56 protein-coding genes and 1 pseudogene (1 of these 57 running past the window's edge) are annotated in these 55,065 nt (G+C 70.7%); 21 read left to right on the top strand and 36 right to left on the bottom strand.

Annotated elements, in window-relative coordinates; genetic code table 11:
• Window positions 1-424: the 5' portion of a TIGR03086 family metal-binding protein gene (locus KUM49_RS06555; protein ID WP_217235743.1), read on the bottom strand. 170 nt of this gene lie to the left of the window's left edge; only the first 424 of its 594 coding nucleotides appear in the window; its start codon is at window positions 422-424; its stop codon lies beyond the left edge, outside the window.
• Between the two features lie 171 nt (window positions 425-595).
• Between KUM49_RS06555 and KUM49_RS06550 the strand changes: the two genes are divergently transcribed.
• On the top strand, window positions 596-829 hold the full coding sequence (locus tag KUM49_RS06550) for a hypothetical protein (RefSeq protein WP_217235742.1): 234 nt from the start codon (window positions 596-598) through the stop codon (window positions 827-829).
• On the opposite strand, the gene KUM49_RS06545 is transcribed toward KUM49_RS06550, so the two are convergent.
• Together KUM49_RS06545 and KUM49_RS06540 are read right to left on the bottom strand one after the other, a co-directional pair.
• On the bottom strand, window positions 766-1,929 hold the full coding sequence (locus tag KUM49_RS06545) for a hypothetical protein (protein ID WP_217235741.1): 1,164 nt from the start codon (window positions 1,927-1,929) through the stop codon (window positions 766-768). The two genes, KUM49_RS06550 and KUM49_RS06545, sit on opposite strands and share 64 nt — an antisense overlap.
• A complete protein-coding gene (locus KUM49_RS06540; RefSeq protein WP_217235740.1) occupies window positions 1,926-2,867 on the bottom strand; it encodes a 5-dehydro-4-deoxyglucarate dehydratase in 942 nt (313 codons plus the stop codon). The genes KUM49_RS06545 and KUM49_RS06540 overlap by 4 nt, the downstream gene beginning before the upstream one ends.
• A 241-nt stretch (window positions 2,868-3,108) precedes the next feature.
• Here KUM49_RS06540 and KUM49_RS06535 point away from each other — a divergent pair, with 241 nt between their 5' ends.
• The 8 genes from KUM49_RS06535 to KUM49_RS06500 all read left to right on the top strand — a co-directional run bounded on the left by KUM49_RS06535 (window position 3,109) and on the right by KUM49_RS06500 (window position 12,989).
• Window positions 3,109-3,933 (top strand): NAD(P)-dependent oxidoreductase, encoded by an 825-nt coding sequence (locus KUM49_RS06535; RefSeq protein WP_217235739.1) that lies wholly within the window; start codon window positions 3,109-3,111, stop codon window positions 3,931-3,933.
• Window positions 3,934-4,199: 266 nt separating this feature from the next.
• Window positions 4,200-4,970: a DeoR/GlpR family DNA-binding transcription regulator gene (locus tag KUM49_RS06530; RefSeq protein WP_217235738.1), complete on the top strand. Its 771-nt coding sequence runs from the start codon at window positions 4,200-4,202 to the stop codon at window positions 4,968-4,970.
• Window positions 4,971-5,049: 79 nt separating this feature from the next.
• Window positions 5,050-6,429: a sugar ABC transporter substrate-binding protein gene (locus KUM49_RS06525; RefSeq protein ID WP_217235737.1), complete on the top strand. Its 1,380-nt coding sequence runs from the start codon at window positions 5,050-5,052 to the stop codon at window positions 6,427-6,429.
• Window positions 6,426-7,364, top strand: coding sequence for a carbohydrate ABC transporter permease (locus KUM49_RS06520; protein ID WP_217235736.1), 939 nt, complete (start codon window positions 6,426-6,428; stop codon window positions 7,362-7,364). The genes KUM49_RS06525 and KUM49_RS06520 overlap by 4 nt, the downstream gene beginning before the upstream one ends.
• The gene (locus KUM49_RS06515) at window positions 7,361-8,215 is read left to right on the top strand and encodes a carbohydrate ABC transporter permease (RefSeq protein WP_217235735.1); all 855 of its coding nucleotides are present in this window, start codon (window positions 7,361-7,363) and stop codon (window positions 8,213-8,215) included. The genes KUM49_RS06520 and KUM49_RS06515 overlap by 4 nt, the downstream gene beginning before the upstream one ends.
• Window positions 8,212-9,201 (top strand): zinc-dependent alcohol dehydrogenase family protein, encoded by a 990-nt coding sequence (locus KUM49_RS06510; protein ID WP_217235734.1) that lies wholly within the window; start codon window positions 8,212-8,214, stop codon window positions 9,199-9,201. The genes KUM49_RS06515 and KUM49_RS06510 overlap by 4 nt, the downstream gene beginning before the upstream one ends.
• A 141-nt stretch (window positions 9,202-9,342) precedes the next feature.
• Entirely contained in the window at window positions 9,343-11,613 is a 2,271-nt protein-coding gene (locus KUM49_RS06505; RefSeq protein WP_217235733.1) for an N-acetylmuramoyl-L-alanine amidase, read from the top strand.
• 131 nt (window positions 11,614-11,744) lie between these two features.
• Window positions 11,745-12,989, top strand: coding sequence for a TerD family protein (locus KUM49_RS06500; protein ID WP_217235872.1), 1,245 nt, complete (start codon window positions 11,745-11,747; stop codon window positions 12,987-12,989).
• A 47-nt stretch (window positions 12,990-13,036) separates the two neighbouring features.
• On the opposite strand, the gene KUM49_RS06495 is transcribed toward KUM49_RS06500, so the two are convergent.
• The 4 genes from KUM49_RS06495 to KUM49_RS06480 form a co-directional block, all read right to left on the bottom strand.
• Window positions 13,037-13,609, bottom strand: a complete 573-nt coding sequence (locus KUM49_RS06495; RefSeq protein WP_217235732.1) for a TetR/AcrR family transcriptional regulator — start codon at window positions 13,607-13,609, stop codon at window positions 13,037-13,039.
• Between the two features lie 106 nt (window positions 13,610-13,715).
• Window positions 13,716-14,678 (bottom strand): DMT family transporter, encoded by a 963-nt coding sequence (locus KUM49_RS06490; protein ID WP_217235731.1) that lies wholly within the window; start codon window positions 14,676-14,678, stop codon window positions 13,716-13,718.
• Entirely contained in the window at window positions 14,665-16,212 is a 1,548-nt protein-coding gene (locus KUM49_RS06485; RefSeq protein WP_217235730.1) for a class I adenylate-forming enzyme family protein, read from the bottom strand. The genes KUM49_RS06490 and KUM49_RS06485 overlap by 14 nt, the downstream gene beginning before the upstream one ends.
• Window positions 16,209-17,243: an FkbO/Hyg5 family chorismatase gene (locus tag KUM49_RS06480; protein ID WP_217235729.1), complete on the bottom strand. Its 1,035-nt coding sequence runs from the start codon at window positions 17,241-17,243 to the stop codon at window positions 16,209-16,211. Before KUM49_RS06480 ends, KUM49_RS06485 begins: the two co-directional genes overlap by 4 nt.
• 224 nt (window positions 17,244-17,467) lie before the next feature.
• Between KUM49_RS06480 and KUM49_RS06475 the strand changes: the two genes are divergently transcribed.
• A complete protein-coding gene (locus KUM49_RS06475) occupies window positions 17,468-18,499 on the top strand; it encodes a LuxR family transcriptional regulator (RefSeq protein ID WP_217235728.1) in 1,032 nt (343 codons plus the stop codon).
• A 96-nt stretch (window positions 18,500-18,595) separates the two neighbouring features.
• Here the strand turns inward: KUM49_RS06475 and KUM49_RS06470 are convergent, their stop codons facing one another.
• The 5 genes from KUM49_RS06470 to KUM49_RS06450 form a co-directional block, all read right to left on the bottom strand.
• Window positions 18,596-19,612 (bottom strand): 1-aminocyclopropane-1-carboxylate deaminase, encoded by a 1,017-nt coding sequence (locus tag KUM49_RS06470; protein WP_217235727.1) that lies wholly within the window; start codon window positions 19,610-19,612, stop codon window positions 18,596-18,598.
• A gap of 20 nt (window positions 19,613-19,632) precedes the next feature.
• Entirely contained in the window at window positions 19,633-20,280 is a 648-nt protein-coding gene (locus KUM49_RS06465) for a GntR family transcriptional regulator (protein WP_217235726.1), read from the bottom strand.
• A gap of 72 nt (window positions 20,281-20,352) precedes the next feature.
• Window positions 20,353-20,586 carry a hypothetical protein gene (locus KUM49_RS06460; RefSeq protein WP_217235725.1) on the bottom strand — a complete coding sequence of 78 codons (234 nt, stop codon included), beginning with the start codon at window positions 20,584-20,586 and terminating at the stop codon, window positions 20,353-20,355.
• 188 nt (window positions 20,587-20,774) lie between these two features.
• The gene (locus KUM49_RS06455; RefSeq protein WP_217235724.1) at window positions 20,775-22,220 is read right to left on the bottom strand and encodes an alkaline phosphatase PhoX; all 1,446 of its coding nucleotides are present in this window, start codon (window positions 22,218-22,220) and stop codon (window positions 20,775-20,777) included.
• A 185-nt stretch (window positions 22,221-22,405) separates the two neighbouring features.
• Window positions 22,406-23,842: a hypothetical protein gene (locus KUM49_RS06450; protein ID WP_217235723.1), complete on the bottom strand. Its 1,437-nt coding sequence runs from the start codon at window positions 23,840-23,842 to the stop codon at window positions 22,406-22,408.
• A 279-nt stretch (window positions 23,843-24,121) separates the two neighbouring features.
• Between KUM49_RS06450 and KUM49_RS06445 the strand changes: the two genes are divergently transcribed.
• Window positions 24,122-25,948 (top strand): endonuclease/exonuclease/phosphatase family protein, encoded by a 1,827-nt coding sequence (locus KUM49_RS06445; RefSeq protein ID WP_217235722.1) that lies wholly within the window; start codon window positions 24,122-24,124, stop codon window positions 25,946-25,948.
• Window positions 25,949-25,968: 20 nt separating this feature from the next.
• Here the strand turns inward: KUM49_RS06445 and KUM49_RS06440 are convergent, their stop codons facing one another.
• The 3 genes from KUM49_RS06440 to KUM49_RS06430 all read right to left on the bottom strand — a co-directional run bounded on the left by KUM49_RS06440 (window position 25,969) and on the right by KUM49_RS06430 (window position 28,097).
• On the bottom strand, window positions 25,969-26,709 hold the full coding sequence (locus KUM49_RS06440; protein WP_217235721.1) for an SRPBCC domain-containing protein: 741 nt from the start codon (window positions 26,707-26,709) through the stop codon (window positions 25,969-25,971).
• A gap of 16 nt (window positions 26,710-26,725) precedes the next feature.
• A complete protein-coding gene (locus tag KUM49_RS06435; protein WP_217235720.1) occupies window positions 26,726-27,346 on the bottom strand; it encodes a helix-turn-helix domain-containing protein in 621 nt (206 codons plus the stop codon).
• A gap of 67 nt (window positions 27,347-27,413) precedes the next feature.
• Window positions 27,414-28,097, bottom strand: a complete 684-nt coding sequence (locus KUM49_RS06430; RefSeq protein WP_217235719.1) for an antibiotic biosynthesis monooxygenase — start codon at window positions 28,095-28,097, stop codon at window positions 27,414-27,416.
• Between the two features lie 112 nt (window positions 28,098-28,209).
• Here KUM49_RS06430 and KUM49_RS06425 point away from each other — a divergent pair, with 112 nt between their 5' ends.
• Window positions 28,210-29,235: a YihY/virulence factor BrkB family protein gene (locus KUM49_RS06425; protein ID WP_374200134.1), complete on the top strand. Its 1,026-nt coding sequence runs from the start codon at window positions 28,210-28,212 to the stop codon at window positions 29,233-29,235.
• Window positions 29,236-29,468: 233 nt separating this feature from the next.
• Here the strand turns inward: KUM49_RS06425 and KUM49_RS06420 are convergent, their stop codons facing one another.
• The 4 genes from KUM49_RS06420 to KUM49_RS49735 are packed head-to-tail and all read right to left on the bottom strand — an operon-like array spanning window position 29,469 to window position 31,231.
• Window positions 29,469-29,939 carry a DUF3618 domain-containing protein gene (locus tag KUM49_RS06420; RefSeq protein WP_217235717.1) on the bottom strand — a complete coding sequence of 157 codons (471 nt, stop codon included), beginning with the start codon at window positions 29,937-29,939 and terminating at the stop codon, window positions 29,469-29,471.
• The gene (locus KUM49_RS06415) at window positions 29,936-30,355 is read right to left on the bottom strand and encodes a phage holin family protein (RefSeq protein ID WP_217235716.1); all 420 of its coding nucleotides are present in this window, start codon (window positions 30,353-30,355) and stop codon (window positions 29,936-29,938) included. The genes KUM49_RS06420 and KUM49_RS06415 overlap by 4 nt, the downstream gene beginning before the upstream one ends.
• A 52-nt stretch (window positions 30,356-30,407) precedes the next feature.
• Window positions 30,408-31,106: a hypothetical protein gene (locus KUM49_RS06410; RefSeq protein ID WP_217235715.1), complete on the bottom strand. Its 699-nt coding sequence runs from the start codon at window positions 31,104-31,106 to the stop codon at window positions 30,408-30,410.
• On the bottom strand, window positions 31,103-31,231 hold the full coding sequence (locus KUM49_RS49735) for a hypothetical protein (protein WP_302185402.1): 129 nt from the start codon (window positions 31,229-31,231) through the stop codon (window positions 31,103-31,105). Before KUM49_RS49735 ends, KUM49_RS06410 begins: the two co-directional genes overlap by 4 nt.
• 175 nt (window positions 31,232-31,406) lie before the next feature.
• Between KUM49_RS49735 and dapA the strand changes: the two genes are divergently transcribed.
• Entirely contained in the window at window positions 31,407-32,303 is an 897-nt protein-coding gene (dapA, locus tag KUM49_RS06405; RefSeq protein ID WP_217235714.1) for a 4-hydroxy-tetrahydrodipicolinate synthase, read from the top strand.
• On the opposite strand, the gene KUM49_RS06400 is transcribed toward dapA, so the two are convergent.
• From KUM49_RS06400 to KUM49_RS06375, 6 genes are all read right to left on the bottom strand, one after another.
• Complete coding sequence (locus KUM49_RS06400) at window positions 32,304-33,521, bottom strand: WD40 repeat domain-containing protein (protein ID WP_217235713.1); 1,218 nt, start codon at window positions 33,519-33,521, stop codon at window positions 32,304-32,306. It abuts the gene before it with no gap.
• Window positions 33,518-34,078, bottom strand: a complete 561-nt coding sequence (locus KUM49_RS06395) for a SigE family RNA polymerase sigma factor (protein WP_217235712.1) — start codon at window positions 34,076-34,078, stop codon at window positions 33,518-33,520. The genes KUM49_RS06400 and KUM49_RS06395 overlap by 4 nt, the downstream gene beginning before the upstream one ends.
• Window positions 34,079-34,243: 165 nt before the next feature.
• Window positions 34,244-34,468 (bottom strand): hypothetical protein, encoded by a 225-nt coding sequence (locus KUM49_RS06390; protein ID WP_217235711.1) that lies wholly within the window; start codon window positions 34,466-34,468, stop codon window positions 34,244-34,246.
• Between the two features lie 133 nt (window positions 34,469-34,601).
• On the bottom strand, window positions 34,602-35,606 hold the full coding sequence (dapD, locus tag KUM49_RS06385; protein ID WP_217235710.1) for a 2,3,4,5-tetrahydropyridine-2,6-dicarboxylate N-succinyltransferase: 1,005 nt from the start codon (window positions 35,604-35,606) through the stop codon (window positions 34,602-34,604).
• Window positions 35,607-35,727: 121 nt separating this feature from the next.
• Window positions 35,728-36,273, bottom strand: coding sequence for a TetR/AcrR family transcriptional regulator (locus KUM49_RS06380; protein WP_217235709.1), 546 nt, complete (start codon window positions 36,271-36,273; stop codon window positions 35,728-35,730).
• Window positions 36,273-36,593, bottom strand: a complete 321-nt coding sequence (locus tag KUM49_RS06375; protein ID WP_254400805.1) for a multidrug efflux SMR transporter — start codon at window positions 36,591-36,593, stop codon at window positions 36,273-36,275. The genes KUM49_RS06380 and KUM49_RS06375 overlap by 1 nt, the downstream gene beginning before the upstream one ends.
• 323 nt (window positions 36,594-36,916) lie before the next feature.
• Here KUM49_RS06375 and KUM49_RS06370 point away from each other — a divergent pair, with 323 nt between their 5' ends.
• Window positions 36,917-37,744, top strand: coding sequence for an AbfB domain-containing protein (locus KUM49_RS06370; RefSeq protein WP_217235707.1), 828 nt, complete (start codon window positions 36,917-36,919; stop codon window positions 37,742-37,744).
• Between the two features lie 64 nt (window positions 37,745-37,808).
• Here KUM49_RS06370 and KUM49_RS06365 read toward each other — a convergent pair whose 3' ends face one another.
• The 8 genes from KUM49_RS06365 to KUM49_RS06330 are packed head-to-tail and all read right to left on the bottom strand — an operon-like array spanning window position 37,809 to window position 44,395.
• On the bottom strand, window positions 37,809-38,141 hold the full coding sequence (locus KUM49_RS06365; protein WP_020130530.1) for a metal-sulfur cluster assembly factor: 333 nt from the start codon (window positions 38,139-38,141) through the stop codon (window positions 37,809-37,811).
• Window positions 38,138-38,602, bottom strand: a complete 465-nt coding sequence (sufU, locus tag KUM49_RS06360) for a Fe-S cluster assembly sulfur transfer protein SufU (protein ID WP_217235706.1) — start codon at window positions 38,600-38,602, stop codon at window positions 38,138-38,140. The genes KUM49_RS06365 and sufU overlap by 4 nt, the downstream gene beginning before the upstream one ends.
• A 15-nt stretch (window positions 38,603-38,617) precedes the next feature.
• Window positions 38,618-39,874 (bottom strand): cysteine desulfurase, encoded by a 1,257-nt coding sequence (locus KUM49_RS06355; RefSeq protein ID WP_217235705.1) that lies wholly within the window; start codon window positions 39,872-39,874, stop codon window positions 38,618-38,620.
• Window positions 39,871-40,656 carry a Fe-S cluster assembly ATPase SufC gene (gene sufC, locus KUM49_RS06350; protein WP_217235704.1) on the bottom strand — a complete coding sequence of 262 codons (786 nt, stop codon included), beginning with the start codon at window positions 40,654-40,656 and terminating at the stop codon, window positions 39,871-39,873. Before sufC ends, KUM49_RS06355 begins: the two co-directional genes overlap by 4 nt.
• Window positions 40,657-40,663: 7 nt before the next feature.
• Complete coding sequence (locus tag KUM49_RS06345) at window positions 40,664-40,993, bottom strand: non-heme iron oxygenase ferredoxin subunit (protein WP_217235703.1); 330 nt, start codon at window positions 40,991-40,993, stop codon at window positions 40,664-40,666.
• The gene (sufD, locus tag KUM49_RS06340) at window positions 40,993-42,174 is read right to left on the bottom strand and encodes a Fe-S cluster assembly protein SufD (protein WP_217235702.1); all 1,182 of its coding nucleotides are present in this window, start codon (window positions 42,172-42,174) and stop codon (window positions 40,993-40,995) included. The genes KUM49_RS06345 and sufD overlap by 1 nt, the downstream gene beginning before the upstream one ends.
• 59 nt (window positions 42,175-42,233) lie before the next feature.
• Window positions 42,234-43,655 carry a Fe-S cluster assembly protein SufB gene (sufB, locus tag KUM49_RS06335; RefSeq protein ID WP_217235701.1) on the bottom strand — a complete coding sequence of 474 codons (1,422 nt, stop codon included), beginning with the start codon at window positions 43,653-43,655 and terminating at the stop codon, window positions 42,234-42,236.
• The gene (locus KUM49_RS06330; RefSeq protein WP_217235700.1) at window positions 43,652-44,395 is read right to left on the bottom strand and encodes a metalloregulator ArsR/SmtB family transcription factor; all 744 of its coding nucleotides are present in this window, start codon (window positions 44,393-44,395) and stop codon (window positions 43,652-43,654) included. The genes sufB and KUM49_RS06330 overlap by 4 nt, the downstream gene beginning before the upstream one ends.
• A gap of 160 nt (window positions 44,396-44,555) precedes the next feature.
• Between KUM49_RS06330 and KUM49_RS06325 the strand changes: the two genes are divergently transcribed.
• The 4 genes from KUM49_RS06325 (at window position 44,556) to KUM49_RS06310 (ending at window position 48,194) form a co-directional block, all read left to right on the top strand.
• Window positions 44,556-45,353: an aminoglycoside N(3)-acetyltransferase gene (locus KUM49_RS06325; protein WP_217235699.1), complete on the top strand. Its 798-nt coding sequence runs from the start codon at window positions 44,556-44,558 to the stop codon at window positions 45,351-45,353.
• Between the two features lie 81 nt (window positions 45,354-45,434).
• Window positions 45,435-46,358: an ABC transporter ATP-binding protein gene (locus KUM49_RS06320; RefSeq protein WP_217235698.1), complete on the top strand. Its 924-nt coding sequence runs from the start codon at window positions 45,435-45,437 to the stop codon at window positions 46,356-46,358.
• The gene (locus KUM49_RS06315; protein ID WP_217235697.1) at window positions 46,355-47,131 is read left to right on the top strand and encodes an ABC transporter permease; all 777 of its coding nucleotides are present in this window, start codon (window positions 46,355-46,357) and stop codon (window positions 47,129-47,131) included. The genes KUM49_RS06320 and KUM49_RS06315 overlap by 4 nt, the downstream gene beginning before the upstream one ends.
• A 55-nt stretch (window positions 47,132-47,186) precedes the next feature.
• Complete coding sequence (locus KUM49_RS06310) at window positions 47,187-48,194, top strand: heme A synthase (protein WP_217235696.1); 1,008 nt, start codon at window positions 47,187-47,189, stop codon at window positions 48,192-48,194.
• Window positions 48,195-48,215: 21 nt separating this feature from the next.
• On the opposite strand, the gene KUM49_RS06305 is transcribed toward KUM49_RS06310, so the two are convergent.
• The 3 genes from KUM49_RS06305 to KUM49_RS06295 form a co-directional block, all read right to left on the bottom strand.
• Window positions 48,216-49,322 carry an amidohydrolase family protein gene (locus KUM49_RS06305; RefSeq protein WP_217235695.1) on the bottom strand — a complete coding sequence of 369 codons (1,107 nt, stop codon included), beginning with the start codon at window positions 49,320-49,322 and terminating at the stop codon, window positions 48,216-48,218.
• A 116-nt stretch (window positions 49,323-49,438) separates the two neighbouring features.
• Window positions 49,439-49,771, bottom strand: a complete 333-nt coding sequence (locus KUM49_RS06300; RefSeq protein WP_217235694.1) for a hypothetical protein — start codon at window positions 49,769-49,771, stop codon at window positions 49,439-49,441.
• Between the two features lie 85 nt (window positions 49,772-49,856).
• On the bottom strand, window positions 49,857-50,810 hold the full coding sequence (locus KUM49_RS06295) for a heme o synthase (RefSeq protein ID WP_217235693.1): 954 nt from the start codon (window positions 50,808-50,810) through the stop codon (window positions 49,857-49,859).
• A gap of 354 nt (window positions 50,811-51,164) precedes the next feature.
• On the opposite strand from KUM49_RS06295, the gene tkt reads away from it, so the two are divergent.
• The 3 genes and pseudogenes from tkt to KUM49_RS48075 form a co-directional block, all read left to right on the top strand.
• On the top strand, window positions 51,165-53,252 hold the full coding sequence (tkt, locus tag KUM49_RS06290) for a transketolase (RefSeq protein WP_217235692.1): 2,088 nt from the start codon (window positions 51,165-51,167) through the stop codon (window positions 53,250-53,252).
• Window positions 53,253-53,286: 34 nt separating this feature from the next.
• The gene (gene tal, locus KUM49_RS06285; protein ID WP_217235691.1) at window positions 53,287-54,405 is read left to right on the top strand and encodes a transaldolase; all 1,119 of its coding nucleotides are present in this window, start codon (window positions 53,287-53,289) and stop codon (window positions 54,403-54,405) included.
• A gap of 4 nt (window positions 54,406-54,409) precedes the next feature.
• Window positions 54,410-55,065: pseudogene (locus KUM49_RS48075) on the top strand (glucose-6-phosphate dehydrogenase); the annotation flags it as partial.

Below are 55,065 nucleotides of genomic sequence, written 5' to 3'. Positions count from 1 at the left end.
GGGCGTACGGCTGCCCGGTGGCGCGGGCCAGGTCCCAGCCGTGGATGACCAGCTCGTCGACCGCGACCGCGGCGGCGACCGCGCCCGGCAGATCCACGCCGCCCGCGCGGGTCATGCCGGTCCAGGCGGCCGGGTCGCGCCAGGCGTCGGCGAGCTCGTCGAGGTTCTTCGGCAGCTCCTCGCGCCAGCCGGGGGCGATGTCGGGTACGGCCGTGTCCGGGCTGGTGTCGGTCGTGACGCCCAGGTCCTTGCGGCCGGCGTCACGGAAGGCGACGGACAGGCCGATCAGATGCCCCAGCAGGTTGCGCAGCGCCATCTTTGGGCAGGGCGTCGGGGCCGTGAGCTGCTCGTCGCTCACGCCCTCCGCGAGGCGCGCGATGATCCGGGTCTGCGGTCCGAGGTCGAAGGTCGTCGGGTCGGTCATGTGCGTGCTCCTCCGGGATGCGGACTCTCCTCGAAGGGGGGACCGTCCTCATCCCGAAAACTCATCGCACGTCGGCCTCGACATCTGCCGTACGGACAGGCCCGGCACTGCGAACCGAGGGCGCCCGGCCACCTGGCGCACGGCGGTCCGGCCGTCGCTCTCCTGGGCGCGGTGACCTTCGTGGGTGCAGCCCTGCTGCACGCGTGCGTGCGGGCCCGGTTCGGCCGGCTGATCCGACTGACGGCGGCAGACGTCGTCGGCCACTCCCCCGCGGGCGCCGGCGTCCTCGGCGCCGTCCGGGGCGCCGGGTCGGTCGCCCTCACACCCGCCTCCGGCCCGGCTCAGAGCTCGCTGAGCCCCTTGCGGACCGCCGCCAGGTCGTCGTCCGACGCCAACCCGGCGTGATACAGCCGCAGTTCGGTTGCTCCCAGCTCCTGGGCCCGCACGGCGTCTTCCTTCACCGTGCCCGGGCTGCCGCCCATGCCCGAGACCACGCCGAGGTTGGCGGCGATGACGGCGTCTTCGCGCCCCTGTTCCGCGAAGGGCTTCAGCAGGCCGGGACCGCCCGCGCACGGGACGACCACGCCGTCCGCCACGGACAGGATGTGCGCGGGGTCGACGCCCGGGTTGGCTCCGACGTGGTGGGTCACGGGGTCGGCGTGCAGCAGCACCTGGAAGCCCTCGGGAGCGGCCGCGCGGACCGCGGCGACGGCGGCCTCCTGGAGCGTGCGGGCACTCTCGTCGCGCCACGCGCGCGTGGCGGCCGCCTTCTCCTCCCCGAGGAGCTTCTCGACTCCGGCCCAGTCGCCGTCGTCGGGCGCGCCCTGCCACACCGGCTCCAGCGCGGCCCGTACGGCGGCCGCCAGCTCGTCGGCGTCCTGGCCCTGTCGGCCGTACCCCTCCCGGCAGGCCGGGCAGAAGCACAACGCCATCAGGTACAGGCCGGCGTCCCCGAGGCCGACCCCGCCGGTCTTGTCGTGGGCGTGCAGGTGCTGGAGGCCGTACCAGCCGAGGGACTCCAGCTCGGTGCCGGCCGCGCCCGGGCGTACGGCTGCCTCGGCGGCGAGGTCGACGAGGTACGCACGCGTGGCGGACTGTGCGATGCAGGGGGCCCACGGGTAGCGGTCGCCGTAGGCGTTGACGACCGAGGTGTCGGGGTGTTCGGCGCCCAGACGGGAGTTGTGCGCGAGGACCACCCAGGTGTGCACCTCCAGACCGGCCTCCGCGAGCGCACCGGCAGCCTCGCCGAACGCGTCCCCGGGAGCCCAGTCCCCGGCGGCGTACGGGCGCAGCTCCCGCCCCCGCCAACGGCCGTCCGTGGGATAGAGGACGGCCGCGTGCTCGGCGGTGACGATGCGGTGGCGCGGGTGGCGGGGGGTCAGGGCGCGGGTGGAGTGGTAGGCGGCCGCGAGGGTCACCTGGTGGACGCCGAGCGCGGCGATGCGTCCCGGCGCCTCCGGGTCGCCGTTGACGTCCCAGGGGTAGACGAACGTCGACACCTTCACTTGTTCTCCTCCAGGATCGCGTACCCGCGCTCGATCACCTGAGCGAGCTGCTTGACATGATCCTCTCTCGGCTCGTGCAGCGGGGGCCGCACCTGTCCCACGTCGAGCCCGCGCAGCCGTACGCCGGCCTTGACGAGGGCGACGGCGTAGCCGCGGCCCTGGGCGCGCAGTTCGACGAAGGGCTTGTAGAAGCCGTCGAGGAGGCGGTGGGCGGTGGTGTCGTCGCCGGTCCGGTGGGCCTCGTGGAAGGCGAGGGCGATCTCGGGCGCGAAGCAGAAGACGGCGGAGGAGTAGAGGGTGATGCCGAGGCCGCGGTAGGCGAGCTGGGTCTGCTCGGCGGTGGGCAGTCCGTTGAAGTAGAGGAAGTCGCCGGGGACCTCGGTGCGTACGGCGCTGACGATCCGCTGCATCAGGTCCAGGTCGCCGAGTCCGTCCTTGAAGCCGATGATCCCGTCCGTGCGGGCCAGTTCGACGACGGTCTCGGGGGTGAACACGGCGTTGTCGCGCTGGTAGACGATCATCGGCCGCGCGGTCGCGGCGGCCACGTCCCGGTAGTGCCGCAGCAGTCCCTCCTGCCCGGCGACCACGAGGTACGGCGGCATGGCGAGCAGGCCGTCGGCCCCGGCTGCCTCGGCGAGCCGTGCGTACCGTACGGCGAGTGCGGTGCCGTATCCGGCGCCCGCGACGACCGGCACCCGGCCCGCCGTCTCCTGCACCGCCGCCCGCACGCACGCCTCGAACTCCTCGGGCACCAGCGCGTGGAACTCCCCGGTGCCGCAGCACGCGAAGACGGCGGCGGCCCCGGCCTCCACCCCTTGACGCACGTGCGCGCGGTAGACGTCGAGGTCGAGGGAGCCGTCGGGGCCGTAGGCGGTGACCGGGAAGAACAGGGGCCCGCTGGGGATGCCGAGCCGGGCGGCGAGGGGGGCAGACGTCACGGGCTCTCCCTAGAACAGGCGCTCACGTTTATGATTCACATCTATATTTATGAACGTCTCCACCCTAAAGAGCCCCTTCGTGGCCGGTCAAGCGCGCAAACCCGCGTCACAGAAGCGGATTGCCCAGCTCCCCGCCATACTTGACGAGACGCGTCACGGATCCCTAGCGTGTCCACGAATGTGAATACTGTCCACACATGCGCCCACCTGATACAGGCGGCGGACCCAAGGAGACCCGAGGATGCCCGCTCCCCGCACCGTTCTGCTCACCGGCGCAGCCGGTGGACTCGGGTCCCTGATGCAGAACCTGCTCCCGGCCTTCGGCCATGAGCTGCGTCTGCTCGACCTGCGCCCCATCGACGGCGAGCCGGACGCGATCGCCGCGGACCTCGCCGACAAGGACGCGGTGCGCGAGGCCGTGCGGGGCGTCGACGCGATCATCCACCTCGCGGGGATCTCCCTGGAAGCCCCCTTCGAGAAGATCCTCGACGCGAACATCGTGGGCACGTACAACCTGTACGAGGCCGCCCGCGAGGAGGGCATCCGGCGGATCGTCTTCGCCTCCTCCAACCACGCGGTCGGCTTCACCCCCCGCCCCCAGGGCGACACTCCGGTTGATCCGGACGCCCTCATCCCCATCGACACCCCGCACCGCCCGGACACCTTCTACGGCCTGTCCAAGGCCTTCGGCGAGGACCTCGCGCAGTTCTACTGGGACAAGCACGGCATCGAGACCGTCTCCGTGCGCATCGGCTCCTGCTTCCCCGAGCCGACCAGTGTGCGCATGCTCTCGGTGTGGATGAGCCCCGCCGACGGTGCCCGCCTCTTCCACGCGGCCCTGACCGCCGAGGGCGTCGGGCACACCGTCGTCTACGGCTCCTCCGCCAACACGCGGCTGTGGTGGGACCTGACCACGGCGCGGAGCCTCGGCTACGAACCGCAGGACGACTCCGAGCCGTACGCCGAGAAGCTGATCGCCGAGCACGGCGAGCTGGACCCGGAGAACGTGGCGCACGCCTACCTGGGCGGCCACTTCGTGAGCGATCCGCCGATCTGGCCGTACTAGTACTTGCAGGCAGCACGCGGCGGCGGGCGGGCACCGAACGGGCCCGCCCGCCGCCGCGTTCGGGCACCCGTGCTGCCCGATCTCACGCGCCGGCGCCCGGCCGCGCAGGTCCGAGGCGGGCGCGCCCCGCGGCGAACGGGCACACCCGGGCAGTATCGGGCCCGCAACAGACCTGGTCAGTGCCGCGCACCGGCTGTAGAACTTCCCTCATGGGCCGAACAGGGGCCCGAACGGGCAAGGCGGCAGCACGGAGGCAGGTGTCGGCCATGAACATCAGGACGGCAGAAGAGCGTCAGCGGGAGATCGTGCGAGCCGCGCGCGCCACCGGCTCGGTCGACGTCACCGCGCTCGCCGCCGAGCTGGGCGTGGCCAAGGAGACCGTACGACGGGATCTGCGCGCCCTGGAGGACCACGGTCTGGTCCGCCGCACCCACGGCGGCGCCTATCCCGTGGAGAGCGCCGGTTTCGAGACGACGCTCGCGTTCCGCGCCACCAGCCACGTTCCCGAGAAGCGCCGGATCGCGGCCGCCGCGGCCGAGCTGCTCGGGGACGCCGAGACGGTCTTCGTCGACGAGGGCTTCACCCCGCAGCTCATCGCCGAGGCACTGCCCAGGGACCGCCCGCTGACCGTGGTCACCGCGTCCCTGCCGGTCGCGGGCGCACTGGCCGAATCCGACGGGATCTCGGTCCTGCTGCTGGGCGGCCGGGTCCGCTCCGGCACCCTCGCCACCGTGGACCACTGGACGACGAAGATGCTGGCCGGCTTCGTCGTCGACCTCGCCTACATCGGCGCCAACGGCATCTCCCGCGAGCACGGCCTGACCACACCCGACCCCGCGGTCAGCGAGGTCAAGGCGCAGGCGATCCGGGCGGCGCGCCGCACGGTGTTCGCCGGCGTGCACAGCAAGTTCGGGGCGGTCAGCTTCTGCCGGTTCGCCGAGATCGGCGTACTGGAGACGATCGTGACGAGCACGCTGCTGCCGACGGCCGAGGCCCATCGCTACTCGCTGCTGGGACCACAGGTCATCCGCGTCTGAGAAACCGACTCACCACTTCTCCAGGGCGCTTCCACACCCAGGCACGCCCTTTGTCTCCCGATACGTCCAGGAGCGATCCATGCGAACCCAGAGCCGACGACGGCCCACGCGAGCCACGCTCGCCACGGCCGCCGCAGGGACGCTGCTCGCCCCGCTGCTCTCCGGCTGTTGGGTCGGGGCGGGCGGGTCCGGTTCCGGCGGCAACTCCAACACCGTCAACGTACTGATGGTCAACAACCCACAGATGGTGGAGCTGCAGAAACTCACCGCCGCGCACTTCACCAAGGAAACCGGCATCAAGGTCAACTTCACCGTCCTCCCCGAGAACGACGTCCGCGACAAGATCAGCCAGGACTTCGCGAACCAGGCCGGCCAGTACGACGTAGCCACCCTGTCCAACTACGAGATACCGATCTACGCCCGCAACGGCTGGCTGCACGAGATGAACTCCTACGTCGCCAAGGACCCGGCGTACGACGAGCAGGACGTGCTCAAGCCGATGCGCCAGTCCCTGACCGGCGACGACGGCAAGCTCTACGGCCAGCCCTTCTACGGCGAGTCGTCCTTCCTGATGTACCGCAAGGACGTCTTCGAGAAGGAGGGCCTGACGATGCCCGCGCACCCCACCTGGACCCAGGTCGCCGACCTCGCGGCGAAGGTGGACGGGGCCGAGCCCGGCATGAACGGCATCTGCCTGCGCGGACTGCCCGGCTGGGGCGAGGTGATGGCACCCCTGACGACCGTCGTGAACACCTTCGGCGGCACCTGGTTCGACAAGGACTGGAAGGCGCGGCTGGACTCCCCCGAGTTCGAGAAGGCGGTGAAGTTCTACGTCGGCCTGGTCCGCGAGCACGGCGAGTCCGGCGCCGCCCAGTCCGGCTTCGCCGAGTGCCTGAACAACATGACCCAGGGCAAGGTCGCCATGTGGTACGACGCCACCTCCGCGGCCGGTTCTCTGGAGGCGTCGAACTCCCCGGTCAAGGGCAGGCTCGGCTACGCCCCCGCCCCCGTCGAGCGGACGGAGTCCGCCGGCTGGCTCTACACCTGGGCCTGGGGCATCCAGGACGCCTCCCGCAACCCCGACAAGGCCTGGAAGTTCGTGTCCTGGGCGTCGAGCAAGGAGTACGAGCAGCTGGTCGGCGACGAGATCGGCTGGTCCAACGTGCCCGCCGGCAAGCGCGCGTCGACGTACACGAACCCCGCCTACGTCAAAGAAGCCGCCGCCTTCCAGGAGATGACCAAGGAGGCCATCGAGGGCGCCCGCCCCAACGACCCCGGCGTACAGCCGCGCCCCGCGCCCGGCATCCAGTTCGTCGGCATCCCCGAGTTCACCGACCTCGGCACCAGGGTCTCCCAGGAGATCAGCGCGGCCATCGCCGGACGCCAGTCCGTCGAGTCGGCCCTGAAGAAGTCCCAGCAGATCGCCGAGCGGATCTCCGAGGAGTACGAGGGACGATGACCGCGACGACCACGGCTCCGACAGCCACCACTGCCCTGCCCACCGTGCGGCAGCCCTCCGGCCGCCTGCGCGCCTGGGCCACCCGGGCCCCCCTGCTCCCGGCCCTGATCTTCATGATCGCCGTGACCCAACTCCCTTTCGTGGCCACGGTGGTGATCTCCTTCTTCGACTGGAACTCCCTCTATCCCGACGCCCGGGAGTTCACCGGCTTCGACAACTACCAACAGGTGCTGAGCGACGCCGACCTGCGCCGGTCGGTGTGGACCACGGTCCTGCTGACGGTCGCGGTGGTGCTGGCCAGCCTGATCCTGGGCCTCGCCCTGGCCCTGCTCCTGGACCGGAAGTTCCGGGGCCGGGGCCTGGTCCGCACCCTGCTGATCGCGCCCTTCCTGGTGGTACCCGTGGCGGCGGCCCTGCTCTGGAAGCATGTGCTCTACAACCCCGAGTACGGCCTGTTCAACGGGTTGCTGCACTATGTGGGCGGCCCACAGCCCGACTGGATCTCGGGCACCCCGCTGCTCGCGGTCGAGGCCTCCCTGGTCTGGCAGTGGACGCCGTTCATGATGCTGATCCTGCTGGCGGGCCTGCAGAGCCGCGACCAGCAGCAGATGGAAGCGGCCCGGGTGGACGGCGCCGGCGACTGGCAGATCTTCCGCCACCTGACCCTCCCGCACCTGCGCCGCTATCTCGAACTCGGCGCCCTGCTGGGCTCGATCTACATCGTCCAGAACTTCGACGCTGTCTTCACGATCACGTCCGGCGGCCTGGGCACCGCCAACCTCCCCTACACCGTCTATCAGAGCTTCTACCAGGCCCACGAGAACGGCCTCGCCTCGGCCGCCGGCGTCCTGGTGGTCATCGGCTCGATCATCATCGCGACCTTCGCGCTGCGCGTGGTGTCGTCGCTGTTCCGCGAGGAGGTGTCGCGCGCATGAGTGCCACGACCACGACCACGACCGTACGAGTCCGCCGCAAGGGCGCCGGCCTGGGCCTGGTGGCCTGGCTGGCCGGCATCGTCTTCTTCCTGCCCGTCGCGTGGATGGCGCTGACCTCCTTCCACTCCGAGCAGGACGCGGCCACCAACCCGCCGTCCTTCACCGCCGCCCTGACCCTGGACGGCTACCGCGAGTTCTTCGGCACGGGCGGCGGCGCGAGCCCGTGGCCGGCGCTGGTCAACTCGGTGGTGGCGTCGGTCGCGTCGACCCTGTTCGTCCTGCTGCTGGCCCTCCCGGCGGCGTACGCGCTGTCGATCCGCCCGGTGAAGAAGTGGACGGACGTCCTGTTCTTCTTCCTGTCGACGAAGATGCTGCCGGTGGTGGCGGGCCTGCTGCCGATCTACCTCTTCGCCAAGAACACCGGGATGCTCGACAACATCTGGCTGCTCGTCATCCTCTACACCTCCATGAACCTGCCGATCGCGGTCTGGATGATGCAGTCCTTCCTGGCCGAGGTCCCGGTGGCGATCATCGAGGCGGCGCGGGTGGACGGGGCCCGCCTGCCGACGATCCTCGCGCGCGTGGTGGCCCCGATCGCACTGCCCGGCATCGCGGCGACGGCCCTGATCTGCTTCATCTTCAGCTGGAACGAGCTGCTGTTCGCCCGTGTGCTGACCGGCGTGGTCGCCGAGACCGCCCCCGTCTTCCTGACCGGCTTCATCACCAGCCAGGGCCTGTTCCTGGCGAAGGTGTGCGCCGCGTCGCTCGTGATCTCCCTGCCGGTGCTCGCCGCGGGGTTCGCCGCCCAGGACAAGCTGGTCCAGGGCCTGTCCCTGGGAGCCGTCAAATGAAGGCCGCCGTCATCGAGTCCGTGGGCCGTGCCGTCGTCGCCGAGGTCCCGGACCCGACGCCCGGACCGCGCGAGGTCGTCGTCGAGGTCGCCGCGTGCGGGCTGTGCGGGACCGATCTGCACATCCTGCAGGGCGAGTTCGCGCCGAAGCTGCCGATCGTGCCCGGGCACGAGTTCGCGGGCGAGGTGGTCGGGGTCGGCACTCAGGTCACGGAGGTGTCGGTGGGTGACCGGGTCGCAGTGGACCCCTCGCTGTACTGCTACGAATGCCGGTACTGCCGTACGGGCCACAACAACCTCTGCGAACGGTGGGCGGCGATCGGCGTCACCACGGCGGGCGGCGCGGCCCGGTACGCCGTGGCACCGGTCGCGAACTGCGTGAAGCTGCCCGAGCACGTCCGCACGCAGGACGCGGCGCTGGTGGAGCCGCTGTCGTGCGCGGTGCGCGGCTACGACGTCCTGCGATCCCGCCTCGGCGCCCACGTCCTGATCTACGGCTCCGGAACCATGGGCCTGATGATGCTGGAGCTGGCCAAGCGCACCGGGGCCGCGAGCGTGGACGTGGTGGACCTGAACCCGGCGCGGCTGGAGACGGCGCGACGGCTCGGCGTGTCCGGGTCGGCGGCGAACGCGGACGAGTTGGAGCGGCCGCAGGGCTGGGACGTCGTGGTCGACGCGACGGGCAACGCGGCGGCGATCCAGGACGGACTGGAGCGGGTGGCCAAGGCCGGCACGTTCCTGCAGTTCGGCGTCGCCGACTACGCGACCCGGGTGACGATCGACCCGTACCGCATCTACAACCAGGAGATCACCATCACCGGGTCGATGGCCGTACTGCACAGCTTCGAGCGGGCGGCCGAGCTGTTCGCGAACGGCGTGCTCGACCCGGAGGTGTTCATCAGCGACCGCATCCCGCTGGAGCAGTACCCGCAGGCGCTGGAGCAGTTCGCGGCGGGAGTGGGCCGGAAGATCGTGGTGGTGCCGTAGGGAACAGATGTGCGGCCAAGGCCGCACAACCCTTCAGGGGCGTCGGGAGTCTGTCTCCCGGCGCCCCTTTCTCTTTGGGTGCGGCCTGCCCCACCGACCTCGTTCACCCCACAACTCCACGAAGGACGGCACAAGACCGCTATGGGTAGACCTCGATACCTCTGGGGTGCGGCCGCCACGGCCGTCGCCGGACTCTCCGCCGCACTCGTCCTCCAGCTAGACCCCGGCGGGTCCCCCGACAGCACGGCAGGCGACGGCAAGCCGGGCCCGGTCACCACCAAGTCCCGTACGGTCGCGCTGCCGACGGCCGAGCGCGGCACCCGCGCGGCGCTGAAGCAGCAGGACACCAAGCCGTTCAGCATGCTCGGCATCACCTGGTCCGACCCCTCGGTCCGGGTCACGGGCACCATCGAGGCGCGTACCCGGGCCACGGACGGCGGACAGTGGTCCCCGTGGCTGCGGCTGGACGGCGACAGCGGGCAGGGCGAGAACGCGGCCCGGCGCGGCGGGACCGAACCGGCGTGGGTGGGGCCCTCCGACGGCGTGGAAGTACGGGTCACCGCGGACGGACGTACCTCCGACCGGCTCCCGGCCGGGCTACGGCTGGACATGATCGACTCGGGCGGGACCGCCAAGGGCGGGATGGAACCGGCGGCCTTCGCGGCCGACCCGACCGACACCGCGACGGCGACGGCGACGGCCGACCCGAGCGAGCCCGCTCCCTCGGACACCACGGCGAGCGCGACCGCGACCACCGAGCCCCCCGCTTCGCCGACCCCGACGACGGCGGCTCCCACGACGTCGGCGCCGACGAGCACCACCCCGACGCCGACCGCGACGACGTCCACGTCCGCGAGCCCGACCGCCACGGCGCCCACGGCCCCGCCGTCCACCGCACCCCGCCCCGCGATCACCTCGCGGGCCGGCTGGGGCGCGGACGAGTCGATCAGCCCCGAGGAACCCGGCTATCTGCCGGGCGGGAAGATCAAGGCGGTGGTGGTCCACCACACCGCCGAGAGCAACGACTACACCTGCGCCGAGGCCCCCGCCGTCGTCCGCGGCATCTACGCGTACCACGTCAACAGCCTGAAGTGGAAAGACGTCGGCTACAACTTCCTCGTCGACAAGTGCGGCACCGTCTACGAGGGCCGCAAGGGCGGTGTCGACCGGCCCGTCATGGGCGCCCACGCCTTCGGCTTCAACTCCGAGACCACCGGTATCTCGGTCCTCGGCACCTACACGGACGTGGCGCCGAGCCAGGCCGCCATGGTCTCGGTCGCCAAGATCGCCGCCTGGAAACTCGGCCAGTACGGCGTGAGCCCGAACGCGACCACGACCCTCACCGCGGGCGCCGCCGGCACCAACTACGCCCGCGAGTCCTGGGCACAGGGCGCCCAGCTGAGCTTCCCGACCATCCACGGTCACCGTGACGGCTACAACACCCAGTGCCCCGGCGACTCGCTCTACGCCAAGCTGCCCACCCTCCGCGGCTGGGCCGCCGGACCGGTCAGCGGCCTGACGGTCAAGTCCGTCAGCGGCGGTGTCTCGGGCACGACGTACTACACCAAGGCCGGCGTCACCGTGGGCTGGGCGGCCACCACCCCGCCGGCGCTGATCTCGAAGTACGAACTGCTCGTCGACGGCAAGACCGCGGCCACGGCCGCGGGCAGCGCCACCTCCGCGAAGGCCACCCTGACGGTGGGCTCCCACAAGGTGCAGGTGCGCGCCACCCACCAGTCGGGCAAGACCGTCACGTCCACGGCCGCCACGGTCGTCGCGGAGACGACCGCCCCCTCGTTCACCACCAAGCCGAACCTCGCCCTGCGCGCCGGCACGGTGAACACCACGGCCGTTCCGCTCAAGCTGAGCTGGAAGGCCACCGACAGCGCCGCGCTGAAGCAGGTCAGGCTGACCGCGCCGACCGCCGCGACCTACGGCCCGACGGTGACCACCGCGAACCACACGGCCAAGTCCGGCGTGGCGACCGCGTGGTCCATGACCGCCTCCGACCAGGCGGGCAACACGGCCACGGCGTCCGTCTCCGGCACGCCGGTCATCCTCCAGGAGACCTCGGCCGTCAAGTCGGGCACGTGGACGAGCAAGTCCTCCACCAGCTACCTGGGCGGCAAGTCGCTCTCCAGCTCCTCGAAGAACGCCTCGCTGACCTGGACCTTCACCGGCCGCTCGGTCGCCTGGACGGTGTCCCGGGCCACCACCTCCGGCCAGGCGAACGTCTACGTCGACGGCGTCAAGACGGCGACCGTCGACCTGAAGTCGGCGACGACGAAGTACCGCGACGCGATCTGGACCAAGAGCTGGGCCGGCAGCGCCAAGCACACCGTCAAGATCGTGGTCGTCGGCACCTCGGGACGCCCGGCGGTCACCACGGACGGCATCGTGTACCTCAAGTAGGTGCCTGGACCGTCACCCGGGGGCAGGCCTCTTCGCCAGGCCGGGCCCCCGGGTGACGGGCACCCGACCCGATTGGCCTCGGGTAAGGGAACGGTAAAACACCCTCGCTCGTTCAAGGGGGCATGACAGCTATGACCCCCGGCTCGAACATCCCTCTGTCCGCCGCCCGCGTGACGGTGGACGTCGCCGCTCCGGTGCGGCTCGACGTATCGGGCCTGCTGCTCACCGCCGACGGCAAGGTGCGCTCCGACGACGACTTCATCTTCTACAACCAGCCCACGGGCCCCGGCGTGACCTACCGCTCCGGCGGCGGTACGGCCCCCGACGCGATCGTCGTCGACACCAGCGCCGTCCCCCCGGGCATCGAGAAGATCGTGGTCACCGCCAGCCCGGACGCGGTCGGCCAGACCTTCCAGGGCATCGAACCCACGGCCACGATCCGCAACGGTGACGACAACAGCGTCCTGGCCACGTTCACGCCCCCGCAGCTCGGCACCGAGACCGCCCTGGTCATCGTCGAGGTCTACCTGCGCAACGGCGTCTGGAAGGCCCGCGCGGTCGGCCAGGGCTACGCCAACGGCCTGGCCGGCATCGCCACCGACTTCGGCGTCTCGGTCGAGGAGCCCGCCGCGCCGGCCCAGCCGGTCGCCCCGCCGCCGAACATGCAGAGGCCGGCCGCCGCGCCGCCGAACATGCAGAGGTCGGTGGCGGCCTCGGCCCCGCCCGTGGACCCGCGCGTCACCACGCCCCCGCCGCCGGCCGCTCCCCCGGCCCCGCCCGCCGCCGCTCCCGGCGCCGGGAAGATCAACCTCGACAAGGGCCGGGTCAGCCTCCAGAAGAACCAGACCGTGTCCCTGGTCAAGGGCGGCCGGCCGCTGCTGTCCCAGGTCAAGATGGGCCTCGGCTGGGAGCCGGCGTTCCGCGGCAAGGACATCGACCTGGACGCCTCGGTCATCGCCTACGGCCCGCAGCGCAACCACATCGACAGCTGCTACTTCGGCAAGCTGTCCATCGTGGGCGGCGCGATCAAGCACTCCGGCGACAACCTCACCGGCGAGGGCGGCGGTGACGACGAGGTGATCGTCGTCGACCTCGGCCGCCTCCCGCAGGAGGTCACGGGCCTGGTCTTCACCGTCAACTCCTTCTCCGGCCAGAAGTTCACCGAGGTCGCCAAGGCGTACTGCCGCCTCCTGGACGCCGCGAGCGGCGAGGAACTCGTCCGCTTCGACCTCACCGGCGCCGAAGCGCAGACCGGCGTGCTGATGGCCAAGCTGATCAAGCAGTTCTCCGGCGAGTGGGAGATGACGGCGATGGGTGACTTCGTGAAGGCCCGCACGGTCCGCAACATGGTGAAGCCGGGCGCACAGTCGCTGTAGTTTCCGGTCCGGCTTCGGGGGCGCCCCCTCTTCGGGGCGCCCGCGCCTCACGTCCCCGGCCGCAGTCCCTCGGTCAGCAGCGCCAGGTACCGCCGGATCGCCCTGCCCTCGCCGTCCGCCAGCTCCGACGCCGTGGCCACCCCGTGCGCGAGCCGCAGCACCTCGATCGGCTCGACGTCCGGCCGCAGGGTGCCCTCCCGCTGCGCCGCCTCCACCAGCCGCGTCACCGCCGACCTCATCGTGTCGGCGCACAGGGTGGCCGCGGTCGCGCTCCCGTCGGTGACGGCCGAGCCGAGCAGCGCCTTCAGCCCGCGGACCTGGAGCATTCCGGTACCGAGCTCGTTCAGCCACTCCACCAGCGCCTCGCCCGGCGGCAGCTGCCCGGCGATCTCGTCCGCGCGCACGGCGATCGCCTCGATCCGGTCGACGTAGGCCGCCTCCAGCAGCGCCTGCCGGGTCGGGAAGTGCCGGTACAGCGTGCCGGATCCGACCCCCGCCCGCTTGGCGATGTCGTCGAGGGACGCGCCTTCCCCGTGCTCGGCGAAGGCCTCGGCGGCCACCTCGAGCAACCGCTCGTAGTTGCGACGGGCATCCGCGCGCATGGGCCTGACCTGCGTCATCCAGCACCTCCTCGTACGACCGGGGGCTCTCCCCGTACCTTACGAGCAAGCACAAGGGCCCGTCCGGCGGTCATGCCGGACGGGCCCCCCGATGATGTGCCGACCGTCAGTCCCGGGCCGGCGTCGGCTGCGGAACGTCGGCCGCCGGGGTCGCGCTGCGCGGAGTGCGCCGTGAAATCCCCACCCCGGCAAGGCAGAGGGCGCCCCCGGCGAGGGCCAGCGCCGAGGGGAACTCGCCCAGCGTGGGCCAGGCCAGCACCACGGTGATGGCCGGGACGATGTACGTCACCGCTCCCAGGCGGCCCGCCGACATGTGGGCCAGGGCGTACGACCAGGTCCAGAAGGCCAGGGCCGTCGGAAGGACTCCCAGGTACAGCACTCCGGCCCAGGTCCCGGCCGAGGCGTTGCCGAGGTCGTCGACGAGCTGGCCCGCGAAGGGCAGGCAGGCGACGGCACCGATCGCACTGGCGTAGGCAGTGACCTGCAACGGCGAGGCATGACCGAGCGCGGGCTTCTGGAAGATCACGCCCACCGCGTGTCCCGCCGACGCGGCCAGGCAGAGCAGTACGCCGATGAGGGCGGTGTCGCCGTCGCCGCCGGACGCCCCTGCCAGCGCCGCGCCGGCGAAGGCCACCGCGAGGCCGGCGAGCAGCGGACGCGGGAAGCCCTCCTTGAGCAGGAAACCGGCGAGCAGGGCCACCAGGAGCGGGCCGCTGCCGACGAGGAGGGCGGCCGTTCCGGCGTCGGTGTGCTGCTCACCCCAGTTGAGCGCGACCATGTACAGGCCGAACCAGAAGACACCCATACCGGCGATCCCCGGCCACGCGGCGCGCGCCGGCAGTCCTTCGCGCCGGACTGCCACCAGGGCGAGCAGCAGGACGGCGCCCACGAGCAGGCGGCCCAGTGCCAGCGGGCCGGGGCGCACGCTTTCGCCGATGTGCCGGATCGCCACGAACGCCGAGGCCCACAGGACCATGGTGAGCACCGCGGCGACTGTCGCGGAGAGGGGGATCTTCGCAGCCGCGGGCGGGGCCGCCACTGCGGCCGGGGACGTCTCACTCTGGACCATCGGGCACCTCCGTGTTCCCTCCGCGCAGGACGCGGCGGAGGATCTTTCCTGTGCTGTTGCGCGGCAGCGCGTCGACGAACTCGACGTCCTCGGGGACCTTGTACCAGGTCAGCGATGCCTCAGCGGTCGCGCGGATCGTCTTCGCCAGGCGGTCGCCGCGGCCCGCCGCGGGCTCGGCGACGACGTAGGCCCGCAGGCTCGTCACCCCGCCGGGGCGGCGCACCGCGCACACGGCCACCTCGCGCACGCCGGCGATCCCGGTGATCAGGTCCTCCACCTCGGTGGGGTGGACGTTGGCTCCGGCGACGATCTCGATGTCGTCCGTGCGCCCGAACAGCCACACCAGACCGTCGTCGTCCACGCGGGCGGCGTCGCCGGTCGTGAACCACTCGTCCGGACCGAGCCGCTGGGGCGGCAGGCTGCCCCGGGCCACGCCGGGGCCGATGGTGGGGCCGGAGATCTGCAGCTGTCCGACCTGCCCGGCAGGCAGGGGGGTGCCCGCGTCGTCGATCACCCGCACGCCGTACGGGGGGAGGATCCGGCCGAGGCTGTAGGGGTGGATCTCCTCGGGGCCGTTGGCCAGGACGGCGTGGCCGATCTCGCTCGTGCCGCAGATGTTGAGCAGGCGCGGCCCGAGGATGCGGCGCAGCCGGTCCTCCAGCGGGCGGGGCAGTGTCTCGCCGGCGACGAGTGCCAGGCGCAGCCGGCCCAGGAGGCCGGCGTCGGGGTGGGCCAGCAGCCGGGCGTAGAAGCTGGGTTGGGCGTAGAGGACGCTGACGCCGTGGCGACGCAGGACCGACAGGGTGCTCGTCTCGTCCGCCCGCCCAGCGGTGAGGACGACGGCGGCGCCGCGCTGCAGCGGGAGGAGGACGGAGTTGCCGAGCCCGTACGCGAAGTACATGCGCGACACGGAGTAGCAGATCTCGCCCTGGCGCAGCGAGAGGACGCCGCCGATCGCCCGGTCGAAGTGGAAGGCGTCGCCGTGGTCGTGGAAGCACAGGCGGGGTTTGCCGGTGGTCCCGGACGTGAAGACGGCGAAGGCGGGAGCGTCGGAGGCCACCGGCTCCGGTGCGTCGTCCGCGGGTTCCCGCGCTGGTGTGCCGGTCAGCTCCCTGAGGGTGACGGTGCGGCCCCGGAACTCCCCGCGCAGCGAGGCGTCGGAGACGACCAGTGCGGCCTCGGCGATCTCCTCGCTGGAGCGCAGTTCGTCCGCGTGGAAGAACGTGTTCACCGGCACGGCCACCGCGCCGACGCGCAGCACGGCGAGGAAGGTCACCACGAAGGCGACACTGTCGGGCAGCGCGAGCAGCACCCGGTCTCCGCGCCGGATGCCCCGTCCGCGCAGGGCCGCTGCGGTCCGGCGCGCCTGGTCGTACACCTCGCCGTAGGAGTAGCGGTGCGTGCCCTGGAGGTACGCGGTCCGGGCGAGCCAGCCATGCTGCCGGGCGAGGTCCTCCAGGCGTACGGTCAGGTTGCCGTCGGCGGGGGCGGGCTGCTCCGGGGTGGCCGTGGTGTGGGTGAGTGTCTCGGTCACCGGCACACTCCCTCGATCTCCACCAGCAGGTCGGACCGGCAGACGGCGACGTTGAAGTACTCGATGTCGGTGTCGCGGGGGAACGCCGACTCGCAGATGCCGCGTACGACGGGGATGTCCTCGGCGTCCCGGACGTAGACCTTGATCTGGTCGAGGTCCTTGACGTCGTACCCGGCGCCGTCGACGCCGTGCCGCCGGAGGTTGTCGCTGCCGACGAGTGCCTCGATGTTGCGGAGGGTCTCCTCGGTCTGCTGTGCGACGTCGCCCACGTGCACCGTGTCGTCGCCCAGGATGCTGGCCGTGCCGGAGACGAAGAGGCGGCCCGGCCCCTGGCCCGCGATGTCCCGCAGATACGTCGCCCGGGCGAAGCTCGGGGACTTCGGGCCGTACGTGGAGGGGTACTTGTAGGCGGGTGTCTGCCGGGGGTTCTCCAGGTGTACGGCGCGGCCCGGCTTCGCGGCGAGGAAGCAGAGGTCGACACCGGGGCTGAGCGTGCCGATACCGGTGGCGGCGGGCAGTTGGGGGAACTGCTCCTCGAAGGTGGCGAACGCCTCGGCCCGGCCGATGCAGAAGTCGCGGTATATCTCCAGGCCGTCCGCGTTCGGGCTGGTGATGCCGCCGATGAGGTTCCACATGCGGACCAGGTCGGTGTAGCCGCGTTCCCAGGTGAACCGCAGGGCGTCCTCGTACAGTTCGCGCACCTGCTCCCGGTACACCGGCAGCGGGCCGAGTCTCGCGGCGTAGAACAGGTGCTCGCCGTCCTCGGCGTAGACGGCGTCGCCGGCGCTTCCGGCCCGTACCGGGAGGTCGGTCCGCCAGATCTCCTCGGCCGGGCGGACGTGCGGGTTCGCCAGGTGGGTGGTCAGGCGGGGGATGCCGTCGTCCAGTGCGGGCTCGGCGGGGGCGTCGGCGAATGTGATCCGCCCCAGGACGTTGCCGCTCGGCGCCTCGGACGTTCCCGGCAGGGCGGCGCCCGGCACCAGGTCGGACCAGAGGCGCTGCGAACGGCCGTCGGGCTGACGGATGCTCATGGATCTCCTATCTCTCTGCCACACCCCACCGTGGAGCGCACCGGACGCGTCGACTGACGTGTGTTGCCCGGGTGTTGCGGGACGAGCCGAGGTGTTGCCGAACGATGAACAAAGCGGCTGGTTGACCGGTGGGGGAATGCCCCCTTGGAGAGAATCGACGGTGAGCCGCCCTACAGGGCAGCCACGGACCTGTGCCAGGCACGATTACGAGGGGGAGACACCTCATGACCATCGGTCACATATCGGAACTGCCGGACGTACCTCTGGCAGGCACCTCGGCCAGCAAGGTGTACACGCTCGCCTTGCGGAGCGAGTACGTCGATGTCCAACGGTGTGTGCGAGAGCTCGGCATCTCCGAGGCGGAGGCCGCCGTAGCCGTCGACCACCTGGTCCGGTTACGGCTCCTGCACCTGGTGCACGGGTGCACCTACGCCTATGTGGCCGTCGACCCGCTGTCCGCCTCCCAGCAGTTGCTGGCCGTGCAGGAAGAAGCGCTGCGGCAGCGGGCTCAGTCGGTGGAGCGGCTGCGGCAACAGATGCACAGCCTGCTGCCCCTGTACCGGGCCAACCTCGCGGACGCGCCGCAGCAGCCCCCCGTCCAGCGCGTCGAGGACGCCCAGGCCGCCCGGGGAATTCTCGCCACGGTCACCGCCGGCGCGAAGCGGGAGATCCTGCTGTCGCTGCCCACCGAGGATCCCTGGGAGGAAGATACCGCGGACCCTGAACACGGGCCGTGGCCGAGGTACGCCGGGACGCGACCCGACCTGCTGAAGGTGCTGCTGCCGGAGGCCGCGCGGTTCGACGTACGGGTCCGCGAGCGTGCGGAGTCGCTCCACGCCCACGCCGGCGAGGTGCGTACCTCCGCCACTCCTCCGGCCTGGCTCCTGGTGGTCGACGCCGAGGTCGCCGTGGTCCCCGTCGACGGAGGGCCGGGCCTCAGCGTCGTACACGAACCGTCCGTGGTCACGACGTTGTGGCACACGCTCACCGGGGCGTGGGGCCAGGCACGGCCCTTCGACGGCCGCTACGACCACGACAGCGCGCGCTCCGCCTCCGCCCTGATCGACGAATCCATTCTGCGCATGCTGCTGAACGGCCTCGAGGACAAGGTGATCGCCCGGCGCCTCGACATCTCCCTGCGTACCTGCCAGCGGCGCATCGCGGACCTCATGGACGCCCTGGGCGCCAGGACCCGTCTCCAGGCCGGCTACGTGCTCGGCCGGCGCCTGCGGACCGGTGAGCGCCAGGCCGCGTAGCGCGGGCACGCGGGAGCCCCTTCCCGCGGTGCGGAAAGGGGCTCGCTCCGGGCCCTGGTGACAAACCGCGGGCACCGGGGAGAGCCGCGCCGGGCGCTAGAAGAGAGCGCTGTACGCGTTCAGCGCGGGCTGCCCGCCCAGGTGGGCGTAGAGCACGGTCGAGTCCCGGCCGATCTCCCCGCGCGCCACCAGGTCCACCATCCCGGCCATCGACTTCCCCTCGTACACGGGGTCGGTGACCATTCCCTCGGTGCGGGCCGCGAGCCGCATCGCGTCCAGGGTGGTCTCGTCGGGGATCCCGTACGTGCCCGCGTGATACCGGTCGTCGAGCTCCACGTCCGCTTCGGTCAGCTCCGCCTGTACGCCGATGAGTCGACCGGTGTTGTGGGCGATCCGCGCGATCTGCTCCCGGGTGCGGAGGGGCGCCGCCGACGCGTCGATGCCGATCACGCGCCGCTGCCGCCCGCCCGCCTCCTCCAGGGCCCGGAACCCGGCGACCATTCCGGCCTGGGTGGACCCGGTCACCGAGCACACCACGACGGTGTCGAAGAAGACGCCCGACTCCCGCTCCTGCTCGGCGACTTCGTACGCCCATCCGGCGAAGCCCAGCCCGCCGTACGGGTGGTCGGAGGCGCCGGCCGGAATGGCGTAGGGCTTGCCGCCGGCCTCCTCGACCTCCCTGAGCGCCTGCTCCCAGCTCTCCTTGAACCCGATCCCGAAGCCGGCCTTCACCAGTCGTACGTCGGCTCCGGCGAGCCGGCTGATCAGGATGTTGCCGACCTTGTCGTACACGGAGTCGGGCCACTCGACCCAACTCTCCTGCACGAGCACGCACTTGAGCCCGGCACGGGCGGCACAGGCCGCGACCTGACGGGTGTGGTTCGACTGCACCCCGCCGATGGAGACGAGCGTGTCGCACCCCTTCGCGAGCGCGTCGGCGACCAGGTACTCCAGCTTGCGCGTCTTGTTGCCGCCGTACGCGACACCGGAGTTGCAGTCCTCGCGCTTGGCCCACAGGGCGGCGCCGCCGAGGTGCGCCGTGAGCCGCTCCAGGGGGTGCACGGGGGAAGGGCCGAAGAGGAGGGGGTAGCGATCGTAGGAAGAAAGGGACATGGGTCCTCCCGGGGTCGGGATCAGTCACTGTCGGCGAGTTCGGCCAGCCCTCGCCAGATCTCCGCGGTGACACGGACCGCTTCGTCCACGTCCGAGGCCGCACAGGACTCGATCAGCCGGTCGTGCAGACCGGCCGACAGACAGTTGCCGCCCTCGCCGAAGCGTCGTCGCTCCAGGCGGCGGATGAGGGGGGTGTAGCGGGCCGCGGTGGCGGCGGCCGCGCGATTGCCGCTGACGCGGACGAGGACGTCGTGCAGTGCGTCGTCCGCGCGCAGGGCGCTGTCGACGTCGCCGGCCTGGACGGCGGCCGCGAACCGCTCGTTGGCCGCGCGCATCGCCTCGACGTCCGCGGCGAACAGCCGGGGCACGGCGATCCGCGTGACCAGTTCGTGCATGGCGCCGACCACGGCGGCGGCGTCCCGTACGTCGGAGGCCACCACCGGCGTCACCCGCGTGTAGCTCTGCGGCTTGCTCTCCAGCAGCCCCTCGTCGACCAGCCGCGAGAACGCCTCCCGCACCGGCGCCCGGGACAGCCCGAGCCGCTCGGCGAGCTCGGCGTCCCGCACGACCGCGCCGGGTTCGATCTCCCCGGCGACGATGGCGTCCCTGATGGCTTCGTACGCGCGGTCCCTGAGCAGGGTGCGCGGCACGGGTCGGATGGCCTCCACGAACTGAAATGTTAGATGCCAATCGCGCCCTCCGCCACCCCCCAGAACTGCGCCACCCACCGCGCAGCCGGTTCAGGCAGCGCCAGAAACACTGCCTGTGATGATGCCGTTGACCACGATCAGTCCACTTGGTTCGGCCGCGAGGCCGTACACGGCCCTGCGACCTACTTTCGTCACGGCTTTCACCCGATCCAGAGCGACGGAATCGTCGTAACCGTGCATCTCACTACGCGCTGGCCCCACATGCGTGACGCGGTTCACGAGTTCCGCCAGCCGGTCGGACTTGTAACCGATGCGAAGGTCCAACAGGCCACCCAGCCGAACGACTGCGGTTGCCCGACTCACCTCCACCTGATACAGGGGCCGCTGTCCCACGATTTCAAAGCCTGCGCGGGAGAACCGCCTTTCCCCGCCCGCGCGCGGTGGGCGTTCTCGAATCAGGCTCGGAACGCCCAGCTTCACGCGGGATCACTCGAAAGTGGCTGCAAGCCGGGCTACCCGCGCTTCTGGCGCTTCCAGGGCCCGGTGATGGCGAGCAGGATTCCCGGCTTCTGGATGTTGGCGAACAGCGTCCTGCCGTCGGGCGAGAAGGTGACGCCGGCGAACTCGCTGAATTCCGGCTCCTCTTCGGTGCCGACGTTCAGGTCGTTGCGGGCGATGGGGTAGGTGCGGCCGCGGTCCGTCGCGCCGAAGAGGTGCGAGACGCCTTCACCGTCCTCGGCGAGGACGAGGCCGCCGTACGGGGAGACGGTGATGTTGTCGGGGCCGTCGAAGGCGCCGTCCACGGAGGGGTCGGGGTTGACGCCGAGGAGGACCTTCAGGGTGAGAGTGCGGCGCTTGGGGTCGTAGAACCAGACCTGGCCGTCGTGCTGGACAGGGCTCTCCGCGCGGGCGTACGAGGAGACGAGGTAGGCGCCGCCGTCGCCCCACCACATGCCCTCCAGCTTGCGGGCGCGGGTGATCTCGCCGGCGCCGAACTGCTTGCGCACGGCGACGGTCTTGGCGTCGCGGTCGGGTACGTCGACCCAGTCGACGCCGTACACGGTGCCGATCCTGGTGGCGCGGGAGAGGTCGTCGACGAACGTGCCGCCGGAGTCGAAGCACCTGGGCGCCTGGAGGACACCGGCGTCGTCGGCGAGGGTGCGGAACTTTCCGCGTCCGTGCTCGAAGCCCGTGGGCGGGGTCCAGCGGAAGAGCAGGCCGTTGGGGCTCGCGGCGTCCTCGGTGAGGTAGGCGTGACCGCGCTTGGGGTCGATGACGACGGCCTCGTGGTCGTAGCGGCCGAAGAACTTCAGGGGCTTGGGGTTCTTGTTGGCGCGCCGGTCGGCCGGGTCGACCTCGAAGACGTAGCCGTGGTCCTTGGTCATGCCGTTGGTGCCGGCCCGGTCGGAGTTCTCCTCGCAGGTGAGCCAGGTGCCCCACGGGGTGCTGCCGCCCGCGCAGTTGGTGGAGGTGCCGGCGATGCCGACCCACTCGGCGACCCGTCCGTCGGGGCGGACCTCGACGACCGTGCAGCCACCGGAGGCCGCGGGGTCGTAGACAAGGCCCTCGGTGAGCGGGACGGGGTGGTCCCAGTTGGCTCGCGGGCCCTTCAGCTCGTGGTTGTTGACGAGGAGGGTGGTGCCGCGCGGACCGGCGAAGGTGGCCGTGCCGTCGTGGTTGGACGGCGTGAACTCGCCCGACTCCAGCCTGGTCTTCCCGCTGTGGGTGAGGATGCGGTAGGTGAACCCGGCGGGCAGCGCGAGGATGCCCTTCGGGTCGGGGATCAGCGGTCCGTAACCGACACCGCCGTGGATGTCCGCCGAGTCCCGCGTGCCCTCGGTCTCGGTGGAGGCGAGGGCGTTCGGAGCGGTGGCGAGGGCGCCGACGCTGCCCGCCAGCGCGACACCGGCACCGGTGATCGCGGATGTTCTGGCGAAGTCCCTGCGGGTGAGCGACATGCTGTCTCCTGTGACGGGGGGTTTGCCGTGGAGGGTGGCGGACCTCGGTCCGCGCAACCGTCCCGCCCGCGTCTGAACGCCGGTTGAACACCGGACGACTTCACCGGGCCCTGTTCCGTGAACCCGTGCGCACCACCCCAGGAGGCCCCGAAGGGACCTCACGGGTCACCTCAGGTCTGTCCTGCTCAGCCCCCTTGCTGCGACCGCGCCTTGAACGCCGCCTTCCGTGCTTCCTTCGCGATCCTCTTGTCCGGATGCAGCCGGCCCATCGCCTCCAGGACGTCCGCCGTCGCCGGGTGGTCGACCCGCCAGGCCGCCGCGAAGAATCCGCTGTGCTGCTGGGCCAGCCCCTCCACGAGGCTCCTGAGCTCGTCGGAGTTGCCCTCGGCCGCGAGCTGCGCGGCGAGCGTGTCGACGGTCAGCCAGAACACCAGCTCCTCGGACGGGGCCGGCACGTCGGAGGCACCCCGCTCGGCCAGCCAGACCCGGGCCAGTCCGCCGAGCTCGGGGTCGTCGAGCACTTCGCGCAGGGCGGGCTCGGCCTCGTCGCCCACCAGGGACAGCGCCTGCTGGCAGAGCAGTCGCCGCAGCGGCGCACCGGCGTCCGAGCCCCGCGCCGCCGCCAGCAACTCCCGTGCCGCGGCGAGGGAATCGCGGCGGGCCAGCCACTGCTCGGTCTCGGCCTGGGCGGCCGTCGGCGGGAAGCCGGCCGTACCGTCGAGCAGCGCGTCGGCCCCCTTGTCCGCGAGGTCGCCGACCGCGGGCGCCTCGAAACCGGCCTCCAGGAGCCGCGCCCTGAGGCCGTACAGGCCGAGCGGGGTCAGCCGGACCATGCCGTAGCGGGAGACGTCGGTGTCGTCGACCGGTGAGGCGGGCTCCTCGTCGGTGTCGGCCATCAGCGCCTCGTCGACGGGCCGGTACGCCACGAGTCCCACCGGCTCCAGCAGCCGGAACTGGTCGTCGAGCCGCATCATCGCGTCGGAGACCTGCTCCAGCATGTCGTTGGTGGGTTCGCCCATGTCGCCGGGGACGATCATCGAGGCGGCCAGCGCGGGCAGCGGCACCGGTGCCTCGCCGGGCACGTCCTCGCCCGCGGTGAGGAGGTAGAGGTTCCCGAGCACGCCGTCCAGGAACTCGGTTTCGGCCTCGGGGTCCCAGTCCAGGGACGAGGGGTCGATCTCGGCGGCGCCCTCTTCGGCGTCCATCGCACCGATCAGGTCGTCCAGGTCCGGCACGCTCGCGTCGGCGAGCACGGTCTCCAGCGCGGCCAGCCACACGCCGAGCACGTCGTGCGGGGCGCCGCCGGTGAGCAGGGCCAGCTCCTCACCCGCGGCGACGGTGCCGGCCTCCTCGTCGACGACCTCGACGAGCCCGGTGTCGACGGCGACCCGCCAGGCCTCGCTCGCGTACGCCGCCGCGTCGTCCCCGCTCAGTCCGAGGGCCTCGGCCGCCGCGGGCAACTGCTCCTCGACGAGCCCGCCCCCGGCGTCGATCCGCGTCTCGGGTCCGGCCCAGCGGGCGAGCCGCGCGGCCCGTGACAGCAGCGGTGTGGACAGGGCGTCCCGCGCCAGCTCCGCTTCGGGGTGCAGGCGCACCGGTGGCAGGGGGGAGCTGTCTGACATCGGCTGGTTCTCCTAGAGGCGTGTCGTACCACTCAGCCGCTCAGCCTAGACCGCTTTCCACCCATGCCACCCGGTTCCTCTCCCGGTCAGGGACCGTACATGGCCGAAACCTTGACAAGTGGCGTGACCAGGCACGAGATTGACGCGCGTAGAAACCCGGCGGACATCTGTTCACGCTAACTTCTACGCGCGTCGCCACCGCCCCACAGGTCGCGGCTCCCACCGTTCCACGCACCACCCTCGTCCCGGCGCCCATGTACGTCCCCGGAGGGATCCCCGTTGCCGAGCAAGTCTTCCGCGCGTCTCGCCGCGCTCACCGTCGCCGCCGTCTGTTCCGCGGCCTCCACCGTCGTCCTCACCTCGCCCGCGCACGCGGACTCCGTGAGCATCCATGACATCCAGGGCACGACCCGGATATCCCCGTACGCCGGCAAGACGGTCACGGACGTGGCTGGAATCGTCACCGGCGTGCGCACCTACGGCTCCTCCAGAGGCTTCTGGATCCAGGACCCGAACCCGGACGCCGACCCGGCCACCAGCGAGGGCGTCTTCGTCTTCACCAGCTCCGTCCCGAAGGTCGCTGTCGGCGACGCGGTGACCGTCTCCGGCACGATCTCGGAGTTCGTCCCGGGCGGCGCCGCCTCCGGCAACCAGGCGCTGACCGAGATCGTCCGCCCGACGGTGACCGTCGTCTCCAGCGGCAACGCGGTCCCGGCCGCCACCGTCGTCGACGCCAGGTCGGTGCCGAGCGCCTACAGCCCGGCCGGTGACACCGCCGCGGGCGGCTCGGTCAACGGCCTGACGCTGCAGCCGAAGAAGTACGCCCTGGACTACTACGAGTCCCTGGAGGGCATGAACGTCCAGGTCGCCGACGTCCGCGTGGTCGGCGCCACCGACCCGTTCACCGAGCTGTGGGTCACGGTGAAGCCGCGCGAGAACAGCAACCGCCGCGGCGGCACGGTCTACGGCTCCTACGAGTCGCAGAACACCGGCCGACTGCAGATCCAGTCCCTGGGCGCGACCGCCGACTTCCCGAAGGCGAACGTCGGCGACGTCCTCACCGGCAGCACCGCGGGCCCGCTGGACTACAACCAGTTCGGCGGCTACACCCTCGTCGCGGGCCGGATCGGCACGCTGAAGAGCGCAGGCCTCGCCCGCGAGACCACCGAGAAGCAGAAGAACGGCGAGCTGGCGGTCGCGACGTACAACGTCGAGAACCTCGACCCGACCGACGCCTCCTTCGAGGAGCACGCCTCCGCGATCGTGCACAACCTGAAGTCGCCCGACATCGTGTCCCTGGAGGAGATCCAGGACAACAACGGCGCGAAGAACGACGGCACGGTCGCCGCCGACCAGACGGTGACCAAGCTGATCGACGCGATCGTCGCGGCCGGCGGCCCGGCGTACGACTGGCGCTCGATCGACCCGGCGAACAACACCGACGGCGGCGAGCCGGGCGGCAACATCCGCCAGGTGTTCCTGTTCAACCCGGAGCGGGTCTCCTTCACCGACCGTGCGGGCGGCGACGCCACGACCGCCGTCGGGGTCACCAAGGAGAAGGGCAAGGCCGCGCTGACGGTCTCCCCGGGCCGCATCGACCCGGCGAACACCGCCTGGAACAGCAGCCGCAAGCCGCTGGCGGGCGAGTTCGCCTTCCGCGGCCGGACGGTCTTCGTGATCGCCAACCACTTCAACTCCAAGGGCGGCGACCAGGGGCTGACCTCGCAGTACCAGCCGCCGGCGCGCAGTTCGGAGACCCAGCGCGCCCTGCAGGCGACCGCGGTGAACGCGTTCGTCAAGGACATCCTGGCCACCCAGAAGAACGCGGATGTCATCACCCTCGGTGACATCAACGACTTCGAGTTCTCCGGCACCACCGAGATCCTGGAGAGCGACGGCGCCCTCTGGTCGGCGATCAAGTCGCTGCCGAAGAGCGAGCGTTACTCGTACGTCTACCAGGGCAACGCCCAGGTCCTCGACCAGATCCTGGTCAGCCCGTCGATCCGGCGTTCCTGCGACTTCGAGTACGACAGCGTGCACATCAACGCGGAGTTCAACGACCAGATCAGCGACCACGACCCGCAGGTGCTGCGGTTCAAGCCGTAGCCGCCGACCGGTCGTGCAGCTCAGGGCTGGCTGAACACACCGTTCAGCCAGCCCTTCCATGCGGCCTCGTCGGCCTCCGCGTCGGCATGGGCCGCGAAGTCGTGGACGCTGATCCCGACCGGGTAGCTCCAGTGGTTGCGCCCGAAGAAGCGGATCAGGGCGTCCTCGGTGCGCAGCCCGATGAAGTACGGGTTGCGGAAGTCCAGTACCGCGTCCAGCGGTTGGCCCTCGGGGCCACGAACCTGGACGCGCGCCCCCTCGGCGGTGTCTTCCGCGAGGCCGAGCGCCCGGCCGACGGCGGCGAAGGCGTCCGGTGTGCTGGACGGGTCGGGACCGTCGAAGGTGGTGAAGGCGGCCGTGCGGGGCGCGAAGTGGAGCAGGTACTGGCGCAGGGTCGCCATGTAGAAGTCGGTGTGCTTCGCGGCACCGTCGTACTGGTTGTCCCAGTCGTCGACGAAGATCCCGCTGTGCACGTACCGCACCCAGGCGCGGCGGCCCTCGTCGCGCGGTTCGATCGTGTAGTCGAGCTGGTTGAGGGTCTGTTCGGAGATGCCCTCGACGTCCTCGACACGGTTGGTGTAGCGGTGCGGCGGGTCCCAGGCGGTGACCTTGGACCCGAAGGGTCCCTTGCCGCCCTCGCGCGGCTCGGGGGCCTCCATCGGCCACAGCCAGCCGTCGGTCCCGGCGGTGACCGCCTCCCACACCTGCTCGGGTGAGGCGTCGACCTCGAACTCGCGGGCGATCTCGAATTCCTTGGACATGGTGGGCTCCTGAGGACTACTGGTCCAGTTCTGGGGCGGGCTGGGCGTCGCCCGTGGGCTTGAGCGTGGGATGGACGGCGACGACGATCCGGTGATCACGTCCGTCCTCGGTGTCGGGGGCGTCGTATTTGCGGATCAGCGCGGTCACCCCCGCCGTCAGCTCCTGGATGAACGCGGCCCGGTCGGCGGCCGAGGCGAAGCGCACCTCGCCGTCCAGCGCGTACGTCGCCAGCCGCTTGCGGGCTTTGGCCGCGCCGGTGATCAGCGACCCGACGTCGCTCACGAGCCGGGCACCGAGCGCGAGCAGCCAGCGAGCGGAGAGCTGGTCGCGGAAGCGGTCCGGGTCCGGCTGCACGGCGGCGAGCGCGAGCGGCGAGATGACGTACGACGCGGCGGTCGCCCGCATCAGCCGCTCGGTGACGTTGCCCTTGCGGCGCTCGCCCGCCAGCTCGACCAGACCGTGCCGCTCCAGCGCCTTGAGGTGGTAGTTCACCTTCTGCCGGGGCAGCCCGACCTGGCCGGCCAGCATGGCGGCCGAGGCGGGGCCGGCCGCCAGTTCGGCGAGCAGCCGGGACCTTATGGGGTCCAGGGAGGCGGCAGCGGCCTCGGGGTCCTCGATCACGGTCACGTCCAACATGGATCCACCGTCTCACCGAAAATTTTTTTTGTCCAGACGATTTGGATGTTCGGCTGCCCTGCGGACGTCACTCGGGCACGAGGCCGAGGGCGTGGTGGTGGCGCGTGCCCGTGAAGCCCTTCACGCCGGGGTACGTCCGCACCCGCTCCCACTCCTCGCCGACGGGCACGGCGATGGCCCTGTCGTACGCCTCCGCGGTCTCCCATTCCGCGTAGTTGAGGACGTGGGTGCCGTCGGTGGCCAGGTGGAAGTGCGCGGCGATCAGGCCGTGGTGGGCGCCCGGGCCGGGGGGCGTCCGCAGCAGGAGGTCGATCCAGTCGCCGCGCCGGTCGGCCGCGCCGGGCTCGAAGTCGACCCGCACGGTCACGATCAGCCCCGGCACACGGTGGTCGCAGGCGGCCCGTTCTTCGCTGCGGTAGTACCGGTACCTGTCGAGTCCGACGCGCTCGATGCCCGGTACGGCGGTGTCGATCTCGTCGTTGCGTTCCTGGCGGTGGGTCTTGACGAAGGCCTCGTAGGCCTGCTCGCCCGCCCACTGCGAGTGGTGCATCAGCGTCTCGCCGTCGTGCCCGGTGTAGACGTGGTAGGCGAGCAGGTCGGCGGCCGGCCAGGGCCTGCGCTCCCAGGTGTGCGCAATCGCCTCGACGGCCTGCCGCTGCCGCTCGGGCGTGCCGACTCGCCAGGTGCTGAAGAGGGCGGCGCCGACGCGGGGATGGGCCAGGTCGGGGTGAGTGCCGGTACGGCGGGTCATGACGGCCTCCGTCGATGGGTACGGGATGCGTGCACCGGCCACTCTTCAACCTCAACCAAGATTCAGGTCAAGTAGCCGATTCGCGGGGGGAATTCGGGAGACCCGCCTGGTCATGGACGAGAAGGCCCGGAGGGCCGAGATGACGGAGAAGGCCGAGACGACGGGGACGGCCGGGACGACGGAGACGGCGAAGACGGACAGCCCGTCCAAGTTGCCCGCGCAGTCGTGGCGGGCGGTGGTGTGGCGCACGCTGAAGGAGTTGCTGGACGATGAACTGGCCGACCGGGCGGCCGCGTTGACGTACTACGGCGTCCTTTCGCTCTTCCCGGCGCTGCTGGTGATGGTGTCCCTGCTCGGCGTGGTGGGACAGCGCGCGACGGACAAGATCCTCGACAACATCGGCGACCTCGCCCCGGGCCCCGCCCGGGACATCCTGCGGGACGCGGTCGTCCAGCTCGGCGACAGCGGAGGCACCGGCAGCGTCCTGGCCGTGCTCGGCCTGCTCTTCGCCCTGTGGTCGGCGTCCGGGTACGTCGCCGCGTTCATCCGTACGTCCAACGCCGTGTACGACCTGCCGGAGGGCCGCCCGGTGTGGAAGCTGACGCCGCTCAGGCTGGGGCTGACCGTGGTGCTGATGCTGATGCTGGCCGTGAGCGCGCTGATCGTGGTGTTCACGGGTCCACTGGCCGAGCGGGCCGGCACGACGATCGGTCTCGGTGACGAGGCGATCGCGGTGTGGGACGTCGCCAAGTGGCCGGTACTGCTGCTGCTGGTGATCCTGATGATCGCCCTGCTGTACTGGGCCGCCCCCAACGTCCGCGGCCGGGGCTTCCGTTGGATCTCCCCCGGCAGCATCCTCGCCACCCTGATCTGGCTTGCCGCGTCCGCCGGATTCGCCCTGTACGCGGCCAACTTCGGTTCCTACAACAAGACGTACGGCACGCTCGCGGGCGCCATCGTCTTCCTCGTGTGGCTCTGGCTGACCAACATGGCGATCCTCCTGGGCCTGGAGTTCGACGCGGAACTGGCGCGCGAGCGGGCGATCACGGCAGGCCGCCCGCCGACGGAGGAGCCGTACGTGGAACCGAGGGACACCCGAAAGTGGCCGCCGAGGCTGAGGGCTGCGCGCGGCAGGTGAGACGGATTCCTGCCCCACGGACGATCACCCGCGCACAGCACCCCGCCACCGCCCCCCGAAGGCGGTCGTGCCGCGTCACCCGCGGGCAGCCGTGCCGCTGAGCGGCACGGGTGGGCGCGGGCGGCACCCCGTAAGCGCCGGGCTGCGTGACCCACCTCCGGCCGCCACCCCACGCACCGCTTCGGCCCGGGCCGGCCGATGCAGCCAACCCGGGCCGAAGACGGCCGGCCCTCTCAGCGCCCGGCGTGCCGGCGCCGCAGCACCTCCACCGCGATCAGCGCACCCACCGCCGCCACCCCGACGACCAGCACGGGCCGAGGGTGCCGCGCCCCGGCCTGCACGGCGGTGCGGACCGGCGTGGGCAGGTTGTGCTCGACGGCGTGACCTGCGCGGGTCGCCCTGAACTGGACCGTGTGGCCCGCCTGGGCCGCCTTGTCCTGGACCGTGTGCCCCGCATGGCTGGCCCGGTCCTGGACCGTGTGGCCGGCCATCGCCGCACTGCTGCGGAGCTGTACCGTCATCGCGCCCGCCTTGTCCCTCAGATCGGCGGCGCGGGCGCGGGCACGGCCCTTGACGTCGACCTTGCCGGCCAGCTCCTCGACCGTGTCGCCGAGCTCGCTGCGGGTGCGTTCGATCTGCCGGCGGAGTTCGTCGGGCCCCTTGGCGCCGCCCGACCCCTGTCCGTGTGCTGCCTTGTCCGTCATCGATGCGCCCTTTCCCTGATCTCCTCGACGTCGGCCCTGACGCTGCCGAGCGCTTCCTCGGGCGTGGGTGGTGCGGCGCGGCGCAGCTGGGCGCGGCCGGTCGCCGCGAGCAGGCCCGCGAGTGCGAACAGGACGGCCGTCACGATGAGCGCCGCCGCCCAGAGGGGCAGGACCAGCGAGAGCGCGACGACGGCCGTGGCGGCCAGGGCGAGGAAGCCGGCGTAGCCGACGGCACCCGCGGCACCGAGCAGCCCGCCGCCCCGTCCGGCGCGACGGCCCTTCGCCGCGAGCTCCTCCTTGGCGAGGGCCACTTCCTGTCGTACGAGCCGGGAGACCTGTTCGGTGGCCTGTCCGACGAGGTCGCCCACCGAATGGTGTTCGTCATGTACCGGCCTGGGTGCCGTGGTCCCGGTCACGGTTCCGCCTCCTCTCGGTATGGGAACCCCCGAGTACCCTGACCGGCCCCCGCTACCCCTGCGGCCCGCCTCCGAGCCCACGCTCGCCGAGGCGGTCAAGCCGGCTCTGGAACCAGTCGAGCCGGGCCTGCAACAGGGCGGCCTCCGCGACGAGTTCGGGCACCCCGGGCCCGCCGCCGGCATCCGGCGCCGACGCCTCCCCCGCCACCCGCACACCCTTCCCGGCCACCACCCGCAGCCCGCCCGCGGCCAGCCGGGCGAAGCCGGCCAAGGAGACGGACGTACGACCGCGCAGACATGCCGTGCAGCAGGGAGCCAGCACCCGCCACCCCGGTCTGCCCCAGCCGGCGTCGGCCAGCGCGGCGGCGACCGTGCCGCAGGCGCACGGGCCGACGGTCGCCGTGCGGACGCGCTGACGGGCGTACCGGTAGCCGCGCTCGAAGCGGATGTACCGGCCGAGTACGGAGATCTCGAGCAGGACGGCCGTACGGTGCTCGGCCGTGCACAGCAGTGCCTCGGCCGTCGTACGGTCGTGCACGCAGTGGAACCCGCAGTCGCAGCGGCGGTGCGGTGCCCGGTGCCGCAGGCCGTAGACGCAGGTCGCGTCGTCCAGGACTGCGTACGGCAGTGCGCCGCCCAGCGACACCCCGGTGAACCCGGCCCGGGTGCCGTCGTGGGACAGCACCGGGTGGGCGATCTTGTATCCGGTCGGTGGCTCCGTCGGGCGTTCCTCGGGGAGCCGCAGCCTCATCGGGCGGCCGGGACCTCTTCGGGGGCCTTCAGTTCCTTGATCTCCTCGGGGAGGTCGAGTTCCTCCTCGTGGACCTGCGGCCGCTCTTCCGCGACTCCGGTGGCGAGTGCTTTGCCGAGCTTCATGACGCCTCCCATGACCAGGTGCCGATGACCGTCCTGGCCATGGTGACCCATGAGGGCCCACTTGGACATAGGGCCTGCCGACTGCGCGGCAACCGACAACGCCTCAGCGTTCCTTAGCGATACCTCGTAGGAAATTTAAGTGGAGCTTCACTGTCTGTGGGTCGAGACTACTCCCATGACGACGACATCCCGCCCCTTCGGCCGCGCCTTGTGCGCCATGATCACGCCCTTCACCGACGCGGGCGCGCTGGACCTCGACGGCGCGCAGCAACTGGCCGACCGGCTGGTGGCTCAGGGCTGTGACGGGCTCGTCCTGTCGGGGACGACGGGTGAGTCGCCGACCACGACGGACGCGGAGAAGGCCGCGCTGGTCACGGCCGTACGGGAGGCGGTGGGCGAGCGGGCGTCGATCGTGGCCGGCGTGGGCACCTTCGACACCCGGCACACCGTCGAGCTGGCCCTGGCGGCCGAAAAGGCCGGCGCGGACGGCCTGTTGGTGGTCAGCCCCTACTACAGCAGGCCGCCGCAGGACGCGCTGGAGGCGCACTTCCGGGAGGTCGCGGACGCGTCCGGGCTGCCGCTCGTGCTGTACGACATCCCCGGGCGCACCGGCACCCGGATCGAGCCGGACACCATGATCCGCCTCGCCGGGCACCCCCGGATCGTCGCGGTCAAGGACTGTTCCTACGACTTCCTCGGTGCCCAGAAGGTCATGGACCGCACGGAGCTGGCGTACTACGCGGGCTGCGACGAGCACAACCTCGCCCTGTACGCGGTGGGTGCGGCCGGGTACATCAGCACGGTCGCCAATGTCGTTCCGGCCCGGCTCCGTGCGGTCCTCGACGCGTTCGAGGCGGGCGACACCCCCGTGTCCGCCCGCCTCCAACAGCGGGCCACGCCGCTGATCGAGTCGATGATGTCGGCGGGCCAGCCCGGCGCGGTCACCGTCAAGGCCCTCCTCACCTCACTCGGCCTGCCGGCGGGACCGGTCCGCGCGCCGCTGCGACCCGCCGACCGGGACACGGTCGACGGGCTGCTGGCGACGTACGAACAGTTCATGGCCGCCGCCTGATCAGCGCTCGGCGAAGACGGGCTCCCAGCGCCCGGCGTCCCCGTCGTTGCCCTTGCGGAAGTCGCTGAGCGGTACGGCCTTGTCGCTGCCGATGGTGACCAGTACGAGCCGCTGATGGAACTCGTTCCTGCCGTCCTTGGCGATGTCCCAGGCGATGAGGGACCTGTTGCCGGCCCAGGCGAGCAGCTGCTGCCCGTGCACCTCGGTCCGCTCGCCGGTCGTGGCGTCGAGGACCCAGGAGGAGGTCTTCCACTTCTCGCCCGCGAAGTCACCGGCGACGAGCCTGCCGTCGGGCGACTTCCCCGCTTCGACGTACCACTGCAGGTGCTTGTCGTTCGCCGGTGTGGGCACCTCGGTGCCCGAGAGGTCGAAGAACTGTTTGCCGATGTCCCCCATGGGATGCCCGGCCCAGACGTGCCGGCCGTCACTGGTGAGGGCGAAGTCCTGGCGGGAGTTGATGAAGCCGGTGGGGTCCTCGGGGTCGCCGTCGAGCCCGACCTCGCTCCAGGAGCCCTTGCCGGACGCCACGTCGATGACGTGGAAGCCGGTGCGGCTCGACGGCTCCTTCTGGTTCCAGCCCTCGGATCCCTCCGTCCTGACCCGCAGGTCGGGGTTGTCGCCGTAGGTCGTCGCGACCAGCTTGCGGCCGTCGCGCGAGAACGCGAGTCCGCCGACCGGGTGGTCGACCGGGATCCACCGCGCGACCTTGCCGGTGGTCAGGTCGAGCAGGCCGATCCGCGAGGCGGGCAGGGTGCGTTCCAGGACGGCGGCGGTCTTCATGCCGGGGGCGACGGCCACCCAGGACCACTTCGTGCTCTTCTCGTACCTGCCGCTGTCCTGGTCGAGCAGCCAGTAGGTGCGCTCGTAGACGGCGGTGTCGGCCGTCTTGCGGACGGTCTTCGGGATGAAGTACGCGGCCATGCCGGTGTTCCCGGCCGAGATCAGCTCGCGCGGCGGCGACTGGTCCGGATGGGCGTTGACCTCGGTCTTCGGTACGACGTCGGCGGGGCGCACGTCGGTGCCCCGGCCCGAGTCCAGCAGGGGCACGGCCACCGCGACGGCGACCACGGCGACCGTGGCGGCGGCCATGCCCGCGATCCTGCGACTGCGGCGGCGCCGGCGGACCGCCAGTACCCGGTCGGCGAACCCCGGCCGCGTCAGGGGCTGTTCCGCGGCCTGCTCCCGCAGTGCGTCCCGCACGAGTTCCTCGACGTTCACGGACGCACCTCCACGGATGAGTAGTCACAAGACGGCTGCCACTCGGCGCCGGCCGGGCCCAGGGCGGCCAGTTCGGGCGCCAGCGAGCGCAGCCGGGCGAGCGAGCGGTGGGTGGTGGACCGTACGGTGCCGACGGTGCAGCCGAGGAGCCGGGCCACGTCGGCCTCGGGCAGGTCCTCGAAGTAGCGGAGCACGAGCACGGTCCGCTGACGTGAGGTGAGCCGGGCCAGCGCCTCGCGCATCACGACACGCAGTTCGGCCGCAGCCGCCGCGTCGGCGCCTGCCGCGCCCGCCTCGGGCGGCTCGGGGACGCTGACCTCCCGTCTGCGCCACTTCAGCCGCCAGCGGCTGACCTGCTGGCGGTACAGGATCCGCCGTACGTAGGCCTCGGGCTCGTCGATCCGCTGCCACTTGCCCGCCGCCTTGACCAGGGCGTTCTGCAGCAGGTCCTCACCGGCGTGCTGGTCTCCCCCGCAGAGCAGCACGGCCGTCCTCAGCAGCGCCGACGACCGGTTGTCCACGAACTCCCGGAAACTCTCCAGTCCTTCGGCATTCATCGTCACCTTCTCTTCCCCGGCGGCACCTGTGCCCCGCCCCTGCTCCTTGTGACGCTCGCGACCGCCCGCCGCTATGCCACCGGTGGGAAGAATCTTTCGGCACAACGGGCCGGGGCCCGTATCGCACGGGTGTGCGATACGGGCCCCGGTCCACAGCGGGCGCGCTCAGCTCCAGGTGTACCCGTCGCCGATCAGCAGCAGGTGCTCCAGCACGTCCTCCAGCGGATCGTCCACCTGGCCGGTGTTGACCAGCCCGATCCGCGGGCCGTTGTGCGAGGCGGTGTTCGTCTCGTCGGCGTGCGCGGCCCCCGCCGGGAGCCCGCACACCACCGTCAAGGTCAACGCCCCGGACAGCAAACGCGCCACGGTCCTCGCCCGCTCGTTCGTCATTGCACGACCCCTCGTTCGTCGTTTCGGCGTCTGATCGGACACTGCGTCCACCCGTTCATCTGCCGAAAGCACGAGAAGGTCACGCTGAGTAACCCGTACGGGACGTTGAGGAGTTCGGTTTTGAGCGTGCGGGTCAGTTGTGGCTGTGCAGGATCTCGTTCAGGCCGCCCCAGACCGCGTTGTTCGGGCGGGCCTCGACCGTGCCCGTGACCGAGTTGCGGCGGAAGAGGATGTGGGAGGCGCCGGACAGCTCGCGCGCCTTGACGATCTGCCCGTCGGGCATGGTGACGCGGGTCCCCGCGGTTACGTACAGCCCCGCCTCGACGACGCACTCGTCGCCGAGCGCGATGCCGACGCCCGCCTCGGCGCCGACCAGGCAGCGCTCGCCGATGCTGATACGGACGTTGCCACCGCCGGACAGGGTGCCCATGGTGGAGGCCCCGCCGCCGATGTCCGAGCCGTCGCCGACCACGACGCCCGCGGAGATACGGCCCTCGACCATCGACGTGCCGAGCGTGCCGGCGTTGAAGTTGACGAAGCCCTCGTGCATGACGGTGGTGCCGTCGGCGAGGTGCGCGCCCAGCCGGACCCGGTCGGCGTCGGCGATGCGGACGCCCTTCGGGGCCACGTAGTCGGTCATGCGGGGGAACTTGTCGATCGAGGTGACCTGGAGGTGCAGGCCCTCGGCTCGGGCGTTCAGCCGGACCTTCTCGACGTCGTCGACGGCGACCGGGCCGAGCGAGGTCCAGGCGACGTTGGCGAGGTGGCCGAAGATGCCGTCCAGGCTCTGGCCGTGCGGCTTGACCAGGCGGTGCGAGAGCAGGTGCAGGCGCAGGTAGACGTCGTGCGCGTCGATCGGCTTGTCATCGAGGGAGCCGATGACCGTACGGACCGCGACCACCTCGACGCCCCGGCGGGCGTCCGGACCGAGCGCCGCGGTCGCGCCGCCGCCGAGCAGTTCCGCCGCACGCTCGGCGGACAGCCGTTCGGTGCCGGACGGGCCAGGGCCGCCCTCGGCAGTCACGGCGGTGAGCTCGGGCGCGGGGAACCAGGTGTCGAGGACGGTGCCGTCGGCGGCGAGTGTGGCGAGGCCGGCGGCAACGGCGCCGGTGGTGCGAGGAGCAGTCGTGTCGGTCATAAGGGCAAACTAACGTGGCAGGGGGCGCCCGGGCGAACCGGTGCGCACGCCGTCTCATGTGCCGGTCGCACCGTCCGCGATCCGGCCCGGACCGGCGCGCACGGACCGCGGCCGTCCCGGTTCACGCGCCGGCGTCGATGACCCTCGCCAGCACCTCCCGCGCGTACTCCTCGTCGTACGGCGTGCCCGTCAGCAGCACCTGCAGACAGATCCCGTCCGTCAGCGCGACCAGTGCCCGCGCGGTGACCGGGTCGGCGCGGGCGGCGAGCCGGTCGGCGAGGTCGTCGGCCCACTCGGCGGCGACCGGGCGCAGGGCGGGGCGGCGCAGGGCGGCCACATAGAGCTCGTACTCCAGCTCGACGCCGGTGCGCTCGCCTGCCAGCCACTCGCCCAGCAGGCCGGCGAGTTCGGCGGCCAGATCGGTGCGCGGGTCGGTAAGACTCCCGCGGGCGGCGACCACCTTGGCGAAGCCCTCGTTGGCCTGGCGGAGCGCCGCGACCATCAGCTCGTCGAGGGTCTTGAAGTGGTACGTCGTGGAGCCGAGCGGCACGTCGGCCTCGGCGGCGACGGAGCGGTGGCTCAGCCCGGCCAGGCCCTTGGCCCCGACGACCCGGATCGCCGCCTCGATGATCCGCTGCCGCCGCTCGGGGTCGTAGCGGCGGGGCATCAGTGCGCACCGCCCAGGTTGAGCACCACCACTCCGACGATGATCAGCGCGATGCCGGCCGCCTTGGCCGCGGTCATCCCCTCCCCCAGGAACACCATCCCGATGGCGGCGATGGCGGCGGTTCCGACGCCGGCCCAGATCGCGTACGCGGTGCCGACCGAGATGGTCTTCAGCGTCTGGGCGAGCAGCACGAAGGAGACGACGTAGCCGAGGACGGTGAGCAGCGAGGGCACCAGCCTGCTGAAGCCGTCGCTGTATTTCATCGCCGTGGTCCCGGCGACCTCGGCGGCGATCGCCGCGGCGAGCAACAGACATCCCATGTGTACGAGCGTACATAACGCTGCCATGCTGCTCGGCCGGACACGCACGCCTCGCGCCCTTCCAGCCGTCGGCCCAACGCGACTTCGGAGAGCCGTATCTGATGTGGGGTCAGCCGCAACTGCCGGCCGCCCGCCCGCGAGGTGTCCGGGGTGCCGTGGGGGAGAGTTGTGAGCATCTGACCGCGCGTGAAACCGGGGAGGCCGAAAACCACTCGTTCAAACGGCTCCCAGGACCTCACCGGCTCCACTAGTGTTTCACCGTTCACCCACTTCCCCGTCTCGGCCGCAGCCGTCGCCCCAGGCGCCCGCCGGAGGAATCGCGCATGCCACGAAGCAAGTCCCGGCCCTCTCAGAACCAGCCATGGGAGAGCGGCTGGTCCCCGGACACCACCCGGGTGCCGGGAACACGACGCCTGTGGCTGGCCGGTGCGCTGGCGATAGCCACGGTCGCCGCGTGCGTGACGGCGGTGACCATGACGGAGCATCAGACCGACGATCCGTCACCCGCACCTGACCAGGCGGCCGCCGCGGACCCGAGCGGCCCCGGTCTGATCTCCTACGCCACCCCGTCCACGACGGGCGCTTCGGCATCCGGCGACGAGAGCGCGTCACCGTCCGCGCGGACGACCACGAGCGCCCCCGAACCCCAGGGCTCGGCCTCCGCGCGCCCGCCCGCCGCTCCCGCCGAGCCCTCCACCTCGCACCCGAGTTCGGCCGCCCCGAAGCCCTCGACGACCTGGCGCTCGGTCCGCTCGGCCAACTACCCCGACCGCTACTGGCACATCAGCGGCGGCCTGGTGCGGCTCGACCAGGTCGGCGGCTCGGAATCCCGCGAGGACTCCACCTTCAAGCTGGTCAAGGGCCTGGCCGACAGCTCCTGCCACTCCTTCGCCACGGCCGACGGCAAGTACCTCCGCCACCGCGACTTCGTCCTGCGCGCGGACCGCGACGACGGCTCGTCCCTCTTCAAGCGGGACGCCACGTTCTGCCCGCGCACCTCACCGGTGTCCGGCGCGATCATGCTGGAATCGGTCAACTTCCCGGGCCGCTTCCTGCGCCACAAGAACTTCACGCTCCGCCTGGAGTCGTACCAGCACAGCGGCCTCTACCAGGCGGACTCGGCGTTCCGGCTGGTGGGCGCCCTGGCCTGAGCACGCGAAACGGCGACGCCCGAAGGCGTCGCCGTTCGCATCAGCTCGTGGATGCTCGTGGTTCTCAGACGTTGAAGCCGAGCGCCCGCAGCTGCTCACGGCCGTCGTCCGTGATCTTGTCCGGGCCCCACGGCGGCATCCAGACCCAGTTGATGCGCAGCTCGTTGACGAGGCCGTCCGTGGCGGACTTGGCCTGGTCCTCGATGACGTCCGTCAGCGGACAGGCCGCCGACGTCAGGGTCATGTCGATCGTCGCGATGTTCGCGTCGTCGATGTGGATGCCGTAGATCAGTCCGAGGTTGACGACGTCGATGCCCAGTTCGGGGTCGACGACGTCGTACAGGGCCTCACGGACTTCCTCTTCCGAGGCCGGCTTCATCTCAAGGGTCTCGCTCATGCCGTCTTCCTTTCGGCGTCGGCTCCCAGCGCCTGGGCCGTCGCGTCCTTCCACGCCATCCAGCTCAGGAGAGCGCACTTCACCCGCGCCGGGTACTTGGAGACACCGGCGAACGCGACCGCGTCCTCCAGCACCTCCTCCATCGCGTCGTCGGGCTCGATCCGGCCCTTGGACTGCATCAGCTCCAGGAAGGTCTCCTGGATCTTCTGCGCGTCCGCCAGGTCCTTGCCGACCAGCAGGTCGTTCAGCACGGAGGCCGAGGCCTGGCTGATCGAGCAGCCCTGGCCCTCGTACGAGACGTCCTCGATCGTGGTGCCGTCGTACTTCACCCGCAGCGTGATCTCGTCACCGCAGGTCGGGTTGACGTGGTGCACCTCGGCGTCGCCATCGCGCAGACCACGCCCGTGCGGGTGCTTGTAGTGGTCCAGGATGACTTCCTGGTACATCGAATCCAGCTTCACGATCCAGCCAGCCCCTCAGCCGAAGAAGTTCCGTACGTGCTCCAGGCCGTCGACCAGAGCGTCGATCTCGGCCGGCGTGGAGTACAGGTAGAACGACGCTCGCGTGGTCGCAGGAATTCCGTACCGCAGGCAGACCGGGCGTGCGCAGTGATGACCCACGCGTACCGCGATGCCCTGCTCGTCGAGGACCTGGCCCACGTCGTGCGGGTGGATGTCACCGAGCGTGAACGAGATCGCCGCGCCCCGGTCCTCGGCCGTGGTGGGGCCGATGATCCTGAGCCCCGGCACCTCGCCGAGCCTCTTCACCGCGTACTCGGTGAGCGCGTGCTCGTGGGCGAGGATCTTGTCCATGCCGATCGCCGACAGGTAGTCGATCGCCGCGCCCAGACCGACCGCCTGCGCGATCGGCGGGGTGCCCGCCTCGAACTTGTGCGGGGCGGGAGCGTACGTCGACGAGTGCATCGACACGGTCTCGATCATCTCGCCGCCGCCCAGGAACGGGGGCAGGTCCTCCAGCAGCTCCTGGCGGCCCCAGAGCACGCCGATGCCGGTCGGACCGCACATCTTGTGGCCGGTGAAGGCCACGAAGTCGGCCTGCAGGGCCTGTACGTCCATCGGCATGTGCGGCGCGGCCTGCGAGGCGTCGATGCAGACCAGCGCGCCGACCTCCTGCGCCCGGCGCACTATCGCCTCGACCGGGTTGACCGTGCCCAGGATGTTCGACACCAGCACGAAGGAGACGATCTTCGTCTTCTCGGTGATGATCTCGTCGATGTTGGAGAGGTCGAGCCGGCCGTCGTCGGTCAGGCCGAACCACTTCAGCTTCGCGCCCGTGCGCTGTGCCAGCAGCTGCCACGGCACGATGTTGGAGTGGTGCTCCATCTCCGTGATGACGATCTCGGTCTCGTGGTCCACGCGGTAGGGCTCGTCGGCCCAGCCCAGCATGTTCGCCACGAGGTTGAGCGACTCGGAGGCGTTCTTGGTGAAGATCACCTCGTCGCGGCTCGGCGCGTTGATGAACGCGGCGACCTTGTCGCGCGCGCCCTCGTACAGCGCCGTGGCCTCCTCGGCGAGCACATGCACACCGCGGTGGACGTTGGCGTTGTAGCGCTCGTAGTACTCGTTCAGGGCGTCGAGCACCTGGCGCGGCTTCTGCGAGGTCGCCGCGTTGTCCAGGTACACGAGCTTCCGGCCGTCGTGGACCTGACGGTCCAGGATGGGGAAGTCCTTGCGGATCGCCTCGGTGTCGAGGAGGCCCGGCAGCTGTGTCACGCGGATGCGCCACCCTTCGTGTCGACTGCGTCGTGCTTCGCGTAGGCCTCGTAGCCCTCGTTCTCCAGCTTGTCGGCGAGCTCGGCGCCGCCGGACTCGACGATGCGGCCCGCGGAGAAGACGTGGACGTAGTCGGGCTTGATGTAGCGCAGGATGCGCGTGTAGTGCGTGATGAGCATGGTGCCCACCTCGCCGCTCTCACGGACGCGGTTGACGCCTTCGGAAACGACACGGAGCGCGTCGACGTCCAGACCGGAGTCCGTCTCGTCGAGGATCGCGACCTTGGGCTTGAGCAGCTCCAGCTGAAGGATCTCGTGGCGCTTCTTCTCACCGCCGGAGAAGCCCTCGTTCACGTTGCGCTCGGCGAAGGCCGGGTCCATGTTGAGACGCTGCATGGTCTCCTTGACCTCCTTCACCCACGTCCGCAGCTTGGGGGCCTCGCCGCGGATGGCGGTGGCGGAGGTGCGCAGGAAGTTGGAGACGGAGACGCCGGGGACCTCGACCGGGTACTGCATCGCCAGGAACAGGCCCGCGCGGGCGCGCTCGTCGACGGACATCTCCAGGACGTCCTCGCCGTCGAGGGTGACGGTGCCGCCGGTGATCGTGTACTTGGGGTGACCCGCGAGCGAGTAGGCGAGCGTCGACTTGCCGGAGCCGTTCGGGCCCATGATGGCGTGCGTCTCGCCCTGCTTCACGGTGAGGTCGACACCCTTGAGGATTTCCTTCGTGCCGTTCTCGACCTCGACGGTGACGTGCAGGTCTCGGATTTCAAGCGTTGCCATGGATGCCTCAGGACTCCTGGGAAAGGGAGACGAGCACATCGTCCCCTTCGATCTTTACGGGGTATACGGGGACGGGGCGCGTCGCGGGCAGGCCGGACGGTTTGCCGGTGCGGAGGTCGAAGCTGGAGCCGTGCAGCCAGCACTCGATCTGACAGTCCTCCACCTCGCCCTCGGAGAGCGAGACGTTCGCGTGCGAGCAGATGTCGTGGATAGCGAACACCTCCCCCTCGGTACGCACGACCGAGACCGGCGTGCCGTCGAGTTCCACCCGCTTCGGAGTGTCCTCGTCCAGCTCGCTCAGCCCACAGGCGCGTACGAACGTCGACGGGGCAGTCATCAGACCGACGCCTCCAGCTCCTCGTCGATCTTCGCGAGAAGGCGCTCCTGGATGTCGTCGACACCGATCTGCTGGACGAGCTCGGCGAAGAAGCCGCGGACCACCAGGCGGCGGGCCTCCTCGGCGGGGATGCCGCGGGCCATCAGGTAGAAGAGCTGCTCGTCGTCGAAGCGGCCGGTCGCCGAGGCGTGGCCGGCGCCGACGATCTCGCCGGTCTCGATCTCCAGGTTCGGCACGGAGTCGACCCGGGCACCGTCCGTGAGGACGAGGTTCCGGTTCATCTCGTACGTGTCGGTGCCCTCGGCCGTGGCCTCGATGAGCACGTCGCCGATCCACACCGCGTGGGCGCCCTCGCCCTGGAGCGCGCCCTTGTAGGCGACGTTCGACTTGCAGTGCGGGGTGTTGTGGTCGACCAGGAGGCGGTGCTCCTGGTGCTGGCCGGCGTCGGTGAAGTACAGGCCGAACAGCTCGGCCTCACCGCCGGTGCCGGCGTAGGCCACGCGCGGGTGCAGACGGACGAGGTCGCCGCCGAAGGTGACCACGAACGACTTGAAGGTGGCGTCCCGGCCGATCAGCGCGTTGTGCTGGGCCACGTGCACGGCCTTGTCGTCCCAGTCCTGGACGGAGACGACGGTCAGCTTGGCGCCGTCCCCGAGGACGTAGTCGACGTTGGCGGCGAGCACGGCGTCACCGGTGTGGTCGATGACCACGACCGCCTCGGCGAAGGCTCCCAGCTCGACGACCTGGTGGGCGTACGCGGTCCCGCCCTCGCCGTGCACGGCGATCCGGATCGGCTCGGTGAGGACCGTCTCCTTAGGGACGGTGATCACGCCGGCCTTCTCGAACGCCGAGTACGCCTGGGCGGCGACGCGGTCCACCGGGGTGCCCGCCTTGCCGAGACGGGCGTCGTCACGGCCGACAAGCTCGACGACGACGCCCTCGGGGGCGTCGACGGCGACCTTCATGCCGTTGCCGGTGGCGACCGCGGTGCCGTCGTGCAGCCCGCGCAGCCGCTCCAGCGGCGTGAACCGCCACTCCTCCTCGCGGCCGTGCGGGACCGGGAAGTCCTGCACGTCGAAGGACGGGGGCGCGCTCATGCGCGTGGCGACGGTCGACTCGGCGGCCACCGCGATCTGGCCGGCGGTGGTGGACCCCACCGGAATGTTCTGAGCCTCAGCCATGGCTGTCGGTCTGCTCTCTTCCTACGTCAGAAATTCGCTGGCTGGTGTGGAGGCGGGCCTTAGCCGACCGCGCCTTCCATCTGCAGCTCGATCAGCCGGTTGAGTTCGAGGGCGTACTCCATGGGGAGTTCCTTGGCGATCGGCTCGACGAAGCCGCGCACGATCATGGCCATCGCCTCGAACTCGGTCAGACCACGGCTCATCAGGTAGAAGAGCTGGTCCTCGGAGACCTTGGAGACGGTCGCCTCGTGGCCCATGGACACGTCGTCCTCGCGGACGTCCACGTAGGGGTAGGTGTCGGAGCGGGAGATGGTGTCGACGAGCAGCGCGTCGCACAACACGTTCGACTTGGAGCCGTGGGCACCCTCGCCGATCTCGACGAGACCGCGGTAGGAGGTACGACCGCCACCACGCGCCACCGACTTGGAGACGATGTTGGAGGAGGTGTTCGGCGCCATGTGGACCATCTTGGAGCCGGCGTCCTGGTGCTGGCCCTCGCCCGCGAAGGCGATGGACAGGGTCTCGCCCTTGGCGTGCTCGCCCATCAGGTAGACGGCCGGGTACTTCATCGTCACCTTGGAGCCGATGTTGCCGTCGATCCACTCCATGGTCGCGCCCTCGTACGCCACGGCGCGCTTGGTGACCAGGTTGTAGACGTTGTTCGACCAGTTCTGGATGGTCGTGTAACGGCAGCGGGCGTTCTTCTTGACGATGATCTCGACGACGGCGCTGTGCAGCGAGTCCGACTTGTAGATCGGGGCCGTACAACCCTCGACGTAGTGCACGTAGGCACCCTCGTCGACGATGATCAGGGTCCGCTCGAACTGGCCCATGTTCTCCGTGTTGATGCGGAAGTAGGCCTGGAGCGGGATCTCGACGTGCACGCCCGGCGGCACGTAGATGAAGGAGCCGCCCGACCACACCGCGGTGTTCAGGGAGGCGAACTTGTTGTCACCGACCGGGATGACGGTCCCGAAGTACTCCTTGAAGAGCTCCGGGTGCTGCTTCAGGGCCGTGTCGGTGTCGAGGAAGATGACGCCCTGCTCCTCCAGGTCCTCGCGGATCTGGTGGTAGACGACCTCGGACTCGTACTGGGCCGCGACACCGGCGACGAGGCGCTGCTTCTCCGCCTCGGGGATGCCGAGCTTGTCGTACGTGTTCTTGATGTCCTCGGGCAGGTCCTCCCAGGACTCCGCCTGCTTCTCCGTGGAGCGCACGAAGTACTTGATGTTGTCGAAGTCGATGCCCGACAGGTCCGAGCCCCAGTTCGGCATGGGCTTCTTGCCGAACAGGCGCAGGCCCTTGAGACGGAGCTTGGTCATCCACTCCGGCTCGCTCTTCTTCGCGGAGATGTCGCGGACGACGTCCTCGTTGATGCCGCGCTTGGCAGAGGCGCCGGCCGTGTCGGAGTCGGCCCAGCCGTATTCGTACTTGCCCAGGCCCTCGAGCTCGGGGTGGGCAGTCTCCGTGGGGAGAGTCATGCGGGGTTCCTCCCGGCCGTGCTTGCAGATGCGTTGTCGGTGCTGTGGGAAATCTTGGGGATGAACGTCGTGCAGACGCCGTCGCCGTGCGCGATGGTCGCCAGTCGCTGGACGTGGGTGCCGAGCAGCTGGGAGAAGATCTCGGTCTCCGCCTCGCAGAGCTGCGGGAACTTTTCCGCGACGTGGGCCACCGGGCAGTGGTGCTGGCAGAGCTGCTCGCCGACCGGTGCGCTTCGCGCCGTAGCAGCGTACCCGTCCGCGCTCAGGGCCTTGGCCAGCGCTTCCGTCCGCCCTTCGGGGCCGGCGGCTTCGATGGCCTTGCGGTACACGGTGGCCTGTTCGGCGATCCGGGCGCGGGCGAAGGCGACGACCGCCTCGTCCCCGCCGAACTGCTCCTGGATCCAGCGCAGGGCGTCCACGGCGAGCTTGTCATAGGACTGGTCGAAGGCGTCGCGGCCGCAGTCGGTGAGCGCGAAGACCTTGGCGGGCCGGCCGCGCGTACGCGCTCCGTAGACCCGCTGTTCCCGGGCCTCCACGACGTCGTCGGCGACCAGCGCGTCCAGATGCCGGCGTACGGCCGCCTGGGTGAGTCCCAGCCGTCCGGCCAGCTCGGTGGCGGTCGACGGCCCGTGGTCCAGGATGGACCGCGCGACCCGGTTGCGCGTCGAGCGCTCACCGGTCGCTAGCTCCTCCTGCGGGGCCCCCTTGGGGGTCTCCCGAGCCTCGCCGACGTATTTCACAACGCCATTGTTGCGTAATTCCTCTGAGGCAGGCAAGCGGCGCCCCCGCCGCCCGACGGTGCCCTGCGTCACTTAGGCTTACCTAATCTGACCTGCGGAAACGATCTTTGATCGATCAAATCGGTGGCCTTCATGGGCCCGTTCCGGGACACTTCCGCCCATGCCCACACCCCCTCCCACCGGCCCTCTTGTCACGCGGGACGGGCTCGCGGCCCAGCTGCGCGCACTGGGTGTCGAACCCGGCGAGACCCTCCTCGTCCACTCCTCCCTCAGCTCACTCGGCTGGGTCTGCGGAGGAGCCGTCGCGGCCGTCCAGGGACTCCTCGACGCCCTCGGTCCGGACGGCACCGTGGTGGTCCCCAGCCAGTCCAGCGACCTCTCCGACCCGGCCCAGTGGGGCCGCCCGCCGGTGCCCGAGGCCTGGTGGGAGACGATCCGGGCCACCATGCCCGCCTACGACCCGCTCATCACCCCCACCCGCGGCCTCGGGGTGATCCCGGAGACCGTGCGGACGTGGCCGGGCGCCCAGCGCAGCGCACACCCCCAGACCTCCTTCGCGGCGCTCGGCCCGCGCGCGGCGGAGGTGACCGACGGACACGCCACCGACTGCCGTCTGGGCGAGCACAGCCCGCTGGCCCGGCTGGAGGCGCTCGACGCCCGGGTGCTGCTGCTGGGCACCGGATACGACACCTGCACCAGCTTCCATCTGGCCGAGTACCGCATACCGGCACCGCGCGTGAAGGTGGGCCGCCCGGGAGCGGCGGGCTGGGAGGTGGTGACCGAGGTGTCGATCGACTCGGACCGGTTCGACGAGCTGGGCCACGACTTCGAGCGGGACCGCCCCGTCGTCCGCGGAAGAGTGGGCGCCGCCGACGTACGGCTGTTCCCGGTGGCGGACGCGGTGGCCTACGCACAGCGGTGGCTGGCGGTGCACCGGCCGCGCGAGGAGGAGATCTGAGGCCCGGCCCGTCCGGGCCTCGGACGGAGATCTCGTACCCGCCGGTCGGGGCCCCCGTTCGCGAACCTAGACTCTGGACCCATGCGAAGTGAGCCCGTGGTCCAGATCCAGGCCCTGGTGAAGCGGTACGGCAGGAAGACCGCGGTGGACGGCCTCGACCTGGTGGCCGAGGCGGGTGTGACCGCCGTACTCGGCCCCAACGGCGCGGGCAAGACGACGACGGTCGAGACCTGCGAGGGCTACCGGAAGCCGGACTCCGGCACGGTGCGCGTCCTGGGCCTCGACCCGGTGAGACAGTCGCGACAGCTGAACCCCCGGATCGGCGTGATGCTGCAGTCCGGGGGCGTCTACTCGGGCGCGCGGGCCGACGAGATGCTCCGGCACGTCGCCAAGCTGCACGCCCACCCGCTGGACGTGGACGCGCTCATCGAGCGCCTGGGCCTCGGCAGTTGCGGCCGGACGACCTACCGGCGACTGTCGGGAGGCCAGCAGCAGCGGCTCGCGCTCGCCATGGCGGTCGTCGGCCGCCCCGAACTGGCGTTCCTGGACGAGCCCACCGCCGGCCTCGACCCGCAGGCCCGCCACGCCACCTGGGATCTCGTGCGGGACCTGCGCGCCGACGGCGTCTCCGTGATCCTCACGACCCACCACATGGACGAGGCCGAGCAGCTCGCCGACGACGTCGCGATCATCGACGCGGGCCGGGTCATCGCCCAGGGCTCCCCGGAGGAGCTGTGCCGCGGCGGCGCGGAGAACACCCTGCGCTTCAGCGGCCGGCCGGGCCTGGACGTCGGGTCCCTGCTCAAGGCGCTCCCGGCGGACTGCACGGCCGCGGAGCTGACGCCGGGCTCGTACCGGATCGGCGGCAAGGTCGACCCCCAGCTGCTCGCGACGGTCACCTCCTGGTGCGCGCAGCACGGGGTGATGCCGGAGAAGATCTCGGTCGAACGGCACACGCTCGAAGACGTGTTCTTGGAGCTCACCGGCAAGGAGCTGCGCTCATGACCACCGGCACCACCGGCACCTACGCGCCGCGGCCGGGTGCCGCTCCGCTCCCCCGCATGATCGGGGCGCAGGCCGCCCTGGAGACGAAGATGCTCCTGCGCAACGGCGAGCAACTGCTGCTGACCGTCGTGATCCCCACGTTGCTGCTGGTGCTGTTCAGCTCCGTCGACATCGTGGACACGGGCGCGGGCGAGGCCGTCGACTTCCTGACCCCCGGCGTCCTCGCGCTCGCCGTGATGTCGACGGCGTTCACCGGACAGGCCATCGCCACGGGCTTCGAACGCCGGTACGGCGTCCTCAAGCGCCTCTCCTCCTCGCCCCTCCCCCGCTGGGGCCTGATGACCGCGAAGACGCTGGCCGTGCTGGTCACGGAGGTCCTCCAGGTCGTCCTGCTGACGGTGATCGCCTTCGCGCTGGGCTGGGAGCCGCACGGCAATCCCTTCGCCGTCCTGCTTCTGCTGGTCCTCGGAACGGCCGCCTTCTCGGGGCTCGGACTGCTGATGGCGGGCACCCTGAAGGCGGAGGCCACGCTGGGCGCCGCCAACCTGGTCTTCCTGCTGCTGCTGGTGGGCGGCGGGGTGATCGTGCCGCTGGACAAGTTCCCCTCCGGCGCCCAGGACGTGCTCGGGCTGCTGCCGATCTCGGCGCTGTCCGACGGGCTGCGGGACGTGCTCCAGCACGGTGCCGGGATGCCGTGGGGCAACCTGGGGATCCTCGCCGTGTGGGCGGTCGTGGGGCTGGCGGCGGCGGGGCGGTTCTTCCGCTGGGAGTAGGCCGCGAGGCACCTCCGGGGACCCTCGTGAAAGCGTGCACAAGCGGCCCCCTACGATGGGACGCGTGCCAAAAGTGACCCGCGCCGACGCCGTAGCGGCCGTCCGCAATCCACTCGCCTTCATCGCCGCACGCTGGACCCCGACCCCCCGGACGGTCCGGCGGGCGGCCCTCGCCGCACTCGTCATGTCGGTGCTCATCGTGGTCACCGGCGGTGCGGTGCGGCTCACCGGGTCCGGGCTCGGCTGCCCGACCTGGCCCAAGTGCACCGACGACTCGCTGACCGCCACCAGCGCGATGGGCTTCCACGGCGCCATCGAGTTCGGCAACCGCATGCTGACGTACGTGCTGTGCGCGGCGGTCGGCTGGGCGATCATCGCCGCGCGCTCCGAGAAGCCGTACCGGCGCGGACTGACCCGGCTGGGCTGGGCGCAGTTCTGGATCGTGATGAGCAACGCGATCCTCGGCGGCATCGTGGTCCTGGTCGGCCTCAACCCGTACACGGTCGCGGCGCACTTCGTGGCCACCTCCGCCCTGATCGCGGTCGCCATTGTGATGTGGCAGCGCACCAGGGAAGGCGACGGGACGCCCCGCCCGCTGGTCGGCAAGGCCGTGCGGCAACTGGTGTGGTTCCTGGTCGCGGCCACCGTCCTGCTGATCCTGGTCGGCACGGTCGTCACCGGCGCGGGACCGCACGCGGGCGACTCCAGCGAGGTCGAGCGGATGCCGCTGGACTGGGAGACCGTCAGCAAGGTGCACGCCGTGCTGGCCTGGGTCGTGGTGTCGCTGACGTTCGCCCTGTGGTTCGTCCTCAAGGCGGTCGACGCCCCCAAGGACCCGCTGGCCCGCACCCGCGACCTCTTCCTGATCCTGCTCGCGCAGGGCGTCATCGGCTACGTCCAGTACTTCACCGACCTTCCCGAGATCCTGGTCGGCCTGCACATGCTCGGCTCCGCGCTGGTGTGGATCGCGGTACTGCGCGTGCTGCTGGCCCTGCGGGAGCGGCCGGAGACGGTGGCCGAGGTGCCGGGACAGTCGAGCGAGGCGACGCTGACGCGGGCGTAGCCGTGAGCTCGCGGCCGTAGCTCACTCCAGCCCGTACACCCGCCTGGCGTTGCCCGCCGCGATCAGCCCCGCCACCCGCTGTGCGTCCGCCAGCGACCACGCCCCCTCGGCGACCCAGGTGCCCAGCACCCGGCCCAGCGCCTCCCGGAACAGCCGGGCCCCCACGACGTGCAGTTCGGGCAGACCCTGGGCCCCGCTGGAGAAGAGGATCTTGCCGAAGGGGGCCAGCTCCAGGATCTCCGCGAGGACGGTCGCGGCGCGGGCCCCGGTCCGCACCAGCGCGGCGCCCGAGTCGGCGTACACGTGCGGGAAGACCCCGGCGAGGTGGGCCGCGTGCCGGTGGTACGGGTAGCCGTGCAGCAGCACGAGATCCGTTCCGAGGCCGGCCGTGGCCCGGACGAAGTCCGTGAGCAGCACCGGATCCGTGCGGTCGATGCGCAGTCCCGGTTCGCCGAGACCTGCGTGCAGTTGCAGCGGCAGGCCGGAGGCGACCGCGATCCACAGCAGGTGCCGCAGCAGCACCGGGTCGCTCAGCTCCCCGCCGACCCGGCGTCCGGCGAGCCAGCGGCCGGCGGCGCCGCGGACCTCGCCCGGCCCCGGCGGCTCGGGCGCGAGCGCGAGTCCGTGCCGTACGCCCGCCACGGAGGTGAAGGCCACCGCGCCCGAGGCGGCGCCGTGCACCGACTCGGCGAGGTTGGCGAGGAAGGACTCGACGGTGCCGGAGGTGTCGGCGACCTGCTCGGCGAGGAGTTCGAGCCGCACGACCTCGCGGGCCTGGGCGTCCGCCGCGGAAGCCATCTCGGCGGGCCCGGTCAGGTCGCCGGGCAGCCCGGTGTCGACCAGGTAGGTCGTGATGCCACTGCCTCTCAGCAGCCTGCGGCCCGATTCCAGTACGCCGAGTTCGCGGCGCCGGGCGAGGTAGCGGGCGGGCGGGCAGTGCGGCTCCAGACCGAGCAGCGGGGGGCACCAACGGCGTACGGCGAACCCCGTCTGCGTGTCGAAGAGCGTCGTACCCGGCGCGGGCGGACCCTCGGTCCGGGCCAGCTGGGCCTCGAAGGTGCCGAGGCCCAGTTCCGTTCTCAGGACGCCGTGACAGTACTGGTCCACGAGGGACGGCGTTTCGATCATCCGGGCTCCCCACGCTTGGACTCTGTCCTTCTCAGGTCCTAACGGGTGAACCGGGCACGAGGTGTTGCGGTCACACACCCCGTGCGAAGCGTTCCGCGGGGGGAGCCGGTATGGGGTCAGTCGTTGCTCGGGCCGCCCACCTGGATTCCCGCCATGCGGCTCCACTCGTACGGGCCGGTCTTGACCTTGGCCGCGAACTCACCGTCGAAGTCCTCGTGGACGGTGATCCCGGCCTTCTCCGCCGCCTGCTCGGCGAGCGCGTACGAGGGGGCGACCACGTCGCCCCAGGCGCCGTCCTCGCCGACGAGCACGATCCGGGCGCCGCGCTCCCCGAGGTACGCGATCTGGCCCTCGGCGCCGCCGTGCTCCTTGGAGAAGCCGCTGATCTGCTTGGCGAGCCGGGTCACTTTGCGCTCGGCCTTCGGGTCCACCTGCTGCGTGTCTGCCATGGCCAGGATGCTACCGACGGGTAGATCAAACGGCGACGGGCGGGGTGCGTGGCCTTGGCCACGCACCCCGCCCGTCGCAGGGAACTCAGCGCAGGAAGGGATCCACCGCGACCGCCACGAACAGGATCGACACATAGGTGATCGACCAGTGGAACAGCCGCATCTCCTTGAGCTTGCCGCCGGTCACCTCGGCCTTGGCCCGGTTCTGCAGCCCGTGCGCCTCCCACAGCCAGAAGCCGCCCGCCAGCAGCGCGACCGCCGTGTAGAACCAGCCCGTGTAGCCGAGCGGCTGCAGCAGCAGCGACACCGCGACCATCACCCAGCTGTAGAGCACGATCTGCTTGGCGACCACCTTGTTGGAGGCGACGACCGGCAGCATCGGCACGCCCACGCGCGCGTAGTCCTCCCTGACCTTCATGGACAGCGGCCAGTAGTGCGGCGGCGTCCAGAAGAACATGACGAGGAAGAGGACGATCGGCGCCCACGACATGGAGTTGGTGACGGACGACCAGCCGATGAGCACGGGGAGGCAGCCGGCGATGCCGCCCCACACGATGTTCTGCGAGGTACGACGCTTGAGGATCATCGTGTAGACGACGACATAGAAGAGGAGCGCTCCGAGCGACAGCCAGGCCGAGAGCCAGTTGACGGCGAGACCGAACAGCAGCGTGGAGACGACGGCGAGGGTGATGCCGAAGGCGAGGCACTCGCGTGGGCTCACCATGCCGGTGACCAGCGGGCGCTGCGAGGTGCGGTCCATCAACGCGTCGATGTCGCGGTCGATGTACATGTTCAGCGCGTTGGCGCCACCCGCGGAGAGGTAGCCGCCGACGCAGGTCAGCAGCACGAGCGTCAGGTCGGGCACACCCTGCTGCGCCAGGAACATCACCGGAACGGTGGTGATGAGCAGCAGCTCGATGATCCGAGGCTTGGTCAGAGCTACGAACGCCTTGACACGGGCCCCGAACGGCCGGTGGCTCGGGCTCTGGCTCGCACCGAGCACCCCCGCTGGACGGGATTCGACGGCCGTCACGCACACCCCTACAGAGACATCCCAGCGAGCCTCAGCCGTGTGAAGTCCCGGTAAAGGCTCGCGCGTACCACGCCACTGTAGACGTTGCCCAGACCCGGACATTCGCGGGGGTCCAGTCGTGTTGGGCGGCGCCTCCGGAAGAGCCGCACGGCACTCGATTGAGCACTCGGACGAGCGGTTCCGTATTCACATGCCGAACGCGGAACGGCCCAGTCGGGAGGCGGATCCCGACGAGTCCAGACACTCTGGAATGACTCGAAAAAACGCGCGTTCTTACAAGGGTAGGCTCGACAGCGCCCGGAGCGTTCAGCACACCGGCATTCGACATGCGTGACATGTGGAGAGGAGCCCTGACCCAGGGTGAGCACCAACCCGACCACCACAGACCTCGAGTGGACCGATTTGGACCAGCGGGCCGTCGACACCGCCCGCGTCCTGGCCGCCGATGCCGTACAGAAGGTCGGCAACGGCCATCCCGGTACGGCGATGAGCCTGGCCCCGGCCGCGTACACCCTCTTCCAGAAGGTGATGCGGCACGACCCGGCGGATCCCGACTGGGTCGGCCGCGACCGTTTCGTGCTGTCCGCGGGCCACTCGTCCCTGACCCTCTACACCCAGCTGTACCTGGCCGGTTTCGGTCTGGAGCTGGATGATCTGAAGGCGTTCCGGACGTGGGGTTCCCAGACCCCCGGCCACCCCGAGTACGGCCACACCACCGGTGTGGAGACGACCACCGGTCCGCTGGGCCAGGGTGTGGCCAACGCGGTGGGCATGGCGATGGCCGCCCGTTACGAGCGCGGCCTGTTCGACCCGGACGCCCCCGAGGGTGCCTCGCCGTTCGACCACCACATCTTCGTGATCGCCGGTGACGGCTGTCTGCAGGAGGGCATCTCCGCGGAGGCGTCCTCGCTGGCCGGGCACCAAAAGCTCGGCAACCTCGTCCTGCTGTGGGACGACAACCACATCTCCATCGAGGGTGACACCGAGACGGCCGTCTCGGAGGACACCGTCAAGCGGTACGAGGCCTACGGCTGGCATGTGCAGCGGGTGGCCCCCAAGCCGGACGGCGACCTGGACCCGCAGGCCCTCTACGACGCCGTCGAGGCCGCCAAGCAGGTCACCGACAGGCCCTCCTTCATCGCGATGCGCTCGATCATCGCCTGGCCGGCGCCGAACGCGCAGAACACCGAGGCCGCGCACGGCTCGGCGCTGGGTGACGACGAGGTCGCCGCCACCAAGCGGGTGCTGGGCTTCGACCCGGAGAAGAGCTTCGAGGTCGCCGACGAGGTCCTCGCGCACACCCGGGCGCTGGGTGAGCGGGGCCGGCAGGCCAAGGCCGAGTGGGAGAAGTCCTTCCAGGAGTGGCAGGGCAACAACTCCGAGCGGGCCGCCGAGTTCGACCGGATCGCCAAGGGCGAACTGCCCAAGGGCTGGGAGGAGAAGATCCCGGTCTTCGAGGCGGGCAAGGGTGTCGCCACCCGCGCCGCGTCCGGCAAGGTGCTCCAGGCGCTGGGTGCGGTGATCCCGGAGCTGTGGGGCGGCTCGGCCGACCTGGCCGGCTCCAACAACACCACCATCGACAAGACGAGTTCCTTCCTCCCGGCGGACAACCCGCTGCCGGAAGCGCAGCCGTACGGCCGCACGATCCACTTCGGTATCCGCGAGCACTCCATGGCCGCGGAGATGAACGGCATCGCCCTGCACGGCAACACCCGCATCTACGGCGGCACCTTCCTCGTCTTCTCCGACTACATGCGCAACGCGGTACGCCTGTCCGCGCTGATGCACCTGCCGGTCACCTACGTGTGGACGCACGACTCCATCGGCCTGGGCGAGGACGGCCCCACCCACCAGCCCGTCGAACACATCGCCTCCCTGCGCGCCATCCCGGGCCTGAACGTGGTCCGCCCGGCCGACGCCAACGAGACCGCGATCGCCTGGCGCGAGATCCTGCGCCGCTACACCAAGGTGTTCGGCAAGGGCGCTCCGCACGGCCTCGCCCTCACCCGTCAGGGCGTACCCACCTACGCGCCCAACGAGGACGCGGCCAAGGGCGGTTACGTCCTGTTCGAGGCCTCTACGGGAACGCCCGAGGTGATCCTGATCGCGACCGGTTCCGAGGTGCACGTGGCCGTCGAGGCGCGTGAGCAGCTCGAAGCCGACGGTGTGCCGACGCGGGTCGTGTCCATGCCGTCCGTGGAGTGGTTCGAGGAGCAGGACCAGGGGTACCGGGACAGCGTCCTGCCGCAGGCGGTCAAGGCGCGAGTCGCGGTCGAGGCCGGCATCGGTCTCACCTGGCACAAGTACGTGGGCGACGCCGGCCGCATCGTTTCCCTGGAGCACTTCGGTGCTTCGGCCGACGGCAAGGTGCTCTTCCGCGAGTTCGGCTTCACTGCGGAGAATGTGGCTGCCAAGGCCAGGGAATCCATCACCGCCGCCCAGCGCTGACGCTCATATACGACACGTAGGAGATGCAATTTCCATGACAGACGCACTCAAGCGCCTCTCCGAAGAAGGCGTGGCGATCTGGCTGGACGACCTGTCGCGCAAGCGGATCACGTCCGGCAACCTCGCCGAGCTGATCGACCAGCAGCACGTCGTGGGCGTCACCACCAACCCGTCGATCTTCCAGAAGGCGATCTCCGAGGGCGACGGTTACGACCAGCAGCTCTCCGACCTCGCCGTCCGCAAGGTCACGGTCGAAGAGGCCATCCGCATGATCACGACGGCCGACGTCCGTGACGCCGCCGACATCCTGCGCCCGGTCTTCGACGCCACCGGCGGGCAGGACGGCCGGGTGTCCATCGAGGTCGACCCGCGCCTGGCCCACAACACGCACGCGACCGTCGCGGAGGCCAAGCAGCTGGCCTGGCTGGTCGACCGCCCGAACACGCTCATCAAGATCCCGGCGACCGAGGCGGGTATCCCGGCGATCGCCGAGGTCATCGGCCTCGGCATCAGCGTCAACGTCACGCTGATCTTCTCTCTGGAGCGCTACCGCCTGGTCATGGACGCCTTCCTGACCGGCCTGGAGAAGGCCAAGGAGCGCGGCCTGGACCTCTCGAAGATCCACTCCGTGGCGTCCTTCTTCGTGTCCCGTGTGGACACCGAGATCGACAAGCGGATCGACGCGCTCGGCACCCCCGAGGCCAAGGCCGCCCGCGGCAAGGCGGGCGTCGCCAACGCGCGCCTTGCCTACCAGGCGTACGAGGAGGTCTTCTCCTCGGACCGCTGGAGCACGCTGGAGAACGCGGGTGCCAACAAGCAGCGTCCGCTGTGGGCCTCGACCGGCGTCAAGGACAAGGCGTACAAGGACACGCTGTACGTCGACGAGCTGGTGGCGCCGAACACGGTGAACACCATGCCGGAGGCGACCTTGTTCGCCACCGAGGACCACGGCGAGATCCGGGGCAACGCGGTCGCCGGCACCTACGAGCAGGCCCGCGCCGACCTCGACGCGGTCGAGAAGCTCGGGATCGCCTACGACGACGTGGTCCGACTGCTGGAGGAAGAGGGCGTCGACAAGTTCGAGGCGTCCTGGACCGACCTGCTCAAGTCGACCGAGGCGGAGCTTCAGCGCCTCGCCCCTTCGGAGGGCTGAACCCTTGTCGAGCAGCAACCCGCTGCGTGACCCCGCCGACCGACGGCTCCCGCGTATCGCGGGGCCGTCGGGCCTGGTCATCTTCGGCGTCACGGGCGATTTGTCACGAAAGAAGCTCATGCCCGCCGTGTACGACCTTGCGAACCGGGGTCTGTTGCCGCCGGGTTTCTCGCTGGTCGGTTTCGCCCGGCGTGAGTGGCAGCACGAGGACTTCGCACAGGAGGTCCACGACGCCGTCAAGGAGCACGCCCGTACGCCGTTCCGCGAGGAGGTCTGGCAGCAGCTCATCCAGGGGATGCGCTTCGTGCAGGGCACCTTCGACGACGACGAGGCGTTCGAGCGGCTGCGCGGCACGATCGAGGAGCTGGACAAGGCCCAGGGCACGGGCGGCAACTTCGCCTTCTACCTCTCCGTGCCGCCGTCCGCCTTCCCGGTGGTCATCCAGCAGCTGAAGAAGCACCAGCTGGCCGACCAGTCGAGCGGCTCCTGGCGGCGCGCGGTCATCGAGAAGCCCTTCGGCCACGACCTTCAGTCGGCCGAGGAGCTCAACGCGACGGTCGAGGAGGTCTTCGCCCCGGACCAGGTCTTCCGCATCGACCACTACCTGGGCAAGGAGACCGTCCAGAACATTCTGGCGCTCCGCTTCGCCAACACGATGTT

Source organism: Streptomyces sp. AC555_RSS877 (assembly GCF_019049245.1).
In the GTDB taxonomy this organism is placed as follows: Bacteria; Actinomycetota; Actinomycetes; order Streptomycetales; family Streptomycetaceae; genus Streptomyces.
The sequence above is the reverse complement of the archived record's forward strand: the minus strand, read 5'-3'. Positions and strand labels throughout refer to the sequence as shown.

Coding starts and splice junctions, on each gene's coding strand:
- KUM49_RS06535 (WP_217235739.1), top strand. CDS start 3,109: ATGCCCGCTCCCCGCACCGTTCTGCTCACCGGCGCAGCCGGTGGACTC.
- KUM49_RS06530 (WP_217235738.1), top strand. CDS start 4,200: ATGAACATCAGGACGGCAGAAGAGCGTCAGCGGGAGATCGTGCGAGCC.
- KUM49_RS06525 (WP_217235737.1), top strand. CDS start 5,050: ATGCGAACCCAGAGCCGACGACGGCCCACGCGAGCCACGCTCGCCACG.
- KUM49_RS06520 (WP_217235736.1), top strand. CDS start 6,426: ATGACCGCGACGACCACGGCTCCGACAGCCACCACTGCCCTGCCCACC.
- KUM49_RS06515 (WP_217235735.1), top strand. CDS start 7,361: ATGAGTGCCACGACCACGACCACGACCGTACGAGTCCGCCGCAAGGGC.
- KUM49_RS06510 (WP_217235734.1), top strand. CDS start 8,212: ATGAAGGCCGCCGTCATCGAGTCCGTGGGCCGTGCCGTCGTCGCCGAG.
- KUM49_RS06505 (WP_217235733.1), top strand. CDS start 9,343: ATGGGTAGACCTCGATACCTCTGGGGTGCGGCCGCCACGGCCGTCGCC.
- KUM49_RS06500 (WP_217235872.1), top strand. CDS start 11,745: ATGACCCCCGGCTCGAACATCCCTCTGTCCGCCGCCCGCGTGACGGTG.
- KUM49_RS06495 (WP_217235732.1), bottom strand. CDS start 13,609: ATGACGCAGGTCAGGCCCATGCGCGCGGATGCCCGTCGCAACTACGAG.
- KUM49_RS06490 (WP_217235731.1), bottom strand. CDS start 14,678: ATGGTCCAGAGTGAGACGTCCCCGGCCGCAGTGGCGGCCCCGCCCGCG.
- KUM49_RS06480 (WP_217235729.1), bottom strand. CDS start 17,243: ATGAGCATCCGTCAGCCCGACGGCCGTTCGCAGCGCCTCTGGTCCGAC.
- KUM49_RS06475 (WP_217235728.1), top strand. CDS start 17,468: ATGACCATCGGTCACATATCGGAACTGCCGGACGTACCTCTGGCAGGC.
- KUM49_RS06470 (WP_217235727.1), bottom strand. CDS start 19,612: ATGTCCCTTTCTTCCTACGATCGCTACCCCCTCCTCTTCGGCCCTTCC.
- KUM49_RS06455 (WP_217235724.1), bottom strand. CDS start 22,220: ATGTCGCTCACCCGCAGGGACTTCGCCAGAACATCCGCGATCACCGGT.
- KUM49_RS06450 (WP_217235723.1), bottom strand. CDS start 23,842: ATGTCAGACAGCTCCCCCCTGCCACCGGTGCGCCTGCACCCCGAAGCG.
- KUM49_RS06440 (WP_217235721.1), bottom strand. CDS start 26,709: ATGTCCAAGGAATTCGAGATCGCCCGCGAGTTCGAGGTCGACGCCTCA.
- KUM49_RS06435 (WP_217235720.1), bottom strand. CDS start 27,346: ATGTTGGACGTGACCGTGATCGAGGACCCCGAGGCCGCTGCCGCCTCC.
- KUM49_RS06430 (WP_217235719.1), bottom strand. CDS start 28,097: ATGACCCGCCGTACCGGCACTCACCCCGACCTGGCCCATCCCCGCGTC.
- KUM49_RS06425 (WP_374200134.1), top strand. CDS start 28,210: ATGGACGAGAAGGCCCGGAGGGCCGAGATGACGGAGAAGGCCGAGACG.
- KUM49_RS06420 (WP_217235717.1), bottom strand. CDS start 29,939: ATGACGGACAAGGCAGCACACGGACAGGGGTCGGGCGGCGCCAAGGGG.
- KUM49_RS06410 (WP_217235715.1), bottom strand. CDS start 31,106: ATGAGGCTGCGGCTCCCCGAGGAACGCCCGACGGAGCCACCGACCGGA.
- KUM49_RS49735 (WP_302185402.1), bottom strand. CDS start 31,231: ATGAAGCTCGGCAAAGCACTCGCCACCGGAGTCGCGGAAGAGCGGCCG.
- dapA (WP_217235714.1), top strand. CDS start 31,407: ATGACGACGACATCCCGCCCCTTCGGCCGCGCCTTGTGCGCCATGATC.
- KUM49_RS06395 (WP_217235712.1), bottom strand. CDS start 34,078: ATGAATGCCGAAGGACTGGAGAGTTTCCGGGAGTTCGTGGACAACCGG.
- KUM49_RS06390 (WP_217235711.1), bottom strand. CDS start 34,468: ATGACGAACGAGCGGGCGAGGACCGTGGCGCGTTTGCTGTCCGGGGCG.
- dapD (WP_217235710.1), bottom strand. CDS start 35,606: ATGACCGACACGACTGCTCCTCGCACCACCGGCGCCGTTGCCGCCGGC.
- KUM49_RS06380 (WP_217235709.1), bottom strand. CDS start 36,273: ATGCCCCGCCGCTACGACCCCGAGCGGCGGCAGCGGATCATCGAGGCG.
- KUM49_RS06375 (WP_254400805.1), bottom strand. CDS start 36,593: ATGGGATGTCTGTTGCTCGCCGCGGCGATCGCCGCCGAGGTCGCCGGG.
- KUM49_RS06370 (WP_217235707.1), top strand. CDS start 36,917: ATGCCACGAAGCAAGTCCCGGCCCTCTCAGAACCAGCCATGGGAGAGC.
- KUM49_RS06365 (WP_020130530.1), bottom strand. CDS start 38,141: ATGAGCGAGACCCTTGAGATGAAGCCGGCCTCGGAAGAGGAAGTCCGT.
- sufC (WP_217235704.1), bottom strand. CDS start 40,656: ATGGCAACGCTTGAAATCCGAGACCTGCACGTCACCGTCGAGGTCGAG.
- KUM49_RS06345 (WP_217235703.1), bottom strand. CDS start 40,993: ATGACTGCCCCGTCGACGTTCGTACGCGCCTGTGGGCTGAGCGAGCTG.
- sufD (WP_217235702.1), bottom strand. CDS start 42,174: ATGGCTGAGGCTCAGAACATTCCGGTGGGGTCCACCACCGCCGGCCAG.
- sufB (WP_217235701.1), bottom strand. CDS start 43,655: ATGACTCTCCCCACGGAGACTGCCCACCCCGAGCTCGAGGGCCTGGGC.
- KUM49_RS06325 (WP_217235699.1), top strand. CDS start 44,556: ATGCCCACACCCCCTCCCACCGGCCCTCTTGTCACGCGGGACGGGCTC.
- KUM49_RS06320 (WP_217235698.1), top strand. CDS start 45,435: ATGCGAAGTGAGCCCGTGGTCCAGATCCAGGCCCTGGTGAAGCGGTAC.
- KUM49_RS06315 (WP_217235697.1), top strand. CDS start 46,355: ATGACCACCGGCACCACCGGCACCTACGCGCCGCGGCCGGGTGCCGCT.
- KUM49_RS06310 (WP_217235696.1), top strand. CDS start 47,187: ATGGGACGCGTGCCAAAAGTGACCCGCGCCGACGCCGTAGCGGCCGTC.
- KUM49_RS06305 (WP_217235695.1), bottom strand. CDS start 49,322: ATGATCGAAACGCCGTCCCTCGTGGACCAGTACTGTCACGGCGTCCTG.
- KUM49_RS06300 (WP_217235694.1), bottom strand. CDS start 49,771: ATGGCAGACACGCAGCAGGTGGACCCGAAGGCCGAGCGCAAAGTGACC.
- tal (WP_217235691.1), top strand. CDS start 53,287: ATGACAGACGCACTCAAGCGCCTCTCCGAAGAAGGCGTGGCGATCTGG.